Annotated in this window: 59 protein-coding genes and 1 riboswitch (2 of these 60 cut by a window edge); of the genes, 22 read left to right on the forward strand and 37 right to left on the reverse strand. The window is 51.5% G+C overall.

Annotated features, from left to right (window positions below; translation table 11 throughout):
- A protein-coding gene (gene uvrC / locus NST84_RS25180) for an excinuclease ABC subunit UvrC (RefSeq protein WP_342562833.1) crosses the window boundary here: on the reverse strand, window positions 1-107 show its beginning. The gene continues 1,858 nt to the left of window position 1, outside the view; 107 of the gene's 1,965 nt are visible here — the first part of the coding sequence; its start codon is at window positions 105-107; its stop codon lies off the left edge, out of view.
- A 159-nt stretch (window positions 108-266) separates the two neighbouring features.
- The gene (trxA, locus tag NST84_RS25185) at window positions 267-584 is read right to left on the reverse strand and encodes a thioredoxin (protein ID WP_039876829.1); all 318 of its coding nucleotides are present in this window, start codon (window positions 582-584) and stop codon (window positions 267-269) included.
- A gap of 349 nt (window positions 585-933) precedes the next feature.
- Here trxA and NST84_RS25190 point away from each other — a divergent pair, with 349 nt between their 5' ends.
- Window positions 934-1,092, forward strand: coding sequence for a YqzM family protein (locus tag NST84_RS25190; protein WP_342562834.1), 159 nt, complete (start codon window positions 934-936; stop codon window positions 1,090-1,092).
- 98 nt (window positions 1,093-1,190) lie between these two features.
- On the opposite strand, the gene NST84_RS25195 is transcribed toward NST84_RS25190, so the two are convergent.
- Window positions 1,191-3,029: an ABC transporter substrate-binding protein gene (locus NST84_RS25195; RefSeq protein WP_342562835.1), complete on the reverse strand. Its 1,839-nt coding sequence runs from the start codon at window positions 3,027-3,029 to the stop codon at window positions 1,191-1,193.
- A 111-nt stretch (window positions 3,030-3,140) separates the two neighbouring features.
- Here NST84_RS25195 and NST84_RS25200 point away from each other — a divergent pair, with 111 nt between their 5' ends.
- The gene (locus NST84_RS25200; RefSeq protein ID WP_342562836.1) at window positions 3,141-4,394 is read left to right on the forward strand and encodes an MFS transporter; all 1,254 of its coding nucleotides are present in this window, start codon (window positions 3,141-3,143) and stop codon (window positions 4,392-4,394) included.
- A gap of 81 nt (window positions 4,395-4,475) precedes the next feature.
- Here NST84_RS25200 and dnaI read toward each other — a convergent pair whose 3' ends face one another.
- The 3 genes from dnaI to NST84_RS25215 all read right to left on the reverse strand — a co-directional run bounded on the left by dnaI (window position 4,476) and on the right by NST84_RS25215 (window position 7,587).
- The gene (dnaI, locus tag NST84_RS25205) at window positions 4,476-5,432 is read right to left on the reverse strand and encodes a primosomal protein DnaI (protein WP_342562837.1); all 957 of its coding nucleotides are present in this window, start codon (window positions 5,430-5,432) and stop codon (window positions 4,476-4,478) included.
- Window positions 5,433-5,450: 18 nt separating this feature from the next.
- Entirely contained in the window at window positions 5,451-6,998 is a 1,548-nt protein-coding gene (locus NST84_RS25210; protein ID WP_342562838.1) for a helicase DnaB, read from the reverse strand.
- Window positions 6,999-7,290: 292 nt separating this feature from the next.
- Window positions 7,291-7,587, reverse strand: coding sequence for a YuiB family protein (locus NST84_RS25215; RefSeq protein WP_342562839.1), 297 nt, complete (start codon window positions 7,585-7,587; stop codon window positions 7,291-7,293).
- A 510-nt stretch (window positions 7,588-8,097) separates the two neighbouring features.
- On the opposite strand from NST84_RS25215, the gene hemQ reads away from it, so the two are divergent.
- Window positions 8,098-8,856, forward strand: coding sequence for a hydrogen peroxide-dependent heme synthase (hemQ, locus tag NST84_RS25220; RefSeq protein ID WP_342562840.1), 759 nt, complete (start codon window positions 8,098-8,100; stop codon window positions 8,854-8,856).
- Between the two features lie 400 nt (window positions 8,857-9,256).
- Here the strand turns inward: hemQ and NST84_RS25225 are convergent, their stop codons facing one another.
- Window positions 9,257-9,514, reverse strand: coding sequence for a hypothetical protein (locus tag NST84_RS25225; RefSeq protein WP_342562841.1), 258 nt, complete (start codon window positions 9,512-9,514; stop codon window positions 9,257-9,259).
- 1 nt (window position 9,515) lies between these two features.
- Window positions 9,516-10,709 carry an NAD(P)/FAD-dependent oxidoreductase gene (locus NST84_RS25230; RefSeq protein WP_342562842.1) on the reverse strand — a complete coding sequence of 398 codons (1,194 nt, stop codon included), beginning with the start codon at window positions 10,707-10,709 and terminating at the stop codon, window positions 9,516-9,518.
- A gap of 398 nt (window positions 10,710-11,107) precedes the next feature.
- Between NST84_RS25230 and NST84_RS25235 the strand changes: the two genes are divergently transcribed.
- Window positions 11,108-12,109 carry an NAD(P)/FAD-dependent oxidoreductase gene (locus NST84_RS25235; protein WP_342562843.1) on the forward strand — a complete coding sequence of 334 codons (1,002 nt, stop codon included), beginning with the start codon at window positions 11,108-11,110 and terminating at the stop codon, window positions 12,107-12,109.
- 152 nt (window positions 12,110-12,261) lie between these two features.
- On the opposite strand, the gene sda is transcribed toward NST84_RS25235, so the two are convergent.
- Window positions 12,262-12,405 carry a sporulation histidine kinase inhibitor Sda gene (gene sda / locus NST84_RS25240; protein ID WP_342566521.1) on the reverse strand — a complete coding sequence of 48 codons (144 nt, stop codon included), beginning with the start codon at window positions 12,403-12,405 and terminating at the stop codon, window positions 12,262-12,264.
- Between the two features lie 325 nt (window positions 12,406-12,730).
- A complete protein-coding gene (locus tag NST84_RS25245; protein ID WP_342562844.1) occupies window positions 12,731-13,393 on the reverse strand; it encodes a YheC/YheD family protein in 663 nt (220 codons plus the stop codon).
- A 436-nt stretch (window positions 13,394-13,829) separates the two neighbouring features.
- Between NST84_RS25245 and NST84_RS25250 the strand changes: the two genes are divergently transcribed.
- Window positions 13,830-14,039 (forward strand): hypothetical protein, encoded by a 210-nt coding sequence (locus tag NST84_RS25250; protein WP_342562845.1) that lies wholly within the window; start codon window positions 13,830-13,832, stop codon window positions 14,037-14,039.
- A gap of 635 nt (window positions 14,040-14,674) precedes the next feature.
- On the opposite strand, the gene NST84_RS25255 is transcribed toward NST84_RS25250, so the two are convergent.
- The gene (locus NST84_RS25255) at window positions 14,675-15,034 is read right to left on the reverse strand and encodes an iron-sulfur cluster assembly accessory protein (RefSeq protein WP_342562846.1); all 360 of its coding nucleotides are present in this window, start codon (window positions 15,032-15,034) and stop codon (window positions 14,675-14,677) included.
- A 268-nt stretch (window positions 15,035-15,302) separates the two neighbouring features.
- Between NST84_RS25255 and mqnE the strand changes: the two genes are divergently transcribed.
- Together mqnE and NST84_RS25265 are read left to right on the forward strand one after the other, a co-directional pair.
- A complete protein-coding gene (gene mqnE / locus NST84_RS25260) occupies window positions 15,303-16,409 on the forward strand; it encodes an aminofutalosine synthase MqnE (RefSeq protein WP_342562847.1) in 1,107 nt (368 codons plus the stop codon).
- Between the two features lie 76 nt (window positions 16,410-16,485).
- Window positions 16,486-17,547 carry an FAD-dependent oxidoreductase gene (locus NST84_RS25265; protein WP_342562848.1) on the forward strand — a complete coding sequence of 354 codons (1,062 nt, stop codon included), beginning with the start codon at window positions 16,486-16,488 and terminating at the stop codon, window positions 17,545-17,547.
- A gap of 20 nt (window positions 17,548-17,567) precedes the next feature.
- On the opposite strand, the gene NST84_RS25270 is transcribed toward NST84_RS25265, so the two are convergent.
- Entirely contained in the window at window positions 17,568-17,822 is a 255-nt protein-coding gene (locus NST84_RS25270) for a YuzB family protein (RefSeq protein ID WP_342562849.1), read from the reverse strand.
- Window positions 17,823-17,904: 82 nt separating this feature from the next.
- On the opposite strand from NST84_RS25270, the gene NST84_RS25275 reads away from it, so the two are divergent.
- Entirely contained in the window at window positions 17,905-18,153 is a 249-nt protein-coding gene (locus tag NST84_RS25275) for a NifU family protein (RefSeq protein ID WP_342562850.1), read from the forward strand.
- Between the two features lie 184 nt (window positions 18,154-18,337).
- On the opposite strand, the gene NST84_RS25280 is transcribed toward NST84_RS25275, so the two are convergent.
- The 13 genes from NST84_RS25280 to NST84_RS25340 form a co-directional block, all read right to left on the reverse strand.
- Window positions 18,338-19,216, reverse strand: coding sequence for a MetQ/NlpA family ABC transporter substrate-binding protein (locus NST84_RS25280; RefSeq protein WP_342562851.1), 879 nt, complete (start codon window positions 19,214-19,216; stop codon window positions 18,338-18,340).
- A gap of 54 nt (window positions 19,217-19,270) precedes the next feature.
- A complete protein-coding gene (locus NST84_RS25285) occupies window positions 19,271-19,939 on the reverse strand; it encodes a methionine ABC transporter permease (protein WP_342562852.1) in 669 nt (222 codons plus the stop codon).
- Window positions 19,939-20,955, reverse strand: a complete 1,017-nt coding sequence (locus tag NST84_RS25290; protein ID WP_342562853.1) for a methionine ABC transporter ATP-binding protein — start codon at window positions 20,953-20,955, stop codon at window positions 19,939-19,941. The genes NST84_RS25285 and NST84_RS25290 overlap by 1 nt, the downstream gene beginning before the upstream one ends.
- A gap of 100 nt (window positions 20,956-21,055) precedes the next feature.
- Window positions 21,056-21,199, reverse strand: a riboswitch (SAM riboswitch).
- A gap of 94 nt (window positions 21,200-21,293) precedes the next feature.
- Window positions 21,294-22,040: a Cthe_2314 family HEPN domain-containing protein gene (locus NST84_RS25295; RefSeq protein WP_342562854.1), complete on the reverse strand. Its 747-nt coding sequence runs from the start codon at window positions 22,038-22,040 to the stop codon at window positions 21,294-21,296.
- Between the two features lie 62 nt (window positions 22,041-22,102).
- Window positions 22,103-23,812 (reverse strand): UbiD family decarboxylase, encoded by a 1,710-nt coding sequence (locus tag NST84_RS25300; RefSeq protein WP_342562855.1) that lies wholly within the window; start codon window positions 23,810-23,812, stop codon window positions 22,103-22,105.
- A gap of 37 nt (window positions 23,813-23,849) precedes the next feature.
- A complete protein-coding gene (locus NST84_RS25305; protein WP_342562856.1) occupies window positions 23,850-24,833 on the reverse strand; it encodes a COX15/CtaA family protein in 984 nt (327 codons plus the stop codon).
- Between the two features lie 152 nt (window positions 24,834-24,985).
- Entirely contained in the window at window positions 24,986-25,330 is a 345-nt protein-coding gene (locus NST84_RS25310; RefSeq protein ID WP_342562857.1) for a thioredoxin family protein, read from the reverse strand.
- 108 nt (window positions 25,331-25,438) lie between these two features.
- Window positions 25,439-27,067: a polysaccharide biosynthesis protein gene (locus NST84_RS25315; protein ID WP_342562858.1), complete on the reverse strand. Its 1,629-nt coding sequence runs from the start codon at window positions 27,065-27,067 to the stop codon at window positions 25,439-25,441.
- A 21-nt stretch (window positions 27,068-27,088) separates the two neighbouring features.
- Window positions 27,089-27,571, reverse strand: coding sequence for a DUF456 family protein (locus tag NST84_RS25320; RefSeq protein WP_342562859.1), 483 nt, complete (start codon window positions 27,569-27,571; stop codon window positions 27,089-27,091).
- Window positions 27,572-27,829: 258 nt separating this feature from the next.
- Window positions 27,830-28,582: a Cof-type HAD-IIB family hydrolase gene (locus NST84_RS25325; protein ID WP_342562860.1), complete on the reverse strand. Its 753-nt coding sequence runs from the start codon at window positions 28,580-28,582 to the stop codon at window positions 27,830-27,832.
- Window positions 28,583-28,637: 55 nt separating this feature from the next.
- On the reverse strand, window positions 28,638-30,749 hold the full coding sequence (locus NST84_RS25330; protein ID WP_342562861.1) for a penicillin-binding transpeptidase domain-containing protein: 2,112 nt from the start codon (window positions 30,747-30,749) through the stop codon (window positions 28,638-28,640).
- Window positions 30,750-30,848: 99 nt separating this feature from the next.
- Window positions 30,849-31,994 (reverse strand): transglutaminase-like domain-containing protein, encoded by a 1,146-nt coding sequence (locus tag NST84_RS25335; RefSeq protein WP_342562862.1) that lies wholly within the window; start codon window positions 31,992-31,994, stop codon window positions 30,849-30,851.
- A 17-nt stretch (window positions 31,995-32,011) separates the two neighbouring features.
- Window positions 32,012-32,452, reverse strand: a complete 441-nt coding sequence (locus tag NST84_RS25340; protein WP_342562863.1) for a hypothetical protein — start codon at window positions 32,450-32,452, stop codon at window positions 32,012-32,014.
- Between the two features lie 247 nt (window positions 32,453-32,699).
- Here NST84_RS25340 and NST84_RS25345 point away from each other — a divergent pair, with 247 nt between their 5' ends.
- Both NST84_RS25345 and NST84_RS25350 read left to right on the forward strand, forming a co-directional pair.
- Complete coding sequence (locus tag NST84_RS25345; RefSeq protein WP_342562864.1) at window positions 32,700-33,878, forward strand: MFS transporter; 1,179 nt, start codon at window positions 32,700-32,702, stop codon at window positions 33,876-33,878.
- 274 nt (window positions 33,879-34,152) lie between these two features.
- Entirely contained in the window at window positions 34,153-34,509 is a 357-nt protein-coding gene (locus NST84_RS25350; RefSeq protein WP_342562865.1) for a DNA primase, read from the forward strand.
- 77 nt (window positions 34,510-34,586) lie between these two features.
- On the opposite strand, the gene NST84_RS25355 is transcribed toward NST84_RS25350, so the two are convergent.
- Both NST84_RS25355 and cyoE read right to left on the reverse strand, forming a co-directional pair.
- Complete coding sequence (locus NST84_RS25355) at window positions 34,587-35,204, reverse strand: SCO family protein (RefSeq protein WP_342562866.1); 618 nt, start codon at window positions 35,202-35,204, stop codon at window positions 34,587-34,589.
- 17 nt (window positions 35,205-35,221) lie between these two features.
- Window positions 35,222-36,154 (reverse strand): heme o synthase, encoded by a 933-nt coding sequence (cyoE, locus tag NST84_RS25360; RefSeq protein ID WP_342562867.1) that lies wholly within the window; start codon window positions 36,152-36,154, stop codon window positions 35,222-35,224.
- 262 nt (window positions 36,155-36,416) lie between these two features.
- On the opposite strand from cyoE, the gene NST84_RS25365 reads away from it, so the two are divergent.
- On the forward strand, window positions 36,417-37,421 hold the full coding sequence (locus tag NST84_RS25365) for a metal-dependent hydrolase (RefSeq protein ID WP_342562868.1): 1,005 nt from the start codon (window positions 36,417-36,419) through the stop codon (window positions 37,419-37,421).
- A gap of 279 nt (window positions 37,422-37,700) precedes the next feature.
- A complete protein-coding gene (locus NST84_RS25370) occupies window positions 37,701-37,895 on the forward strand; it encodes a hypothetical protein (protein WP_342562869.1) in 195 nt (64 codons plus the stop codon).
- Here NST84_RS25370 and trpS read toward each other — a convergent pair.
- The gene (trpS, locus tag NST84_RS25375; protein ID WP_342562870.1) at window positions 37,892-38,881 is read right to left on the reverse strand and encodes a tryptophan--tRNA ligase; all 990 of its coding nucleotides are present in this window, start codon (window positions 38,879-38,881) and stop codon (window positions 37,892-37,894) included. The two genes, NST84_RS25370 and trpS, sit on opposite strands and share 4 nt — an antisense overlap.
- A gap of 440 nt (window positions 38,882-39,321) precedes the next feature.
- Here trpS and NST84_RS25380 point away from each other — a divergent pair, with 440 nt between their 5' ends.
- Both NST84_RS25380 and NST84_RS25385 read left to right on the forward strand, forming a co-directional pair.
- The gene (locus tag NST84_RS25380; protein ID WP_342562871.1) at window positions 39,322-40,296 is read left to right on the forward strand and encodes an aldose 1-epimerase; all 975 of its coding nucleotides are present in this window, start codon (window positions 39,322-39,324) and stop codon (window positions 40,294-40,296) included.
- A gap of 100 nt (window positions 40,297-40,396) precedes the next feature.
- Window positions 40,397-40,630 carry an alpha/beta-type small acid-soluble spore protein gene (locus NST84_RS25385; protein WP_039876911.1) on the forward strand — a complete coding sequence of 78 codons (234 nt, stop codon included), beginning with the start codon at window positions 40,397-40,399 and terminating at the stop codon, window positions 40,628-40,630.
- 124 nt (window positions 40,631-40,754) lie between these two features.
- Here NST84_RS25385 and NST84_RS25390 read toward each other — a convergent pair whose 3' ends face one another.
- A complete protein-coding gene (locus NST84_RS25390) occupies window positions 40,755-41,168 on the reverse strand; it encodes an O-methyltransferase (protein WP_342562872.1) in 414 nt (137 codons plus the stop codon).
- Window positions 41,169-41,697: 529 nt separating this feature from the next.
- On the reverse strand, window positions 41,698-43,497 hold the full coding sequence (locus NST84_RS25395; RefSeq protein ID WP_342562873.1) for a M3 family oligoendopeptidase: 1,800 nt from the start codon (window positions 43,495-43,497) through the stop codon (window positions 41,698-41,700).
- Between the two features lie 109 nt (window positions 43,498-43,606).
- Between NST84_RS25395 and NST84_RS25400 the strand changes: the two genes are divergently transcribed.
- Together NST84_RS25400 and NST84_RS25405 are read left to right on the forward strand one after the other, a co-directional pair.
- Window positions 43,607-43,786 (forward strand): YycC family protein, encoded by a 180-nt coding sequence (locus NST84_RS25400; protein WP_342562874.1) that lies wholly within the window; start codon window positions 43,607-43,609, stop codon window positions 43,784-43,786.
- Complete coding sequence (locus NST84_RS25405) at window positions 43,783-44,013, forward strand: hypothetical protein (RefSeq protein WP_342562875.1); 231 nt, start codon at window positions 43,783-43,785, stop codon at window positions 44,011-44,013. Before NST84_RS25400 ends, NST84_RS25405 begins: the two co-directional genes overlap by 4 nt.
- A 90-nt stretch (window positions 44,014-44,103) precedes the next feature.
- Here the strand turns inward: NST84_RS25405 and NST84_RS25410 are convergent, their stop codons facing one another.
- Both NST84_RS25410 and NST84_RS25415 read right to left on the reverse strand, forming a co-directional pair.
- Window positions 44,104-44,814, reverse strand: coding sequence for a DUF2225 domain-containing protein (locus NST84_RS25410; RefSeq protein WP_342562876.1), 711 nt, complete (start codon window positions 44,812-44,814; stop codon window positions 44,104-44,106).
- A 29-nt stretch (window positions 44,815-44,843) separates the two neighbouring features.
- Window positions 44,844-45,227: a globin gene (locus NST84_RS25415; protein ID WP_342562877.1), complete on the reverse strand. Its 384-nt coding sequence runs from the start codon at window positions 45,225-45,227 to the stop codon at window positions 44,844-44,846.
- Window positions 45,228-45,598: 371 nt separating this feature from the next.
- Here NST84_RS25415 and ylbJ point away from each other — a divergent pair, with 371 nt between their 5' ends.
- From ylbJ to NST84_RS25435, 4 genes are all read left to right on the forward strand, one after another.
- On the forward strand, window positions 45,599-46,849 hold the full coding sequence (ylbJ, locus tag NST84_RS25420; protein WP_342562878.1) for a sporulation integral membrane protein YlbJ: 1,251 nt from the start codon (window positions 45,599-45,601) through the stop codon (window positions 46,847-46,849).
- A gap of 134 nt (window positions 46,850-46,983) precedes the next feature.
- On the forward strand, window positions 46,984-47,787 hold the full coding sequence (locus tag NST84_RS25425) for an NAD kinase (RefSeq protein WP_342562879.1): 804 nt from the start codon (window positions 46,984-46,986) through the stop codon (window positions 47,785-47,787).
- A gap of 188 nt (window positions 47,788-47,975) precedes the next feature.
- Entirely contained in the window at window positions 47,976-49,142 is a 1,167-nt protein-coding gene (locus NST84_RS25430) for a stalk domain-containing protein (protein WP_342562880.1), read from the forward strand.
- A gap of 72 nt (window positions 49,143-49,214) precedes the next feature.
- A complete protein-coding gene (locus tag NST84_RS25435) occupies window positions 49,215-50,660 on the forward strand; it encodes a S41 family peptidase (protein ID WP_342562881.1) in 1,446 nt (481 codons plus the stop codon).
- 100 nt (window positions 50,661-50,760) lie between these two features.
- On the opposite strand, the gene NST84_RS25440 is transcribed toward NST84_RS25435, so the two are convergent.
- Entirely contained in the window at window positions 50,761-51,414 is a 654-nt protein-coding gene (locus tag NST84_RS25440; protein WP_342562882.1) for a YutD family protein, read from the reverse strand.
- Window positions 51,415-51,722: 308 nt separating this feature from the next.
- Here NST84_RS25440 and NST84_RS25445 point away from each other — a divergent pair, with 308 nt between their 5' ends.
- A complete protein-coding gene (locus tag NST84_RS25445) occupies window positions 51,723-52,730 on the forward strand; it encodes a M23 family metallopeptidase (RefSeq protein ID WP_342562883.1) in 1,008 nt (335 codons plus the stop codon).
- 4 nt (window positions 52,731-52,734) lie between these two features.
- Here NST84_RS25445 and NST84_RS25450 read toward each other — a convergent pair whose 3' ends face one another.
- The 4 genes from NST84_RS25450 to NST84_RS25465 form a co-directional block, all read right to left on the reverse strand.
- A complete protein-coding gene (locus tag NST84_RS25450) occupies window positions 52,735-54,435 on the reverse strand; it encodes a glycoside hydrolase family 13 protein (RefSeq protein ID WP_342562884.1) in 1,701 nt (566 codons plus the stop codon).
- A 105-nt stretch (window positions 54,436-54,540) separates the two neighbouring features.
- The gene (locus NST84_RS25455) at window positions 54,541-55,200 is read right to left on the reverse strand and encodes an alpha/beta fold hydrolase (RefSeq protein WP_342562885.1); all 660 of its coding nucleotides are present in this window, start codon (window positions 55,198-55,200) and stop codon (window positions 54,541-54,543) included.
- A gap of 143 nt (window positions 55,201-55,343) precedes the next feature.
- Entirely contained in the window at window positions 55,344-55,925 is a 582-nt protein-coding gene (locus NST84_RS25460; RefSeq protein ID WP_342562886.1) for a hypothetical protein, read from the reverse strand.
- 21 nt (window positions 55,926-55,946) lie between these two features.
- On the reverse strand, window positions 55,947-56,483 hold the full coding sequence (locus NST84_RS25465) for a hypothetical protein (protein WP_342562887.1): 537 nt from the start codon (window positions 56,481-56,483) through the stop codon (window positions 55,947-55,949).
- Between the two features lie 276 nt (window positions 56,484-56,759).
- Between NST84_RS25465 and NST84_RS25470 the strand changes: the two genes are divergently transcribed.
- Window positions 56,760-57,671: the 5' portion of a DUF6385 domain-containing protein gene (locus NST84_RS25470; protein ID WP_342562888.1), read on the forward strand. It continues 636 nt past the right edge of the window; only the first 912 of its 1,548 coding nucleotides appear in the window; its start codon is at window positions 56,760-56,762; its stop codon lies beyond the right edge, outside the window.

Genomic DNA, 57,671 nt, shown 5'->3' on the forward strand with positions numbered 1-57,671 from the left:
GCCTTGCCCACGTAAATAATGGTGCCCTCTTCATTCTTCATCAGGTAGCACCCGGGCAGGTCAGGCAGCAGCGCCAGCTTGTTGCGGATATTATCGCTATAATCCATGATTTCTCCTCCACCTGTAACTTGCACATTCATGAAGCTGCCCCGCACGGCGGAACGGCTTATTATAGTAATTTTAACACACAAAGCGCCCCCGGATAAACCGAAGGCGCTCAGGATCGGGGCTGCAGCCAGCTCCGTATTAGCAATAATTACAGTGAATTATTGGTGTTTAGCTACGATATTCTTAAGGGAATCCTTGGAGTTCAGGCCGACAACCTTATCCACCGGCTGACCGTCTTTGAAGAAGATCAGGGTAGGAATGCTCATAACGCCGAAGCGGGAAGCCGTTTCCGGATTCTCATCAACATTCAGCTTGGCAATTTTTACGCTGTCTCCCAGCTCGGCGGACAATTCCTCGAGAATCGGGGAAAGCATTTTGCAAGGGCCGCACCAAGGTGCCCAGAAATCTACTACTACAGTACCCTGACCTTCAACTTCGCCTACAAAGGACTGGTCAGACACGTTTACGATAGCCATGATATTGTTCCTCCTTTAATTTTGCGGAGCTGCATACGCCTCTATAGCCTGCACTGGCTGAAACGAATTCACTCCGTAATGTTAGCTGGAAAAAATGCTTCATGTAATATGATAACCAGATTACCATTTACCGACACATTCACAGTATAACATAGTTACTGTACTTTTGGGAAATGTTTTAGACAATTACATTGTATAAAATCAATTATATGGCAGAGATTCGCTTCTTTACAACGCCCCTGAGACTTCGTATACTTTAAGAAAACGCATTTATTGTCAATGACTTCCCTCACATGTATTACTGTAACCTATTGCAGTGCAGACTTGCAAGCGCAAGGAGGAGAACGCAATGGAGATTAATGCCAAGGCAGGGGACCCGCGGGAGCATGTTAACGAGGAGCCCCGCAACGATTTGGGTGATTTAATGACCGGCTTTTTCGGAATGACCGGCTTCATGACCCTGGTTTTCTTTGGAATGGTAATCGTCAAGTTCGTCTTCATGGATTAACGGCTGATGACAGCAGAGAGTCCGGTTGTTCCTGTGTAATTACTAGCGGGAGCGCCGGACTTTTGTGCGCGGACCTTTTCAATCAAAATCCCGCGGGCTTAAGTATTCAGCGGCTGAAACCAGATTTTATGAAATTCGAGCCAGCCGTAAGCATTAATGGACACTCCGCGGACTGTTCTATGGTGCGAGGTGTTGTTTTTTTTGTGAATCAGGAATAAAACGGAGTTCGTAGCCTGCATCAATGCTTCCAGTTTTGCCAGCCCCTTTTGGCGTCCATGCTCATCCGGCTCCCTGAAGACCGCATTTACCGTATGCTGTACCGCCTTTGACGTCTCCGTATCAAATGCGGACTGCAAATAGTTTTTTTGCAGATACAATTGAACTTCACTTATTTCATCATCCCCCAGCACACTTCCAAATAAACGGACATCATACTGTGAAAATGGCTCCCTGTTCTTCTCCTCCCCTATCCGGTCAACGACTTTAATCTCCACCCGGATGCCGAATTTCCCGGCCTGCTCCCGGATCCAACCAGCATCACCGCGGTGAAAAGAGTTCACATGCAGCCTGAGTATCTCACCCGCATATCCGCTTGCTGCAAGCAGTGCACGAATGACCACAGGATCCGGAGGAGCGCTGTTATTCGACATCTCTGCCCGCTCTCCCGGAAGATAACGGAACCCGAAAGCAGGGTGTAACCGGTCCTCTCCCAGCTCTTCAATCATCTTGTTCCGGTCAATCAGCAAATTCAGCGCTTTCCGGAAATCCGGATGATTCTGCGGGCCTTTTGTCTCCTGATTGAACACAAGCAACGTACAGCAGGAGAACCGGGTTTCCAGATCCATCCACTCCCCGCCGCCTTCCTCCAGAACCTTCTGATATGCCTTGGAAGCATCCCCGTGTGAGGACATGACTGAGGACCAGTCAGGCTCAGGAAAACCCTCCCCTTCCATACCGGACAAGTTCAAAATTTCAACCCGGTCAAGCTGCGGCCGCCCCCGGAAATGCTGTGCAAAAGCTTTCAGCACACAAATTCCGTCACTATGACGCTCAATCCGAAATGGCCCTGTACCCACCGGACGGACCGCGAAATCCGCTTCAGCATATCCGCCCATGTCTGCTGGTATGATGCTTGCCGGAATTGTGCAGAGAAAGCGCAGAAACAAATAATTCGGCTCCCGTAGCCGGATCCGGACGGTTTTGGCATCCAGCGCCTCAATCCTATCCATATCCTGAAACATCCAGACCCCCTCATAGATCTCCGGCTTCAAACGCAGCCTGTTCAGTGAGAACAAGACATCTCCGGCACTCAGTTCCTTACCATGGTGGAACAATACACCTTTTCTCAGATGAAATATCCACTCCCTGTTATCCTGGCTTTTTTCCCAGGAATGGGCTATACAGGGTTCAACTCTCCGGCTTGTCTGATCATATTCCACCAGTGTATTAAACAGCTGCCCCGCCATATGACAATCAAATGCATAATATACCTGCCCCGGGTCCAGAGTAAAAATCTGCCGGTATACCGGAAAGCGCAGCGTATCCTGCTCTGCTTCCTGCACAATCTGTGTTGAAAAGCCGATTCTCCGCGATAGCCAGTCCCTGAACTGCTCCTTGGCCGTATGTCCCCCGAACCGGTTCATCAGCTCCATAGCACCGTCTACATCGCTCTGCTCCATCTTAAGCTTTACTTCCTGCAGCAGAATGGCATCCGAATCAGCCAGCAGTGTCAGAATAGAGGAGTGGCCGCGGCCTAATCCCGGCTGCCAGTTAATCCAGGACATGCCGTTAAGCGTACGGATGATCTGTTTGGCATAACGCGGCGTACAGTGCCAGGTCCCCGCAAGCTTTTCGACAGTAACCGCGAACGGTTCTCCTGTCTCATGTTCTTTGGCCGCACAGCGAAGCTCCAAAAAATGCAGGGCTGCTGTTAACATATCTATTCTCCTCCGCAATAAAAAGGTGATCTCACTTGGACTTATTGTACCCTTTTCATCCTCTTTTGGGCAGATATACTTAATTCAGACCACAACAAAAGGATGATGGGAATGACAACCGACACGAAACAGCATACAACCAAAAACAAAACAGCATTTCATCCGGTAGCCTGGGGTGTGATACTTGGAACTTTTCTTTCCAGAACCGGCTTCTTCATGACGATTCCCTTTCTGGGCATCTATCTGGGACAGGTAAAAGGCATAGATCCGGCAACCATCGGCGCGATTCTGGCCCTTAGCCTATTTGCGGGAACCTGGGGAAGCTTTGTCGGCGGAGCCCTCTCAGACCGCATTGGCAGGTACCCGGTGATGATCGCTTCGATGGCATTATGGAGTCTCGTTTTTATAGGCTTCGCTTTTGCGGATGCAACCTGGCTTTTTTTCCTGCTGAGCGGTCTGAACGGATTGTTCCGCAGCTTGTTCGAACCGACCGCCCGGGCTCTGCTCACTGATGTGACACCGGAGGAGCGCCGGACAGATGTATTTAATGCAAGATATTTCGCCATTAATGTCGGCGGGGCAATCGGACCGCTTATAGGATTAAAGCTGGGTATCGGAGGCTCTTCCTCACTAGTGCCTTTTATGCTGAGCGCAGCTATTTATTTCTTTTACGCCATCGTTCTGGTTATCTTTAGCATCAAATATAAGCCGCCAGCCGTAAATGATTCCGGTTCAGTCACGGTAAAACAAATGGTTGGAATTATGATTACGGACAAGGTATTCCTTTACTTTCTGATCGGCAATATCTTTGTGTTTGGAGCTTACTCCCATCTGGATACGACACTATCACAATATATCGGCCATGAGCGGATTGGGACATACTCGTTACTGTTCATAATCAATACACTGTCTGTGGTGACGCTTCAATATCCGCTGGCAAAGCTAATGAAGCGGTTCTCCTCGCTGACCGCCCTCAAAGCCGGATGTCTGTTTTTCGGGCTCGGCTTGCTTGGACTGGGATCATTCGACCAAATCATATTCCTTGCCTTATCCATGATCGTCTTTACGCTCGGGGAGATTCTCTGCTTTGTGATCGGCGATGTACTGATTGGCGAAATCGCTCCTGCACATCTGAGAGGAGCTTATTACGGAGCCAGCGGATTTGCTTTTATCGGACAGAGCATTTGTACCTGGTTAGGCGGAATCCTGCTGCAGACCCTGGGCTTTGATCATGGCCCGCTCATTTTCAGCATTCTCATGCTGCTTACCTTTGTTGCTTATCCCTTTTTCCACCGGGGCCAACAGCTGCGGGAGCAGCAAACAGGGCAGACCGGCAAAAGCACGAATGTTGTGTCCGGCACCTAATGTAAGGGATGGAAAAACAAACAGCGGTGCAGGGACCTCATCGTCCCTGCACCGCTGTTTTGTTTATTATAATGCCTCAGCCTATTTGTTTCTCCCCCGCTGGTTCTCCCCGTGCAAAGGAATAACGTCGACAAACGGAGCAATCCGGTCCATCAGCCGCTGTCCCTTGTACTGTTCCTCGCCGTCCTTGCTGGTGAAGCTAAGGTGCTTCTCCAGTCCGTCCAGCGGATAGTTCGAGGTATAGAAGGTCGGCTTACGGTTCATCCGGTAATTCAGAATAGCCCCCAGCACATGGTCACGCGCCCAGGGATTCAAATTCTCCGCACCAATATCGTCAAAAATCAGCAGGTCGCAGTTTTTGAGCGTATCCGTTGTTTCCTTCAGCTTCTGTCCGTCCAGCATGATCGACTTCAGATCCTCAATGAAATCCGGCATATAGACAATCACACCGCTGTAGCCGGCAACCGCCAGCTCATGGAGCAGGTAGCACATCAGGAAGGTTTTGCCTGTACCGAAGGTGCCGTGCAGATAAATACCTTGCGTGCTCAGGCCTTCTTCTTTTACTCCGGTAATATAATCAAAAATTTTATTCACGGCAGAGGCCCGGCGCGGGTCCTTGCCCATAATATCCATCTCGTCATAACCGCCGTTCAGCACACGCTCATCCACATAAAAGCTGCGGATCCGTCTGCGGATGCTGTCCTGATTATCCTGGGCGATCTTCAGGTTGCAGGCTGTCTTCCGCTCAAATAAATCCGGCGAGCCGTTTACACTCTCGACCGTAAGCTTGCTGTAGTGGCCCTGAAAATCATTCGGGCAATGCTCAAGACCCGGACAGTTCGCACAATTCCGGCTTTCCCGCACATACTGGTACAGCCGGCTCAGATTAAGCCTCAGCCGCGATTCATCCAGCTCCGGATGCTCGGCCTGCAGCTGCTTCACCAGCGGATCATTCAGCAGGTTCTGCTCAAGATCGCGGGAGCGCTGGCGCAGGGCCGGATTATTCATCGAACGCAGCACTTCGCCCATCGACTCCATTGCTGCACCTCGCTTTCTTTACGGCGTCCTCAGAGCGCCCTTCTTCTTGCTGGCCTTGATATCGGCCGCTTTCTTCATCATCGCCGCGAATTCCTCTTCCGATACTGTACCGGCACTTCCGTCATCCGTAACAATCGGAATCTCCGGCTTCGCGGCACGGCTGCCGCTCTTGTTATAGGAACGCTGGCGCGTTCCGGAAGCTGCTCCGGCTGTACCGGAAGCCGCGCTCTTGCCTTTGACCTTGGACTGGTCACGGATATACTTTACAGCCTTCTCGTAAGTATTCACCTGCTTGACCAGCATGTTAGAGGCGATGGCTTCCACAAAATTGCGGTTCATCCGCTGTTCGCCGCCCGAAGCCACCATTGTCATCAGGTAATGAATCAGCACATTAATGACTTCACCGCTCAGCTTGTAGTTCAGGTCTATTTTCTCGAATATATCCATCAGCTGGCCCGGAACTGCACCCGGGAAAAAAGTTTGCAGCAGCCGGGTATAAGGCTCGTTGCGCAGCATCATATTATATTGGTGAATGTCACATTTGGACAGGAACTGCGGAGGCACCTCTACATAATACTCCATCTCTACCGGCTGCTCCTCCGGAATCACCGGCTCTTCCAGGTCACCGGCCGCCGCTGCACGCAGCGACACCACCTTGGCTGCAGCGATCTCCCGCTTCTCCTGGCGCTTCATATCCTGACGGAAATGCTGGCTTGCCCGGTACTGCAGCGTATCCAGAATAACCTCGCCGTCCGGCGTGAACATCCCGTCTTCATCCAGCAGCCGGCATAAGTCCTGCGGCCCCAGATCATATTTACGGGCCACATAGTTGATTACGCCCATCTGGTTATGGTCAAAGCGCAGCTTCTCGACATGCATCCGGTTCACCGACTCCCGCGGAAAGCGCAGAATAATGTCGCTGTACCCGATAGCCGGCTCGCTGCTTTCACTGAAGCCCGGCTGCTTCACTGTAGCCACTTCAGCCAGAGCCTGCTCCAGCTCATAATCAATTACATGCGTGTTCAGCTGAAAAATATCATAAAAAGGCACGGAAATATTCTCTTTGCCGATTGAGCGGCGGCTCCACTCCTCCGGTTCGCGGTTCCAGAACTGCTCACGCAGGGACAGGACGGCAAACTTCCCGATCTTGTCACGCAGCAGCAGCGTCAAATGCTGGGTTGCGAAAAAGTCAGCGGGCGAGAGCGGCTGAAGCAGCTCATATTCATACATATAATCATCATTCTCCGGCATGTAAATCCGGCAGGCCGCAAGCAATCCTACCGCCTCCAGCCTGGAAGCCTGGTCCACTAAATATTTACGGCCTTTCTCGTTCGGTTCAACACCCAGTGTCATAAACAGCCTGCGCTGCTGCTCCACTGAAGAATAGCCGATCGATTCTGCCGGTATATGCTCAAACAGCAGCCTGTAAAGGCTGATCGCAAAGGCTCCTACCATTGGCTGATAGACTGAACCCAGCATACGTGAATCTACATGGCTAAGACCGAATTCGCGGGAAACGCAGTACCGGTGATGTTCGGTGAAATGATGCAGGCTACTCATGCGCATCTGCGGATACCTCCCCCTCTTTTACACGAATTCATGCAGATTTCTATTCTATCACAAAACACCCGGCCGGAAATGTAAAAAAAGAACCAAATAACCCGGTTTTCACCGTATAATCGACAACTTTTGAAATCTTGCTGACGATAGCGAAAAATAAGAGAAAAGTCCGGCGCCGTTTCTTCCAGCTATCATTCCAGTTTATTCCGTCTTGTCCCGGCCGATGACTGAAGATAAAAAAACGGCCTTACCGTTCCCTTACAGGAATAGCAGCCGTTTTTAGCATTATTTCTGTTACTTAAAACATTTTATAACCGCCCAGGCGCAGCTTCTGGATCGTCCAGCCGCTTAGCACTGCACCCGCGAGCCCGGCAATTCCGGTCAGATAATCAACGATGTGGAAGCTGCCCAGATGCTCCCACAGAGTCATAACATTCCTGTCCCAGATGGAATAGACCACTACGGGCAGGATGACAATTACGAACAGGTAGGCGGGGAACCAGGTGGTCTTCATTAACATGTTAAGGATAAAACCGATGCCAAACATCATAACAAAGAACAACACGGCCAGCACAAATACAGGAATAAACCCCATCGGACTGCCATCCCCTCTCTCTATAAAGAACCGCACACAAGAGTCTGATTAATAGTAAGTTTACTAGAAAAAATGTAGCGAAGCAATGAACATTATTGTCAATGTAATCCGCTTTCAGGCAAAACCGCGGCTCAGCGTTTGCTCTTGGCCGTCCGCATGCGATACAATGCATATAGATTAACCGGACCGTACATAGAAGCGTATGCTTTGGAACCGGATTTAACACTAATGCTGTAATGATTCCAATGAAAGTTTTACGCGTAGTACATCCTACGGAGCTTATGCTTCGTAAAACTAAGCGCATGCTTTCGAAGCAAGTTTTACACGAAGTACATTCTACGGAGCTTATGCTTCGTAAAACTAAGCGTATGCTTTCGAAGCAAGTTTTACACGAAGTACATTCTACGGAGCTTATGCTTCGTAAAACAAAGCGTATGCTTTCGAAGCGAGTTTTACACGTAGTACATCCTACGGAGCTTATGCTTCGTAAAACTTTTAAGGAGTGAGAACATGAACGAAGCCGCTTTGACCCTGGAAGGCTGGTACGCCCTGCATGACTTCCGCTCACTGGACTGGAAGGCCTGGACTGCCGCCGATGATGAGGAGCGTGCCGTAGCCCTGGAAGAGCTGCATGCCTTCATGGAGGAATGGGGACCGGTAGAGGAAGCCAAAGAAGGAAGCACTGCAGTATATTCCATTGTCGGCCAGAAGGCTGATTTCGTGATGATGTTTCTGCGGGAGAGCCTGGAAGCGCTGAATGCCCTGGAAACTGCATTTAACAAAATTGCATTCGCCCAATATACAACCAAAGCCTATTCTTATGTCAGTATCGTCGAGCTGAGCAACTACGCCGCAGGAGGAAGTGCCGGAGACGGCAGCGATCCGATGCAGAATCCGCATGTGGCTGCCCGCCTGAAGCCTATTCTGCCGCAGGCGAAGCATATCTGCTTCTACCCGATGAACAAGAAGCGCGAGCTCGCCGATAACTGGTACATGCTTGATATGGACAAGCGCCGTGAACTGATGCATTCACACGGCTTGATCGGCCGCGGCTATGCCGGCAAGGTGAAGCAGATTATTACCGGCTCCGTCGGCTTTGACGACTGGGAATGGGGCGTAACCCTCTTTGCCGAAGATGCGCTGCAGTTCAAGAAGCTGGTATACGAGATGCGTTTCGACGAAGTCAGCGCCCGCTACGGCGAGTTCGGCCCGTTCTATGTCGGCAACCTGCTGACAACAGAGACATTCGAAGAGCTGCTTAAGCTGTAATTTATAATGAAGCAAAGGATGATTTCCTGCGGGAGATCATCCTTTTTGTTTATGTTAGTTGGCTAGGCCGATTCTCAGTAATGGTCTCTCCTCAATAGTACTCAACAACATTGCTCCTCAACAACTAATTGGATTTTAGACACTTATTTCTCCGAATTCACGGCATTTCCAATGAAATAAATGCCTTTTTTCCACTTAGTTCAATCAATCTTCTGCCTTACGCAGCAGGCATACTGCCTAAAGCTTTCAAGCGGATGCTACCGCTCTGTAAAGCCTAAGACTCCCTTCATGAAAAAACAGACCGTTCCTTTTGACCAGAACGGTCTGTTTCTTAAATGCTTGTGACGGAGCTGCTATTATGGGCAGCCCTTCTTATAGAAGGTGCCCAGTCAGTGTAACCTTACTCGTCTTCGTCCTCGTCATTCTCCCCGCGCAGACTCTCCAGATACTCTGCAGTAGCCCGGTCACGGGCCCGGCTCTTATCCTTCAGCCGTTCAATGGCGGGCTGAATAAGCAGATCAATTTCCTTTTGGACCGGATAAGCCAGGTCATACCGGCTCTGGTCCTCCAGGTAAGTGCCTACCTCAATCAGAGCATTGTAACGGTCCAGCTCCTCACGCGTCAGCAGCCCGCGGACTTGTACGCTGCAGTGGCGCATCTTAGAAGAATCTCCCCTTCCTCAGCACCAGCGGAATGCCGCCGATGATGAACAGGTAACGCATGTCGACTACCTTTTTGAGCTGGGCTGCCGTCCAGCCCTTATATGTCTTGTCGCCTACTACTGCGATCCCCTGGCCCTTGCCCAGTGAGGCTACAGTACCCTTGTTGCTAAAAGCAAACTTCTTCGGCTGCTGGCTACGGATCGCCGCCACCAGATTATGGGCACAGCACTCGCCCTGCTGCATGGCGATTTGTGCAGTCGGCGGGTACGGACGGCCCTCCGGATTAATCATCAGGGAACCGTCACCGATGATAAAGATATTCTCATGTCCCGGCACACGCAGGTATTCGTCAACCTTCACCCGTCCGCGCATCGCTTCGAACCCTGCGGCTTCAATCAGCCGGTTGCCGCGGATCCCGCCGGTCCAGACGATGGTCGAGGCTTTGATCTCTTCACCGGTTGCGAGAATGACCCCGCCAGGCAGGCATTCCTTGATCGCTACGCCCATTTTGAAGGTAACGCCCTTCTTGGTCAGCACAGCCATCGCATGCTCAACCAGCTCAGGTGCGAAGCCCGGCAATGCCGTAGGCGCAGCCTCTATATTGTAGATATTCACCAGGCTTGGATCAACGTCGTACTCTTTACAGAGCGCAGGAATGCGGTCAGCCAGCTCGGCTATAAATTCAATGCCGCTGAAGCCTGCTCCGCCCACCACAAAATTGATATGCTCCTGGGCATTGTTTTCATTTTTGTATTTGGCAAACTGATATTCAATATGCTCGCGGATCAGCCGCACAGAGTTAATGCTGCGGATGGTCAGCGCGTATTTATCAAGTCCCGGGATGCCGAAGGTTTCCGGCTCTCCGCCGAGGGCAATGACAAGATAGTCATAAGAGAGGGTGCCGTCTTCAAGAATCACTTTCTTCTGTTGGGTACGGATTTCCTGCACGGAAGATTTCACGAGGTCGATCTTGAATTCGTCTATCAGCTTGGAAATAGATACGCGTGTATGTTCAATGCTGTCCGTTCCTGCAGCTGGCATATGCAGATGGGTAGTGAAATAATGATATTCATGGCGGTTCACCAGCGTGACATCAGCTTCGTTGTAATTCAAAGCTTTCTGCAGCCGCTGGGCGGTCAAAATACCTCCATATCCCGCGCCTAGGATGACAATTTTGGGAATACTGCTCATGTTCCGGCTCCTTCCAACAGGTGAATCTGTCTATGTGTTATTTTTTGTAAAATATTTTAGTTTCTTTTGTGAATTTATACACTTAAATTCGGAAGAATTTCCAATAAAACTTAAAGGATTTCTAAAATAACCATATCCATTGTAAACCTTAGTATCGTTTTAATCAAATATAATCATACAAGAAGAAACGGATTCGCCGTCCATTAAAGGACGGTACCGTTTCTCTAGAAATAGAAGGATAATTTATGATGGGCAACATATAAATTCTTATATTTCAAAAAAACGTCACATATTTCCGGCCATTTTAAGCCTTTGCAGGGTAGTCCTACAATGATTATAATGAGTAGGTACGCTAAGTATGGCATTTTGAAACTATCAACTCGGAGGTGTAATATTACGTGACACTAGAGCAATCCGGCGTTCCTATGAGCGACCTGTTAATTATAGGCGGCGGTCCTGCCGGCATGTTTGCCGCCTTCTACGGCGGTATGCGCCAGGCGTCGGTAACCCTTATTGAAAGCATGCCCCAGCTGGGTGGGCAGCTCGCCGCTCTTTATCCTGAAAAATATATTTATGATGTGGCCGGTTTCCCGAAAATTACCGCACAGGAGCTGGTAGACAACCTGTCCCGGCAAATGGACCTGTTCCAGTCCAATATCTGCCTTGAAGAAAAGGTTGTATCCGTCGAGAAGCGTGACGAACGCCATTTCGTAACCACAACTGACAAGGCGGAATACCACAGCAAGGCTGTTATCATTACCGCCGGTGTAGGCGCCTTTGAACCACGCCGTCTGGAGCTTCCGGAAGCAGCGCGGTTCGAGAAAGCCAACCTGCATTATTTTGTAAGTGATCTGAATGCCTTCCAGGGTAAAAAAGTGCTGATCAGCGGCGGCGGCGACTCCGCGGTAGACTGGGCACTGATGCTTGAGCCGATCGCTGAGCAGGTTACGCTGATTCACCGCCGCGATAAGTTCCGCGCGCATGAGCACAGTGTAGAGAAGCTGATGGCTTCCAAGGTAAATGTGGTTACCCCAACGGAAATCACCGAGCTGCACGGGGAAGAATTTATCACTAAGGTCACCTTGTCCCACATCAAAACCAAGGAGACACAGGAAATTGAAGTGGACAGTGTTATTGTTAACTTCGGGTTTGTATCCTCGCTGGGACCGATTGCAGAGTGGGGCATTGAAATTGAGAGTAATTCCATTGTGGTAGACTCGCGCATGGAGACAAGCATTCCCGGCATCTTTGCTGCCGGAGATATCACTACTTACCCGGGCAAGCTGAAGCTGATCGCAGTCGGATTTGGAGAAGCGCCTACGGCTGTCAACAACGCCAAAGTGTATCTCGATCCGGATGCCAAGCTCTCGCCCGGACACAGCAGTAACCTCAAGCTTTAGCATATAACCGCAGCATACAGTCAACAAATTACATTAAACAAATAAAAGGGTATCCTTTCAGGTTGATTCCACTCCAACTTGAAAAGATACCCTATTTTGTGCCGCTTGCGGTTAGACAGAGCAGCTGCTGCAGAAAGAAGATACGATAGGCATTAGTGTAAAACCGCAGGTACTGGAGAGTGTAAGTTCCGTTTGCGAATCTCAGCGAGCAACAGAGCGATGAAATCATGCTCCAAATGAAGCTCTATCGCTCTTTGGTACGAGTCGAGCAGCATCTCATCCGACAATTCAACCACAACGTTCACCTACCTTTCCTTTGTTTGGATCTGAATCTATCATAGCAAACTATCATTAATCGAACAAGCGTTCTTAATATCCACAAGTCACTGTGGAAATCCTGTGCATAATTTGTTAGTAAGGATAATAAATCCATTTCCTTCACGGTGGAATATGGGGATAATAGTTATGCACAGGGGATTTCCACAGAATCAGCTTTAAAAAAAATCCCAGAACGTTCACAAAAAATAACAATTTATACCTCATATTACCTCGGAAATAACATAACTAAACGCAATTTTAGCCTAATGTTATTATTATCGTCAATTACAAAAAAATGATTAATCACTTCGGTCTTGTATTCACTTCCAGAATCCAGATTTTTCCCCGGTGATCCACCGCGTAATCAAACCCCAGCTCACCGATCCCCGGAAAATGTCTTTCCATAAGTTCGATGCAGACATGCGTCAGCCGGCGCATTTCCGCTTTTTTGGCCGACGCACTGATTCTCGGAAGAGAACGGCGCAGGCCATGCCGGCAGGTCATCATTGTTCCGCCTTTACACAGATTCGTGACGAACAGCCCCGGACGCGCCAGTCTTCCCACCATTGAACGGAATTCCCAGTGATCGCCATTCTTCACAACCTTCACCCGGTAGTCAATCGGACGTCCGGCAATCCGGGCAAGCGAAATCCCCTGCTGGATCATATAACGCCGTCTCAGCTTTACCCTGTCAAGCGCATGCTTCATTGAACCAAAATCACGGTATACCCGGGTGCTGTGGTTGTAAGTAAACCCGTAGCCCCGGCCGTCCCGGAACACCTTGATCACGCCATGGCCCCCGCCGCCCACAATCGGCTTAATCACAACATTTCCATATCTGCCCAGCATAGCAGACAGTCCGGCAGCGTCATATCCCTTCGTTCTCGGAATGTAACCGGCAACCCGTGAATCGCTGAGCAGCGCCTCGGTTTTCAGCCATTTGCTGGCCAGTTGTCTTCCCGCCATGTTTCCCTCTCCTTTCGCAATCCCAGCCTACCCTATAGATTACTCAGAAGAGGAGCTGCCCTCCTGTATGATTGTCCGTGTAAAGCCTGCTCACAGCAAAAAAGGGCATATGGCTGCAGGCCTTATGTCCATGGGATTAGGAAGAGCAAGACGCACCGGATTCTGGACGTTTGCACTGATTAACACTTTAATCGGATTTGTCCTCTCTTTTGCAGAGATCGTATTTGAAACAGCCCCTATTATCAGCACGGTTTACTACTGGTTTATACTGATCCCCTCTTGGGCTGTTCTGGTCCGACGTCTGCATGATAGCGGGAGAACAGGGTGGTGGATTCTCACAGGTATAAGAAGCTGAACTCCCTTCTCATCCGGCTGCCTTTCTCACTGGAAATCCTTTAAAATTCATAGTATATTACCAGTGAGAGGGGGCTTTCCAATGGCTCAATTATTCGAGGTATTGTACTGGTTTGCAATGATCGGCATGTCTGTCGTTCTGGCAGGTACTACTATTCTTGTCTGTGCACTCGGCTTCAGGTTTATCCGCGACCGCCGCCGCATTCTGGGGGCAAGCTGCATTGCTTTTTCTCTCGCTACTGCCGCCCTGATCGTATTTATGATCAACTTCAAGTTCATTATCCCCGCTTGATCCGCTGCAATTCTTGAATACTATATAGTCTATGAAAAAGCCGGCGGACGGCTTGTGCAGATAGACTGGCAGATCCGCTCAAAAACTTTTTTCTACTATTAATAATGTAGTTTCTGTAATCATCTGAAAGACTCCCGCTCCATTTCGGTAATGGTGTCAGCCATTCGGCCACTCTTGCTCTACAAACGGACCCAGATGCTCTTATTTCCGCCAAAATAGCTATTTTCTCAGGCTAACGGACACCAGTGCCTTTATTTACATAGAATATGCCCCTGCCAGCAGCCTTTTGCAGCAATAAGAGCAATACGGTCCGTTAGCTTGCTGAAGTGTACCCTGTACAGATAATAAGGTCGCCTCGGTCCGTTAGAATCTACAAACAGCTCTTTGCCGCACACCGAAGGCGCAGCCCACACCATAGCCCGTTTACACCTCAAAACAATCTCATTACCCGGCTCAGGGAACACAATTGTTCATCAATATCAACAATCCGTTCATCATAGTGCTCCGTGGGCCGTTCATAGGGTAATCTTTTCATACAATAAAAAACCTCCCGAAAGTGTATTCTGCATACACATCCAAGAGGTTCAGGTTTTAGATTATTGTGTGTTAAAGTTCCTTGACTTCTTAAACCTTGCTTAGCAAGGCTCAGCCGCCGGATTCCCCGCTTCTTCCTTCGTACGGAACGACGACCCGCATCCGCAGGTAACTGTGGCATTCGGATTATGAATGGTGAACCCGCCCGTCATGCCGGATTCCTCGAAGTCGATCTCCAGGCCGTTCAGGTAACGGATATCGTCCTTGCTGACTACAACCTTGAGTCCCTCAACATCCATGTAAACATCCTGCTCAGTCTCATTGTCATCAAAGCCCATCGCGTATGAGAACCCGCTGCAGCCGCCCGCTGTTACACCAAGACGGAGAAACATATTCGGCACTTCCTGTTCTGCCAGCATTACCTTCAGCTGTCCTGCAGCTGTTTCACTGATTGTAATCATGGTCTAGCCTCCTAAAAAGTTATATGATGTCACAAGCCTTCCGGCTAAAAGTTATACTCTATATAAAATTCAGTATACTCCACTCCGCCCTTTCGCTCAAGTCATAACTATCCTGCTGCCGCAGCGGTTGCTCACCTTTGGAGAGAGGTTTATAATAGGTTAAGCGATGAATTGCAAAATTCGGAAATTTGTCACGGAGGCTGATTGCCTCTTTATTTATGTTCATGAACCGCCGGTTCAGGAAGTCTAACCTTCAGGAGGAATTTATATGTCTACCCTTATAACCCCAAACACTGATGCCAAAATGGCACATATTATTGAGAAGGTTCGCGGCGGAGAACGGTTAAATCTGGAAGATGGCGTTTATTTATATGAAAGCGATGATTTGCTAACAATCGGCCAGCTCGCTAATGAGGTTAATCTGCGCAAAAATGGGAAAAGGGTTTATTTTATCGAAAATATGAGCCTGTATTTCACCAATGTCTGCGAATCGCGCTGCGCTTTCTGCAATTTCCGCAAAGACGACGGCGAAGAAGGGGCCTACACCCTGTCCGGTCCGGAAATGGTGCAATATGTCGAACAGCATATCCACCCGGGCGTCCGCGAATTCCACATTGTCGGCGGCCATAATGATAAGGTGCCCTTCCAGTATTACGTTGATTCACTTAAAGCGTTGAACGAGCGCTTCCCTGAGGTGACCCTCAAGGCCTATACGGCAGCAGAGATCGATTTCTTCACCCGCATCAGCGGACTCAGTATCCGCGAGGTACTGGAAGCCCTGCGCGGGGCAGGACTGAAGTCGCTGACCGGCGGCGGGGCAGAAATCCTGTCCGATCAGTACCGCAAAAAAATGCGGGTCGATAAAGCCAACGTTGAGGAATATCTGGAAGTTCACCGTACCGCTCATAAAATGGGCATGAGAACACACACTACGATGCTATACGGCTCGATTGAATCGCGCGAGGACCGGATCCGCCATATGCTGCAGATCCGCGAGCTGCAGGATGAAACGAACGGCTTCATGGTGTTCATTCCGCTGTCTATGCAGCCGAAGAACCGCAATGCCGGCATCATGCGCCGCAACTCTGCTTATGAGGACCTCAAAACAATTGCAGTCAGCCGGCTGATGCTCGACAACTTTGACCACATTAAAGCTTACTTCATTAATATTGGTGTACAGCTGACCCAGGTTGCCATGAGCTTCGGTGCATCCGATGTGCATGGCACAATCCTGAAGGAGCGGATCAGTCACGCCGCAGGAGCATTGACGCCGGAAGGGCTGACCCGTGAAGAGCTGATCTGGCTTGTTAAAGGTGCGGGCCGCATTCCGGTTGAACGGGATACCTTCTACAACGAAATCAAAGTATACGAATAGAACTATAGAATGGTACTGCTGTACCTGTTGCAATGCCATACTATTTACAGCCATATGTGAAAGGAAGACTGGTCCCATGAGAACACTACTTGTCCTTGGCGGCGGCTACGGCGGCCTTGCCCTGATCCAGGAATTGCTCAACCACCATCTGCCCCACGATGTGGAGATTGTTTTAATTGACCGGATGCCTTATCAAGGAATCAAGACCGAATATTATGCGCTTGCCGCAGGTACGGTGAACGACTATCATCTGCGTATCCAATTCCCTGTTCATCCGCGCCTGACTGTACGGTACGGGGAGGTCGGCTCCATTGATCTGGACAGCCGGATCGTCTTTCTGGAATCGGGGGAGCCGGTTTCCTATGATATTCTGGCCATTGCCCTCGGGTGCACGGATAATTATCACGGTATCGAGGGAGCAGAGCAGTATACATGCAGCATCCAGAGCTTCTCCGCCACCCGTGAAACCTACCGCCGCCTTAATGATATTAAGCCTTACGGATCGGTCAATATTGTAGGCGGGGGACTGAGCGGAGTAGAAATAGCTGCGGAGCTGCGAGAAAGCCGGCCTGATCTGAATATTAGCATTCTGGACCGCGGAGAGCGGGTCCTGTCCGCTTTTCCGGCCAAGCTGTCCCGGTATGTGGAGGAATGGTTCAGCGAGCACCAGGTTCAGACGCTGGGGCATATCTCTGTGTCCCACGTCGAAAAGGATGCCGTTTTTAACGGCACCCAGGCGATTGCTGCGGATGTAACGGTATGGACCGCTGGCATTCAGCCGGTCAAGGTTGTCCAGCAGCTGGAGCTGCCCAAGGACCGGGGCGGGCGGCTGATTGTCGGTCCGCATTCCAATCTGGCTGATTATCCGGAAGTGTACGTGATCGGTGACTGTGCCAGTCTGCCTTTCGCGCCCAGCGCACAGGCTGCGGGCGCACAGGGGGAACAGATAGCGTACATCCTCCGTTCGCTCTGGCGGGATGAGACACCCAAGCTCCATGCCATTAAGCTCAAGGGAACTCTGGGTTCGCTCGGCAAGAATGCCGGGTTCGGCCTGATGGGACGCCGCTCCGTGATGGGACGGGTTCCCCGCCTGCTCAAGAGCGGCGTGCTCTGGATGTCCAAGCGGCACCTCGGCTGATCTGCCGCCATGCTTCCGGCTTAATCAATTTCGAGGCTGTCCCATGCTTCCTGTTCCTTGATGGCGTCCTCAATGGCCTGCTCCAGTTCCTCCGGGGAATCAGCTTCAACGATCTCGCCGTCAACCATGGCGAAGGGTCTTAAATAGCATTCCCCGCAGTTATTCAGACAGCCATATTCTACAACGTCGTATTCGGGATTCTGTTCCAGCTTGTTCATAAGCGGTCCTGTCCCGTGCCCGATATTACTGGCACAAAATTCAATAATTGGCCTCATGTTGTTCTCCTTATTCTGTGCTAACCATTTTATTTTTTAACTTTTTGTACTATAATAAGTTTACGAAAGGAGTGATTGAGAAATGAGTGAGAATGCACAAAGCACCACCATGTATGATGAGGTTCTGGAAGTACTCGATAAACTTCGTCCGTTCCTGCAGCGCGATGGCGGCGACGTGGAATTGATCGACGTTGAAGACGGCATCGTCAAGCTGAAGCTTATGGGTGCCTGCGGCAGCTGCCCGAGCTCCACGATCACGCTGAAAGCCGGGATCGAACGCGCCCTGATTGAAGAAGTAGAAGGCGTGGAAGAAGTTATGCAAGTATTCTAATCCCGTTCTATACAATCCCGCTTTCCTGAATCAGGGGAGCGGGATTTTTTCTATTATAGAGGATTTCATCCGGTGCCACAACCCGGGGTCTGCCGGTCAAGCACAAAAGAGGCTGTCCGCAAGGTCATTAGATAACCTTGCCGGACAGCCTCTTGTTCATTCAGGAGCCGCGTTAGTCAGCAGCTTAAAATGCAGGGATAATGGCACCTTCATACTTTTCTTCGATGAATGCCTTAGCTTCTGCAGAGTTCAGGGCTGCAGCCAGCTTCTGGATTGCATCGGAATCCTTGTTGTCAGGACGGGCAACCAGCAGGTTGGCGTAAGGAGAATCAGCACCTTCGATGAACAGGGCATCTTTAGTTGGAACCAGGCCGGCATCAAGTGCAAAGTTAGTGTTGATCAGAGCCAGGTCTACTTCATCCAGCTGGCGTGGCAGCATTGCTGCATCCAGTTCGATAATTTCCAGGTTCTTAGGATTTTCAGTGATATCTGCTTTGGTGGAAGTGATGTTAGTGTCATCCTTCAGCGTGATCAGACCGTTCTTAGCCAGCAGGATCAGCGCGCGTCCGCCGTTGGTTGCATCGTTAGGAATAGCTACCTTTGCACCGTCAGCCAGTTCGTCAACCGATTTGATCTTCTTAGAATAAGCGCCGAATGGCTCAACGTGAACTGCAGTTACAGAAACCAGGTCAGTACCGTTTTTTGTGTTCTGGTCATCCAGGTAAGGCTTGTGCTGGAAGAAGTTCGCATCCAGTGCTTTCTCAGCCAGCTGTGTATTAGGCAGGATGTAGTCAGTGAATTCTTTAACTTCCAGCTTGATGCCTTGAGCTTCAAGCAGCGGAGCGATTGCGTTCAGGATTTCGGCATGCGGTACAGGAGATGCGCCAACAACAAGTGTTACTGGCTCAGCAGCAGGTTCAGTTGTCGGTTCAGCGGAAGCGTCCGCTGCCGGTGCGTTGGTTGCTGCAGAGTTCGCAGCGTTATTAGCAGTGTTATTGTTGCCGCAAGCAGCCAGCACCAATACCAAAGTCAAGCTGAAGAACGTAAGTAGTACTTTTTTCATCTGTAAATCCCCCTCAAAAATGTGTTTATGAATAAGGCTATATATGGAAGTACCTTATTTCCGGGTAAAATGCCGGACCAGCCTGTCACCGGCCATTTGCAGCAGCTGAACTAGTATAACCATCAGCACTACAGAGATAATCATGACTTCCTTCTCATAGCGGTAATAACCGTAGCGGATCGCCAGGTCACCAAGACCGCCGCCGCCGATCATCCCCGACATTGCGGTATAGGAGACGAGGGTTACGAGCGTAATCGTTACGCCGGCCAGCAGACCCGGACGGGCTTCCGGCAAAAGCACCCGCATGACAATCTGGCCTGTGGAAGCACCCATACCCTGTGCCGCTTCAATTACCCCGCGGTCTACCTCACGCAGCGAGGTCTCCACCAGTCTTGCAAAAAACGGGGCCGCACCGATAACCAGCGCCGGAATCGTTCCCAGTACGCCAATCGAAGTGCCCATAATCGTCTTGCTCAGCGGAATCAGAGCGACCATCAGAATCAGGAATGGAACAGAGCGCAGAATGTTTACAAGCAACGATAATACCGAGTAAACAACTCTGATAATACTGTTATTTGATCTTCCCCATAAATATAACACAATTCCGAGTGGTAAACCAAGAATAATTGTGAAAATTCCGGAATAAGCCAACATTTTTAATGTGGCACCTGATGCTTCAACCATTTCCTGCCAATTTATATCATTAAAATTGAGACCGCCCATTACGAAATCACCTCCACATCAAGTCCTTGTGCCGCCAGCTCGGTAAGCGTCGCGTCAATCGCGCCAGGCTCCCCTTCAAACCGGACAATCAGCTGGCCATACGGCACATCCTTGATGGTTGAGATCGTCCCCTGGAGAATGGCAAAGCTGACACCTGTTCCATGCACCACATCAGACAGGATAGATTCGTATGTCTTTTGCCCCAGAAAAGTAATCTTGACCGCTTTCGCGTTCCCCCTGTTTCCAGCTTCCAATGCTGCTTTCAGCGGACCGTCCTGCTGGGTTTCACTGCGGATAAAGTCTTTAGTCACTTCATGCTTGGGCTTAAGGAACACCTCAGCCACTTCACCCTGCTCTACAATCCCGCCGCCGTGAATAACAGCCACCCGGTCGCAGATGCTCTGAATGACATGCATTTCGTGGGTTATCAGCACAATGGTCAGGTGGAATTTCCGGTTAATGTCGAGCAGCAGACGCAGTATGGAATCCGTAGTCTGCGGGTCCAGCGCCGAGGTGGCCTCGTCGCAGAGCAGCACATCAGGGTCACTGGCCAGCGCCCGGGCTACACCGACCCGCTGCTTCTGTCCGCCTGAGAGCTGGGCCGGATATTTGTTAGCATGGTTCTCCAGGCCGACCAGTGCCAGCAGCTCCTTGACCTTCTGGTCAATATCAGTCTTCGCTGTTCCTGCCAGGCGCAGCGGAAAAGCGATATTATCATACACCGTTGCTGAAGACAGCAGGTTGAAATGCTGAAAAATCATTCCGATTTTGCGCCGTTTCTCCTGAAGCTGCCCTTTGCCGAGCCGGGTCAGCTCAACACCGTCTACCCAAACTTCGCCTGTAGTCGGACGTTCGAGCAGGTTGATGCAGCGGATCAGCGTGCTTTTACCAGCGCCGGAGTGGCCGATTACACCGAAAATCTCACCTTTTTTAATGGACAGATTCAAGTTCGAGAGCGCTGTGGCAGCCTTGCTGCCTTTGCCGTACACTTTGGTCAACCCTTTCAGCTCTATCAATTTCCGTCGTTCCCCCTTTATTCTGTACCCCGATATTCAAAAAAGACCCCTTTCGATCATTGCGGATCGCAAGAGGCCCTGTGCGTATATTTACAATGCCTTCTCATCTGCCAACGCCCGAAACTGTGCCGCATTGTAGGAATTAGCACCATGACATTTATAAGCAGCATATTTAAGAACATACTGTATACAAATCGGTTGCCGGGCTTCATCGGGCCTATCCCTCCGCCGCTCTCGATAAGAAAAATATGGAGTTACATGTCGCAGAATGTAAGAATATAATGCAAGCCTAAGTATAGTAAGTTTCCGCTTTTTTGTCAAAGGGAGATTTTGTCGCTTTAACGTGACTCTGTCCCGGCGTGTTTTTGAGCCATAGTCTTGTTCTTATGCCATTGTTCATTGCTGTAACGAAAGGCTGCACATAAGGATTTACAGACCATTTCCACCCCTTGTTTCAAGTCCTCCAGATGGCTGTCGAGATCCTCCAGTCTGATTTTGTCATGCAGCCCCTGGTGCCTCTGCCACAGATCATCCTGCATTTCAGCATTCATATAATGAATTTCCGCGTTGCGGCGCTTGCGCAGATTCTGCAGCGGCTCCCGGTAGGAGTCCTTGATCCCCTCCAGCTCATCAGAAAGCGGAATATGCTCCTTCAGCAGCTGGAACTGCCGCAGCACCGTGAAATAGGAGAAATGTGCATTATTCTGGCTTGTATTCAGATTGTACAGGCTGTTCAGGACGGTTCCCAGCTTGTCGAGCAGCGAGAAGACACGGATAAACCCGTTTTTGTAAAAATAGACGTAACGCGCATAATCCCCCTGCTCCTGAACAGACATATCATCCATGTAACCGGCGACAACCCGTTTCCGGTAAAAGCCGGCGGCAAAGCAGCTTTGCTCCAGCTCATCCAGCGAGGAGATCAGACCGCGCGTCCAGATCTCCAGCTTGCGGAATTCGTGGTCATGATCCTCATGGGCATTCATCTCCTTGCGGAGCATGGACGCCACCTCTGCCATGTTATCCATCGCTTCGGCCAATACGCCGCTGTTACGGCGCGGAGGCTCCCCCAGTAAGATCCGCAGCATGACTTGTCCCCCTTAAAATAACAAGAATATAATTTCAGACTTAATGAAACAGTAAATGAATGTTACTGCTGAAAATAATGCTTCCAGTTACGGTCAACCAGATCCAGGGTGCTGCTGCATGGTATTTGTTCCGGCTCATATCCCGGTTTCATGCGTGCATCAATTACAATCGGCAGCTGGTAGCTGATTCTGTGCTGTCTGATTTCAGATGACGCATAAATGTCATCGGCCGGATTAAACCGGGTAAATATGGTCCATAAAAAGGAGCTTTGGGTACGCACTGCATCAGCCGCCTTATCCGTCACAATGACCAGCGGCCAGGCCGTTTGCTGTGCACGGAGTGCAGCGTTCAGCCGGACGGGCAGCTCCGGGTCTTCTTCATAGGATGCACCGGAAACGGCTAAGCATCCCCCGCAGTAAGGAATAACCTCAGAAATTCCTGGCAGCGTTCCCTCTGTATAGGTGTGCGGAAGCTTACGTATGGCACGTCCTGTGCCCATCAGCACTGCCTGGCTGCCGGGACCCGGCTCCTCCCCGTTCCGGGCTGAACTTCCAAAGATATACAGGCCGTCAGCCGGATCGAAGCGTTCCAGCACATTTTCCAGCAGTACAGGCAAATCGGAAAAAGCAGCCGGCTCGCTTGTAAGCAGCAGCAGCCGGCTCCCCGATAGCTGGCGCTCGCTTAATATGCGGAAGGCTGTACCCAGCACCTCCTGATGGGAGCTGTCCCCCACAATCGCTGCAGCGAGACCGTTCGGGCCGGATTCGGAATAAGTCCAGAAGGCATTCACTGAAGGGATCGCAAGTTGGTGTACCGGGGAAAGAAGCTGCTGGAGATAATCGACCAGATAGAAATTGTCTTCCTGCGGAGAAACGGCAATGGTCGCAGGATAAACCGCGTCTTTGCGGTGCCAGATCCGCTGGATATGCATAACCGGAGCCTGGTGCGGAGCGGACTTAGGCGGTACCAGGCCGCGCAGGGCAAACTCCGCCTCAGCCGGAATGGAGTGGCCGCCCAGCGGGTCCTTGACCATCGGCAATCTGTTTCCAAGCACCAGTGAAGCCAGCACCAGATCCGGCAGCCAGACCGTGCGGGATGCACTGGCCGCCGCCAGCAGCGCAGGCGGGCCTCCCATAAACACGGAAACCGGCAGTGCTTCGCCCATGGCCGCAGCCTCCTGATGGAACAGCCCTGCTCCCTGATGTTTATTCCAGTCCATCACAGCCGTGCTGTCGTCGGTTAGCTTCAGCCTGTGCATGCCCAGGCTGTGTTTGCGCGGATCAGCCAGGCTCTCGGTATAGACAAGCGGAAGCGTAATGTAAGGCCCGCCGGCCTCCTGCCAGCTGGTAACCTGCGGCAGTTCACTCAGCGGATTGTTCGTCCGGCAGGCCCCGAGGACCGGAGCTTCGCCCTGAGGCACATGCTTTATGCCTGTTTTCAGCAAATTGAAAACCAGCTCCTTCTCTTTCCACAGGTTAGGGAATGAAGGGGGCAGCAGGGTATCAGCTGCTCCGGCTACTGCTTTCAGCAGCTGCTCCGGTCTGGTGCCAAAAGCTCTGTCCACGCGCCGGGCCGTCCCGAACAGGTTGGTCACCACCGGGAACGGGGTTCCTTTTACATTGGTAAACAGCAGCGCCGGCCCTTCCTCCCGGACCACACGCCGGTGAATTTCCGGCAGCTCCAGATAAGGGTCCACCAGAGCTTCTATAACCGCAAGCTCTTTATCCTTGCGGAGCTGCTCGGTCCACTGGCGTATATTTGCGTATCCCACTATTTTGTACCTCCTAAACCAAGCGTCTTGCTTATTGCTAAAAATAGATACGCGGTCTCCGCGAAGACTCTGATTCATCCTCTGTGTCAGGAGAGCGCTTTGTTGGTTCACTTAGCTGCCACACGCGTACGCTCATGTAGCTCAGTATTCCGAATAGTCCGGCAATCAGCACAATATGGGAAAGCGCGGCAAATATGTACAATTTCTCGTTATACAGCGTATGGACTACGGCCGCACCGCTGAACACCTGCAGCAGACAGAGCGTAACCGCAGCTACTCCCAGCATCCGCAGCTCCGGCAGCTTTTTATATCTCCAGAACGCCAGATGACCCAGTATAGCTATCAAAATAAACAGCAGCGCTGCCGCCACCCGGTGCATGAACACAATGCCCACGCCGCCGCTGAGCTCAGGAACCCATTCCCCGTTGCAGAGCGGCCAGCCGGAACAGCCTCCCTGTGAATCTGTATGGCTGACATAAGCCCCGATGTACACAACAATATATGAATATACTGCAGTAACCCAGGTTAAGTTGCGGAACCCCCGGCTTACTCCTGCTGCAGCCGCATCCTGCTGACCAATCGAAGCATGCCATCGCTTGGTCCCAAGTGCCAGCATTAACGAGCTTGCAAAAGCAATCAGCGAGAAGCCCATATGCAGCGCCATCACGGCCGCCGACTGCGAACGGACAACCGCAAGCGCTCCCATTCCTCCCTGCACGACAACGAACAGTAAGGTTAACAGGGCATATCCAAGCAGATCCTTCCGCTGACGCGCATAACGCCAGAAAGTATACATAGAGGCCAGTGACAGCAGGCCGGCCAAGCCGCTGAATAAACGGTGGGTATACTCAATTAAAGAACCAATCGTATAAGCCGGAATCAGCTTGCCGTGGCATAGCGGCCATTCATTGCCGCATTCCAGTCCCGAGCCTGTCTTGGTCACTACGGCGCCTCCAAACAAGGCGAAAAACATCATGAGGCAGGTTATGTAGCTAAGCCATTTTAACTGAGCTGTTGTCATCAGATCACCCGCATGTATAGGAATGAAGGAGATTATGAACCGTGTTGCCTTATTAAGGGGTTATGGTATTTTGACATAGGATTTTTAAAAAAAAGCACCGCTTCTGCTCTGGCTGGGAGAAGACGGTGCTTTGATCTGTGTTGACAATGGCTTTACTTGTGAATGCTTTGATATACCTCAAGCGCCCGGTCCAGGAAATTCTCGATCTCCTCACGGGATTTACGCAGCTTATTAACGAAACGGACAAGCTCCCGCCCGTCACTGTAAGCGACAAAGCTGGGAATACCCAAAATGTTCTGTTCCTGGCTGACCTCGCCCACAGCATCAACATCGACTTCAACCAGTGTCAGGCGGTCTTCATATTTCGTTTCTACCTCAGGCATAAACGGGTCAATAAATTTACAGTCAGAGCACCAGTCAGCCTTGAATACGGCAATCGTTAAACGCGGCGATTGAATCGCCACCTGAAACTCCGCAGCGGAAGAAATTTTATCCATGTAAGGGTCAATCCTTTCCAGGTTAAACTGTATCTTACTCTCTTAGTGAAGCAAATTGTGCGCAGGAAGTCAATTAAAAAGGAACAAATTAAGACAAACCTCACAGCATTATTCGTGTGTACGCACTCTGGCAGGCTGCAGTCTCATTAACGGATTTAATACCTTCTGCAGCACGCGCGGATATCCGGCGATTTCCTGACGGCTGAGCACTCCGAGCACAATCAGCAGCACCAGGTAAATAATAACAACAGCAGCACCCACTACCAGACAGGTAATCAGAAAAGCAACACGGTCCGGCATCAGACGGGTGAGCATAATGCCCGCTTCGTTCAGGCCGTAACCGATTCCGCCGGAAGCGAGAACTGCAACAGCAAAGCCGCCCCAGCGTTTGCCCATAATCTTAAACGGCACGATGGATTTAAGCATACGAAGGTTCAGCAGTGTAATGACAATGAAGCACAGTGCCGTAGCTCCGATAATGCCGTAAATCCCGAATACCTTGCTTAGCAGGAAGCTTGCCGCCAGCTTGGTCAGAATCCCTGCCAGCACGTAATACATGGAAATCCGCGATTTCCCCATGCCGAGCAGAATGGAGTTGGTGGTCATCATGGTGATCTGGAAGATCGTTCCGATGGTGAGCATAGCTACGATTCCGCTGCCCCCGAGACCGCTAAAGAGCAGCCCGTTTACGGAATAAGCAGCAACCGACAGGGCCAGGACAATTGGCATTCCCGTCAAAATGGAGATACGCAGAGCAAGTGTAATTTGACGCTTGAGATGAGCTTCATCACGGCGGGCATACGCCGCCGAAATAATTGGAATAAGCGATGTTCCCAGAGCAATAGCGAGAACCGGTGGTATACCAGCCACGCTCTGGGCCCGAGTCGTTAAAATTGCCAGCGCTTCCGTCGCATTCTCACGGCCGATCTGATCAATCAATAAAGGAACAGCCAGTGAAGTATCAATGACATTAACTGCGGGAATGGTCAGGGAGGATAGCACAATGGGAATAGACAAAGTGAATATATCCTTATAAATGCGCAACATCGGTAACTTCTTGGTTTTATTGTCCTTCAGATTTTGAGCCTTGTCCGTACGGCGCAGCTTCACTGCAAAATAAATCATTACAGCAAATGCCGCTATACTGCCAAGTACACTACCGAATGATGCTCCGGCTGACAGAACAGTATTGTTATAACCTTGCTGCAGTAGAATGTATGCAAGTAAAATAGCAGTCAGTACACGGGCTACCTGCTCAACGATCTGGGAAATACCTCCGGCCATCATATTGTTACGGCCCTGAAAATACCCCCGCATCATAGCAATAGCCGGGAACAGCAGGAGCGCCGGCGCTATTGCTCTAATGGCGAGCGCTGCTTCCGGAACATCTGCGATATGCGTAGCATAGTAAGGAGCGCCGATATACAGCAGGAGTGTCATAATAACTCCGGCAGCTACCGAGAACAACAGCGCTGCACGATATACTTGTGCCGCTTCGTCCGGACGGTTCAGGGCGTAACGCTCTGAAACCATTTTACTCAATGTGCTTGGGATACCGGCAGTCGCTACGGTCAGCAGCATCAAATAAATGTTGTTGGATACCCCGAATGAAGCTCTCCCGATATCATCAAAAATATGATCCAGCGGCACCCGCTGGACAAGCCCGAGCACGCGGGCCACAAGTGCGGCTGCGGCCAGAATAAGCGTGCCTTTGACAAAAGACTCTTTCTTCGACAAACTGTTTCGCCTTCTTCGCTGTTAATTTACGCTGATCCAGATAAAGAAGAGGACCACCATCATAATTTGCAGAATTACTTTGACTACGGTGCTGCTGAACAAGCCGAGCAGGGAGCCGAAGCTGACCTTGACCGCTTTACCCGGCTGGGAGCCGGCGATCAGTTCGCCGATGAAGGCGCCAATAAAAGGGCCGAGGATCAGGCCAATTGGATTAATAAATGGACCAATAATTAAACCAATTGTACTGCCGATCACCGAGGCTCTTGACCCTCCAAACTTCTTAACGCCCCATGCCCCGACCACATAGTCGGCTACGAACAGCACAACCACGATTAAGGTCTGGATCGTCCAGAACCAGGCCCCGAACGAGCCGAACGAAAAGAACCAGCCGTATACAAAAAAGGCCAGATAAATCGCCAGCGCACCAGGCAGGATCGGATACACCGCCCCCGCCAGCCCTACCGCAAACAAAGCAATGATCAAAATCCAACCCAGGATTGCCATTTCTTTAGCCCCCAGTTTTGATAGCATAGTTACACACCTGATGTTTCTTGGTCACATGTACCCAGGTGCAGGCACTTAGTTGCACTTTGTACAACTAAAACACCCGTTTTTGCTGACATTTCCGTTTTAGTTGCACTCTGTACACTTAAGCAGCCGTAAAAGGCTGATTTTGAGCCATTCGGCCAAATTTAACTGTACAAACTACAGTTATTCGCCGCGGGAGCCGCCTTTGGCCAAATATAAGTGTACAAACTGCAGCTATTCTGCAGTTACACCAAATATATATTTCTCAATCACTTCAGCGATGCCGTCCTCGTTATTCGAAGCAACAACAGCATCCGCTTCCTGCTGCACCGTCTCCTGGGCGTTGCCCATTGCCACGCCCAGACCGGCTGCCTGGATTGCCGCCAGGTCGTTCAGGCTGTCGCCTACGGCCACCACCTGGGACATCTCAATGCCCAGCAGCTTGCAGACCTCGCCGATTCCGTAAGCCTTGTTCACGCCAAGCGGGTTAATTTCGAGGTTAGTCGGTGTGGAGTTGGTAATCTCCAGCCCGCCCAGATCCTGAAGCTGCATCAGCAGCTTGTGGCGGATTTCATCGTCCTCTGTGGAGTAACCGAATTTCAGCCACTCCCTGTTCATAATGCCGCCGTCCCAGTTATTCCGGTTGTAGACCTGCTCTGTGGAATAAGCCCAGAACCAGATCCCGTATTCCTCTGCAATTTCGTACAGCTGCTGAATCAGCGCCGGGTCCATCAGCGAACGGCGGTACAGCTCATACGGCTCGCGCCAGAGTTCACTGCCGTTCACAGTAATCATCGGCGTCTTGAGTCCAAGCTGCTCAGCGTATGGCATCGCACTCCGGAACGCCCGTCCTGTGGACAGGCAGACATGCACTCCGGCATCAACCGCTTTTTGAATCCATTCTACTGTCTTCGGGGTAATCAGTTGTTCATCATTCAGCAGGGTTCCATCCATATCCAGTGCAAGCAGGCGGTATTTGGCAGTCATTGCCACCCCTCCATTTCTTGTATGCCCCTCAGGATGAGGGGCTGATTAATGTTACTTAGTTTGTTGAATCAGCGGCATTTGTGCCGTCATCTGCAGCTGTATCACTGTCCGCTGACTTTAAGGATTTCTTCGGTATTCCATCCAGGCCGTATTCCCAGTCATAGGCATCAAAAATCTTGCGCGCCACCGGGGCAGCACTGTTAGAACCGAATCCGCCTTCCGGAATTACTACGGCTACAGCCAGTTTTGGATTTTCACGCGGGGCAAAAGCAATAAACACCCCGTTATCGCGGTTCGTATTCGTTCTGTCCGTCTGCTGCGAGGTTCCTGTCTTGCGGGCAAAATCATAAGAGAAATCAGAGAATGCCGAAACCTCACTGTTCATCCCCTTAATAATCTCCCTCCAATACGACTTATCGAAGGTTGTTACCTCATCCAGCACTTCGCGGCTGAATTGCTTAACGGTATTCCCTTGAGAATCGGTAATTTTGCTCACCAGCTGCGGTTTGATCCGCACACCTTCATTTGCCAGAGTAGAAGTATATTGGGCGAGCTGAAGCACGGTGTAACGCCCCTGCTGGCCGAAGGAAGCATAGACCAGTGCGGCTTGTGCACTACCTGCTGCCTTGGTATCGGTATAGTTGATCTGTCCGAGGAACTCCCGCGGCAGTCCGCTCTGCGTCGAGACGCCCAAACCGAATTCCTTCATATATTTATCCCAGACATCAATACCGCCGCCCTGATACTTTTCAAACAGCTTCTTGCCGACCATATCGACCATAAACGCATTGGACGATTTCTCAATCGCTCTGGCCGGGTCCATCGAACCGTACACGTGACCGGAAGAGTTGCGTACGGAGGCATTGTCATTTTTACCGAAGTAGGCAATCCCTCTGTCCTGATAAACCGTTGAAGTGGTGAAAAAACCTTCATTCAGTCCGATGAGCACACTCAGCGGCTTGATGGTTGAGCCCAGCAGCACGGTAGAACCGAACTCATGGCCTGACATGCCGGAGGAATACGGTGTAATCGTCCCGTTCTGATAGTTACCCATAATATCATTCCATACCTCAGTGTCCATCTTCTCGGCCGTCCATACATTGGTATCATAGTCCGGCATGCTCGCCATCGCAACGATATTTCCTGTATCGACCTCCATCGCCACTGCATAGCCGGTCAGGGCATCAGGATGGGTCTTACCCTGGACAGCATGAGTATGCAGCCAGCTGATCTGATCGGTGATTGCCTGCTCTGTTTTCATCTGGATGGACTTGTTAATAGTCGTCCAGACGTCATTCCCTTTAACGGGAGGTACAACCTCTTCGACCTTTTCGGCCATATTCTGCGGATTAACCGAGATGACCTGATAGCCGTTTTTGCCGCGCAGCTCGCGCTGGTATTGCAGCTCAAGCCCGTCAAAGCCGACAAATTCATCATCTTTATAGCTCAGGCCGGGATCAGCGTCGATTTTTTTCATCGCCGCCTGTATATTTTTATAGATATCCAGACTGTTCGAGGATTTGAACGGCTTGATATAACCGATCGTCTGCACCGCTACTGTGTCCTTGTCATAATGTCGGCTGCTCTCCTCGACAATTTCCAGACCCGGATATTCACTCTTATGCTCCATAAAATAGGCTACTTCCTTTGAAGTCAGCCCCGCCTTGATCCGCCGGGCCATGAAGCCCGAATATTTCTTGAAATATAAGTCCAGTGAAGAGATGACATCCTCCTCAGTAAGCTGTTCTGCAGCAGGATCGCCATAATTTTTAAAATCCTCTACCAGTCTTGCCGCGAGCTCCTCGCCTTTTGCTTTGGCTTCCGGAGTCAGCGTAGTTTTGCCGGTAACCTTATCCGTGGTTTTGGCAGTATATTCCTTGGTTAGCGTGATATATAGGGACTGCACAGACGTTGAATAAGCAAGCTCCTCGCCTCCTGCTGCCCGGATTACACCGCGGATCGCCGCCAGCGGCACATTTTTGGTATCGCGGCTGGTCTCCACTTCAGTCAGGGTAGGCCCTTCAACAAACTGCACAACGGCAAGACGGATGATTATGACGCAGAATATAACGAACGTGCTGAAAAAGAACACGTTGATCCGCAGGCCGAGCGAGCTCTTGGTGACATTTTTATCTGGCGGGGTGACCTGCTTACGGAAAAAACTCACAGTTTTTCACTCCTTTACATCGTAAATAAACCTTGCCCTACAGCACAACAATACTTCCCCCGAATTGTACCATATAACAAGGTCTGACTTCCTCTTTTGTCACAGTACGTCCTCTTTAATATGCGTTTCTCCGAAGTCCTTGGTGTTGAACCAGTCTCCGCTGGCCGCCCAGGTAGAATCAAGCGGAATCCAGGCCTGCCTTTCAGGAATATAGACCTCGTTCCAGGCATGTGCCCCGTAGCCGCCTTGCCCGTCATAACCGCGCCCGGTGACAACACGCACCTGAAGCCCCTGTGAACGGCCCATAACTGCATACAGCCGCGCATAATCAATGCAGACACCCAGCCGGGTACCGAACGTGTCCACTGGCGTCTGCTCATGCCAGATCCCGTTCTGCTCATAATTGTCCGCCTTGGCGTAGTCATAGGTGATCCGCGAACCGATCCAGTCGTACAGCAGCTTCGCTTTCTCTTCCGGATCGGCAGCCTGTCCGGCAATATCCGCCGCCGCATCCTCAATATCCGGTGAGATGTCATGATCAATCACCTCATATTTGCGGCGGAGAATATCGTTCATCTCGGCGGCTACCGCCTTGCTCAGGACAGGCAGCCTGCTGCGCACATCCTCACCGGCAATCGGTTCAAATACCGCTGCTGCGCTCTGGCTGTAAATAGGGGAGGATTCGACATAGCGGCTGAAGCTGCTGTCGGGATTCAATCCTACCCCTATATAAAGGGCGAAGACCAGTACCAGTCCGCGGACCAGCCCCACGGCAAGACCGACAGCAGCACCGCTGAGCCGGCTGACCTGGCTGATCCTCCGTTCACGCGGCCGTTCCTTCCGCCTTGGGAGACGGAAGGGCAGAAACATGAACAGCAGCCCGAGCAGCGGCCGGATCAGGGTGTAGGCTATCAGCAGCAGCAGGAAAAACCGCACCAGCGGCGAGCCCTCCAGCACTGAAACAGCGGTATAGTACAGCTGCTGCCAACCGCTAAGCCGGCTGTCCGGCAGCACGACTGACGCAGCCCAGGACTGGGCTAAGGGAGACATATACAGCGCCGCAGGAACGGCAATGAGCAGCGCCGCCGCAGTCAGCAGGCCTGTCCCCAGCAGGCCGAACAGCCCGCCCGCCGCCCGGCTGAAGCCGCGGCTCCAGCCCTGGAGGAGGGAAAAGAGCACAACCAGCAGCAGCAGGATCGAGATGACATTAGCTTCAGTGAGGCTGGCTATCCAGCTGTTCAGCATTTCCATCCTCCTTTATCCTAATTCCCGTTTTTTCGCGCTTCTTCTATAAAAGTCTTGGTCGTATCCGTAATGCTCCACTTGCCGAGACTGACACCGCGGAAGGTCACTTCGACCTTATCTTCTCCGGCCGCTCCCTTTACTTCAAGATTCGGCGTTGTAATGGTGAAGGTACCGTCTCCGCCCGAGGTATATTTGGCCTCTTTGGCCTCACTCAGCATCACTTCCTGTGCTTCGCTCTTCAGTGTGCTTACCGTACTGTCCGCCACCTTGTTTACAGCATCGCCGATCTGATCCATCGTAACCCCGCTGTAAATGAACAGGCCGGCGATAATCACGATGACAATCGCCCATTTCAGCATCGTCTTGACCAGATTAATAACGGCAAACAGAATAACAAGCACTATAACAATGACCAGCCAATTCTCTCTGATAAACTGTGACCATACTGCCGGATCCATCAATTTCACAACACTCCTATCACAAATTTCATATTCATTATTATACATGAATGCCCCATATAATTCATGATTGCCTGCGGGTATACAGCCTAAACGAATAAAATGGTATAAGCCCCCGGGTGCACACGTAGAGTACAAGTAGGCTCTGCCGCAAGCTGTCCGCTGCTGCCATTCTATTTTAGTGTAAAAAAAAGAACCCCGGCATGCCCTTTCCAGGTAATGGCCGGCCCTTCCGGAGGTGTACACCTTGAAAACCGCACTGTGGCTTTATCTGTTTCTGTTTCTGGCTTTTTTTGATCTGCACGCCCAGTATCCGATTCTGACCCCGTTTGCCATGTCGCTCGGTGCGGGTCCCGCCTTCATCGGCTGGATGATGGGCATGTATTCGCTGACCCACCTGCCCGGCAATCTGCTGGCAGGCGTACTGGTCGACAAGAATGGCAGCCGGCGCTACATTGTGTTCAGCCTTGTGACAGCCGGCTTAATACTGCTGCTGCAGGCTTACGCCCAGCTCCCCTGGCACCTGCTCGCGCTGCGGGCAGCCAGCGGCTTTGCGCTTGCCTTCCTCTCCCCGGCCTGCATGACGCTGCTGGCTTCGCTGTCGGATAATTCAGAAACGCAGGGTAAATACATGTCCGGACACGGCATTATTCATACCCTTGCCTCCGTGGTTTCTCCGGCAGCAGGTGCCTATATTGTGCACAAGGCCGGCTATTCCGGCACCTTCAGCACACTGGGCTGGCTGCTGATTGCCACCGGGCTTATGGCTCTGGTCAGCGTACCGAAACATTCGCCTGCCCGTGCCCGCGCCGTGCAGCCGCAGCCGCAGTCTGCACTGGCCGAACCGCCCCGTGCAGCCCTTAAAGAAACAAAAACCAGCCGGCGGTATTATCTGCTTCCGTTCTTTATCTCCTGCTCGCAGGGCGTCCTGTTCTTTGAACTCCCGCTGTCCCAGGGCCAGGACGGGATGGTATCTACCGGTGTGCTGCTCTCCCTGATGAGCCTCGGGGCGCTGGCCACACTCAGCCTGATGTTTCTAAACCGCCTGTCCCCGGCGGTCCGCATCGCTTGCGCCCTGCTCGGAATGGCGCTGTGCTTCTTTACTCTCGCAGCCTTTGACAGTATACCGGCAGGCGCCGTCCTGTTTGTGCTGGGAGCCGCAAAGGGTGTACTGTTTCCGGCGATGGCCTCCCTGTTCATCAGCCTTGGAAATGGCGGCCGGCTGGGCCGCACCTTCTCGCTGCAGTCGATCGCCATGTCGCTTGGCGCTTTTGCCGGACCGGTCGCCGCCGGGCAGCTGCGCGGATATGTCTCGCCTTATTTCATTGCCTTTGTGCTGCTTATGACCGCGATCCTGCTGCTCCCGCCTAAAGGGGACAGCCTGCATTCATCATATCGTCCCGGCTTAAACACTCCGGCAGCATGAAACAACAAGACGGCATAGCAACAACCCGGCTGTTAACAAAAGCCGCTAAAGTCCGCAGCATTTTGCCGCTAAAATCAGCCATTCATCACCCGGCCTCTGCCGGGTGATCTTTCTTTTTCCGACATTTCCCGGGTAATGATTGCAATACTGTCGCATCCGGGTGTTAAAAATGACGAAGCTTAGGTAAAATAACAGATAAGTACCGCATTAATGTTTAATCCGCTTAAGCTTACCCGTTCTATCCGTACAATTTAAGAGCCAGAGGTGACACCTTATGTCCATTACCATTATAGTCGAAGGCAAAAACGACAAGAGCCGGCTGCGCCGCGTGCTTAGTCCGGAGGTCGACATTATGTGTACCTTCGGTACGCTAAATACGCTGAAACTGGATTCCCTGCGCCGAAAAATCGGGGACGGCGAAGTATACCTTTACATGGATAATGACAGCTCCGGCAAAAAAATCCGCGGCATTCTGCGTGACGCATTCCCGGATGCCGTTCATATCTATACCCGCAAAGGGTACGCCGGTGTAGAAGGCACTCCGGATGAATACAGCATTACCCAGCTTGAAAAGGCCGGTCTGGAGGAGTACATCATCTATCCGCAGCCGCTTCCATATCCTGATAGGTAACATATGAAAAGAAGCCTTGTTCACCTCCGCGCAAGCAGCGGAGCCGGACAAGGCTTCTTTTAGTAACAGTACAGCAGTTAATCACGGGCCAGCTTCTTCAGGGAATCTGCAAGGAACTCAGGCGTTATATTCTCCGTATCCCCCGCATCATACAGGCCGCGCAGCTGATTGTTCCGGTCTACCAGACCGATCAGATTGGCATGGGCAAAGTTATCCTTGTTGTTCCCGTAGATAAGCACCTTGAAGGAGTCTGATGCCAGCTTGCGCACCTGCTCCTGATCGCCCCGCAGAAAGTACCAGCCGTTATAATCCGCATGAAAACGGTCAGCGAACGTCCTGATGGCTTCGCGTGTATCATTCTCGGGGTCGAAGGAGATCGAGACAAACGCCGTATCCTTGCCGAAGCTGCCTTCCTTAGCCAACAGATCCTGGGTTTCCGACAGCATATACGTAGTAATAGGACATACATCGGGACACTCGGTAAAAAAGAAATACACCAGCCGCGCCTTCCCTTGCGTATCTGCCAGCGTAATCTGTTTACCGTCTACATTTTCCAGAGAGAAGTCCTGTACTTCCCCGATAACCGGCAGCTTGCTTTTGGCCAGCCCCATTGAGTTGACTGCCAGAAAAACCGCCAGACCTAAGGCAATCAAAAGCAGCAGCCAGGTCCATTTGTAACGCTTCAAGGTTTGCACAGGCTTCTCTCCCCTCTTTATCCGTGGATCGTATTCAGTACAAGCGCGATCAGACTGACAGTGAGGTAGTTAATGGAGAAAAAGAAATTTTTCTTGGCCCAGGCATCATCATCCTTTGCCTTAAAGCCGATTATAGTCAGGTACAGCCAGGCAACAGACAAACCAAGTGATATGACGAGATAAAAAATCCCTGCATAATCATATGCATACATGAGCACTGGAACAGGCAGCAGCAGCGCTACATAAGGAATCATCTGAAACTTAGTGCGCCGGACTCCCTTTACTACCGGGAGCAGCGGAAAGCCTGCAGCTCTGTACTCCTCTTTGCGGCGGATGCCCAGAGCCCAGAAATGGGGCGGCTGCCACAGGAAAAGCATGGCGAACAGCAGCCAGGCGCCAAGATCAACCTTGCCCGTAACGGCGACATATCCGATAACCGGCGGCATTGCGCCGGAGATGGCACCGACCGAGGTGCTCCAGGTTGAAGTTCTTTTGAGCCAAAGCGTATAAACAACAACATACACGAACACGCCGACAATGCCGAACAGTCCGGCCAGGACGCCGCAGAAGGCAAACAGTACAGCCATACCGGCTATACCCAGCCCGATGGCATACATCAGCACTACATTAGGTTTCAGCCTGCCGGTTGGCAGCCCGCGCTCGCGTGTCCGTTCCATTTTCATATCCAGATCACGGTCGAAATAGTTGTTAAACACACAGGCCGAAGCCATTACGAGCATCGTTCCAAGGAGCGTCAGGATTAATTTGCCGTACTGCACATCCCAGCCCGATGCCACCCAGTAGCCCGCAAAGGCAGCGATCAGGTTGGAGCGGATAATGCCCGGCTTGGTTACTGTAATAAAATCGCGCCAGCCGGCGCCCTCCCGGGGCGACTTGGCCTTTGCTCCTGCGGAATCGGAAGAGGCCTGATATCTCAATTGATTGTCCACGTTTGGTGTTCCTCCTTCTAAGGGACTTCTAAGCATTCTATTGGAGCTACAGATCATTTTACATCGTTCTCAATTGAGAAAAATATTCACTCCGCTGTTAACTTTATCATATCAAACCGCAAAAGACTTTGACAATCATTGACCAGGATGTTCATCAATTTGACAATTACGTGACTTTATTTATTTCTGTTCCGTTTAAATAAGTCAGCTTAAAATTGGGTAGTTATTAATAGAGAACTTCCGTACAAAGGAGATCTGACCAATGGATACAGCAACACATTTTGTAATGGGCCTCGGACTTGCCGGACTATCCTTCGTTGATCCTGTCGTGGCCTCGCAGCCTACCCTGGCCGGAGCCGTCATGATCGCCACTGTACTGGCTTCTCAAGCCCCGGATGCCGACACTGCACTGCGTCTTAAAAATAATGCCGTGTACATCCGCAACCACCGGGGAATCACCCATTCACTGCCCTTCCTCCTGCTGTGGCCGGCTTTGATTACCGTCGTAATCGGCCCGTTATTCGGCTTTACGGATCTGCAGGCTTTAGGCCATATTGCGCTCTGGAGCTTTATCGGCGTAGCCGTCCATGTCTTCACAGATCTGTTTAACACCTATGGAACCCAGGCTGCCCGCCCGTTCACCGAGAAATGGGTCGCGTGGAACATCATCCATATCTTTGATCCGTTCATCTTTGGCAGCCATGCAGCTGCGATCATTCTCTGGATTAGCGGTATTGTGCCTCCGGCTCCGCTGTTCACCATCCTGTATATCTGCGTAGCTGCTTATTATGTCTGGCGGACGGTTGTGCATGCCCGGATCACACACAATATCAGGAACAAGGATATGCACCATGATACCGGTGACCGCTATATTGTTATCCCTTCAATCTCGCCGACGCGCTGGAATGTGGTTAAAGCCAAGACCGACGGCAGCTACAATGTCGGTGTGTTGAATGGAGGACGGCTGGAATGGTTCAAGCATGCTGTATGCTCCACCCACCCGGCAGTAGAGCATTCCAAGTCACATCCCGATGTCCAGGCCTTTCTGTATTTTACTTCCTATGCCGTGGCCGAAGTCGAGGAACTCTCCTCCGGTTATATTGTACGCTGGGGGGATGTACGTTATTTACACCGCAAGCAATTCCCTTTCGTGGCAGTGCTGGCTATGGACAGTGAATATCATGTGCTTAACACCTATGTCGGCTGGCTCAGCAGCGAAAAGCTGGAGGAACGGTTCGCCATTGATCCCGGTTCAATGAAGCTGTAGCGTCACAGTTTATTCAAAAAGCTCAGGCAGGACGGCATTTTCCACATCCAGGGAATGGCCGCTCTGCCTGTTTCACTTTCAGCTCCCATGTATTTCCCCCTCTTGACGCCTGCGGCTGCTTAGGGCACAATCTCCATAAAGCGTTTTCAGTAGAAATTCTTCATTTTTGCAGATATTCCCTTCTTTTATTCTCTTGCTTTACACACAAAAAAAATCCTGCAGGGCAAAAACCCTGCAGGATCCATTCATTCGCTATTATAGAAAGGAAGGCTGGCTGATATGGGTAAAGGTCTGTCACTCTGGTTCGCAACATCTTCAATACTGATTCTTACAGCCGCTTCAATCTCTATTAGTTACAACATCTGGCTGGCACTGCTGCTGGGCCTGCTCTGCATCCTTAATATCGGCTGGGGCTTTGTCCTCAAAGCCAGATTGAGACGCAAAGCGGAAGCGGGAGCGCAGCGTTCCTCTTAACGGTATGGCAGGAAGCCCATCCGTTCCTTCACTTCAGCGAGCGTCTGGGAGGCTACGCTGCGGGCGCGTTCTGCACCCTGGGCCAGAATCTCATCCAGCATACCCGAGCTGCGGATTTCCTGATACCGCTGCTGCAGCGGCTCCAGTGTAGCCACCAGCACCTCGCCCAGATTCTTTTTGAAGCCCCCGTACATCTGCCCTTCATACTGATCGGCAATCTGCTGCAGGCTCAGGCCGGAGCACTCTGCATAAATGCTCATTAGATTGCTGATCTCCGGCTTGTTCGCCGGATCGTATACAACCTCACGCCCTGAATCCGTTGTCGCCCGGCTGATTTTTTTACGGATCACATCAGGCGGATCGAGCAGTGCAATAAAGCTGCCGGCATTAGGATTGCTCTTGCTCATTTTTTTGCTTGCATCGTCCAGTGACATGATCCGTGCGCCTACTTCCGGAATGTACGGGGCGGGAACAGTGAAGAAATCGCCAAAGCGGTGGTTAAAGCGTCCCGCCAGGTCACGGGTCAATTCCAGATGCTGCTTCTGGTCTTCCCCTACCGGCACGAGATCAGCGTTGTAGACAAGGATATCAGCCGCCATCAGCGACGGATATACGAACAGGCCTGCGCCAACCGAATCTTTGCCGGAGGATTTGTCCTTGAACTGCGTCATCCTTTCCAGCTCGCCCATAGCGGTCAATGTGGTCAGAATCCAGCCCAGCTCTGCGTGCTGGGGTACATGTGACTGCATATACACGTTGGAAATTTTCGGATCAATCCCTGCGGCAAGATAGAGCGCTGCAACCGACTGAGAATTTTCACGCAGTGCAGCAGGGTCCTGGGCCACTGTAATGGCGTGCAGATCCACCACCATAAAGAAGCATTCATGCTCCTGCTGCAGTTTCACGAAATTTTTAATCGCTCCGATATAGTTGCCGAGAGTCAGGGAACCGCTGGGCTGAATGCCCGACAATACTTTTTTTGCCATGTTAATGATTACCTCCATTCGTTAATTCCTATTTACGCAAACGCAAAAAGGCCCCACATCCGCAAGGGACGTGAGACCGTGGTGCCACCCTTATTCGCTGCCTGGCAAGCTCCAGGTGGAACCATGCACAAAACAGCCTTAGCTTCCGGTAACGGGGAAGAGCCGTCCGGTCTACTAAGGCCTGCAGCCTGTTCAATCGCGGCGCTCAAGGGTCCATTCAGCCAGGAGTGTCCTGCCGGTTCGCATCAACCACCGGTTTTCTGAAGGCGCACTTTCTGCTTACTTGTCCCTGTCATCGCATTGTAATCATATCTTAATGCATTCATCATAGAGCGATCCCCCGAAGTTGTCAAATCGCTTATCCACAGCCGGATAAATCTGTTATGATAAAGGTAATCGTGTTCTATGCAATCAAGTTAAGTTAAAGGAGCATATCTCTTATGAAACAGGTGACCAAAGGACAGTGGGGCGGTTATGATACCTACATTCTGCATAGCCGTGAACTGGAAGTCACGCTTCTGCCCCGTCTGGGGAACAACGTGATTTCCTTATGGGACCGTAAGGAAGAACGGCAGATCCTGCGCACGCCTGATGAAAACGACTTGGCTTTTTATATGCAGAAGCCTTACCATTTCGGCATTCCGCTGTTAGTTCCGCCAGGACGTATCCGCAAGGGCCAGTTCAAGTTCGCAGGCACCAGCTACCAGTTCGAGCAGAACTCGTCAGGAGACCATCACATTCACGGCCTGCACCGGACCCAGTCCTGGTGTGTCAGCGACATTGAAGAAGACGAGGACGGCTGTGCGGTAACGACTGAATTTAATACAGCTAATGACGACAACTGGATGGCCCAGTTTCCTGTACCGCTGCGTCTGGAAATGACCTTCCGGCTGCAGGATGCCAGACTCCAGCAGACGCTGAAGGTCACTCATTTAGGAGACACAAGCATTCCTTTCGGGATCGGCTATCACACCTGGTTTATGATTGACGGGCAGCCGCAGCGCTGGAAGCTCTGCCTGCCGGCTGAGAGCATCTATGAACTGAATGAAGAGCTGCTGCCAAGCGGCAATCTGCTTCCACTGGGTACACTGGATTCTTTAAATCAGGGAATGAGCCTGACAGGCAAGGATCTGGATACTGTACTGAGAACCGGTGGACAGCTGCCGTCTGAAGCCCTGCTGATGAGAGAAGACGGCTACGGTATCCGTTACACCGCAGATAAGGACTATTTCCGCCACTGGGTCATCTATACAAAAGGACTGGCTGATCAGTATCTGTGCGCCGAGCCCTATACCTGGCTGCCGGATGCGCCTAATCTTGACAGGGATGCCGGCTTTACCGGACTGATTACCCTGAAGCCCGGCGAAACCCTGACCCTGCCGAGCACACTTGAAATCATTTATCCCAAACTTTGATTTTCATATAATTTCCAGCCTTAAAAACTGCTGATTCCGTGCATGAATTCTCCTCCTCGCGCCCATACTATCTTCACAACGGACGAAGGAGGTGACAAACATGGGTCAAGCAGGTCAACAAGGTCGTGGAAGCCGTTCTAATAACCTGGTCGTTCCACAAGCGAATGCAGCGCTGCAGCAGTTGAAATTTGAAGCAGCACAGGAGCTTGGTGTAACGATTCCTCAAGATGGTTACTACGGTAACTACACTTCCCGCGAAACCGGTTCTTTGGGAGGTTACATCACCAAACGTCTGGTACAACTGGCAGAGCAACAGCTTTCCGGTCGTGCGTAGTCACTAATTTTTAACGGATTTATCCGGCAGGGTTCATTCCCTGCCGGGCTGGTTTTAAAGCCCGTCTGCGCTTCAAGCCGAAGCGCGGGCGGGCTTTTTGCTATTACTGGTATATGTATATGACTCAGCCGAAGTACTGGTCGGGCATTTCTCCGGAATGCGGACCGCGCGGAGCACGGATCATGAGATTTGCCATGTTGTAGTTGGACTCAAGAACCGCGTCAACAACCACCATTCCCTGGCGGACAGCAAATTCATAGCTTATTTCGCCATGAGTCCAGCGGCGCTTGTACTTCAGGCTCTCCAGTGCCATCAGCCGGAATGAAGATTGCTGGACAGAGGTTAACCCGTCCTGTCCATCCGTGAAGGTGCCACTGCGTCCGGACAAGGGATTATGGCGGATCCCGAACTTACCGATGACATTATTTCTGATCTGCATGAACACAGTGCCTGAGCTTAGCCCGGATAGTTCCTCCTGCAGTTCCTTGAATACCAAATCCACCTGTCTTGCCAGTGATAACTGTTCCGTCCGTAGCATATTGTTCCCCCTAAAAGTTTTGTAAGCATAGCTTCCTTGTTTGATCTTCGGCAAAACTTACTCCGAAAGCATAAGCTTAGTTTTGTAAGCATAGCTTCCTTGTTTGATCTTCGGCAAAACTTACTTCGAAAGCATAAGCTTAGTTTTGTAAGCATAGCTTCCTTGTTTGGTCTTCCTGATCAGACTTCGACATAATTCATCCTAAAAGCGTCTTTTCCGGTTAGTTCTTCACTTTTCCATGCATTTCCGCCTTCATATTCGATGCTTAGCAGGCCTTATATAAGGCTTCAGGCTCATTATAGGCTACACTTTTCAGAGCTTCAACATTATTCAACATAATTGGGTTATTATCCCTAAAAATGCGCAGTTCACAGTATCATATTTAATAATCCGCTCTAAATAACGACCATTTTCGACACCATTACATATAAAAAAAGCCTCTAAAAAGAGGCTTTTGCATATTCACACATACATTCAGCAGCACTATTCATTCTGCAATATTATGATTTGTCCTATTTTTGACAAACATTCAGGCAAATTGCTCAGTCATCCGCAGGAACTCGTTAATATCTTCTACGATAAGATCTACAGCGCCCTGCCAGAAATCCGGCTTCGTAAGATCAACTCCAAGATGTCTCATGACCAGCTCTTCCAGTGTCATCACGCCGGTATCCCGCAGCAGGCTGTCATATTTATCCGCGAACGACGGTCCTTCCTGCAGAGCCAGACGATATAATCCTGTACTGAACATATAACCTACGGTATACGGGAAGTTGTAGAACGGCACATCCGTGATATAGAAGTGCAGCTTGGATGCCCAGAAATGCGGGTGGTATTCCGACAGCACGCCGCAGAATGCTTCCTTTTGTGCTTCCTCCATCAGTGCAGACAGCTCCTCAGCATTGACGAGACCTTCCTTGCGCTTTTCGTAGAACCGGGTTTCAAACAGGAAGCGGGCGTGGATATTCATAAAGAAAGCTACACTGTTCTGAATTTTCGCTTCCAGCAGAGCCAGCTTCTCATCTTCATCGGAAGCAGCCTTCACCTGCGCGTCAGATACGATTACTTCAGCAAAGGTTGAAGCAGTCTCCGCTACATTCATAGCATAGTTCTGGTTGAAGAAGGGCTGGTCATCCAGCAGGAAAGAGTGATACGCATGACCCAGCTCATGAGCCAGTGTCGATACATTGGACGGTGTGCCGCTGTAGGTCATAAATATCCGTGATTCCTTGCTCTCCGGGAATGATACGCAGAATCCGCCGGGACGCTTGGCCGCACGGTCTTCCACCTCAATCCAGTCATTGTCGAAAGCATGCTCGGCAAAATCAGCCAGCTTCGGACTAAATTTGCGGAATTGCGTCACAATGTCTTTTGCTGCCGCTTCGTAAGGTATTTTGCCGGAGGATTTGCCGACAGGCGCATCCACATCAACCCAGGACAGCGAATCCTTGCCGAGAACCTTGGCCTTGCGCTCCAGGTAGGAAACCAGCGCCGGTTTATTTCTGGTGATTACATCCCACATCGTATCCAGGGTGGCGCGGGACATCCGGTTGATGGCGAGCGGTTCTTTCAGTACATCCTCCCAGCCGCGTCCCTTGTACAGCTTCAGGCGGAAGCCGGCCAGGTGATTCAGCGTATCTGCACTGTAGTCTTCAGCCGCGGTCCATGCCTCCTCCCATTTCCGGAACATCGCTTCACGGACGCCGGCATCATCGTCACTCAGCTTGTTGAACGCCTGGCCGACCGACAGCAGCCTGGTTCCATTCTCATCTTCAAAAGGGACCTCGATCGCACCTACAATTGTCTCGTAATGTTCGCTCCAGCCATGATACCCGTCAACGGCCAGCTCCAGGGCGAGGCTCTCAAGCTCAGGGCTCATCTTCTCACGGGCCTGATCGCGGCGTTCACTGAGCACGAAGGTAAGCGGTGCAATCTCGGGGCGGGACATCCATTGTGCCCACACCTCATCTGATGTCTGGCGCAGGATGCTGTCGAACTGTGAGCTGATGCCTTCGAACCCGGCGCGCAGTCCTGTTACCTTAGCAGACAGGCGGACAGCTCCTTTGTCCTGCTGATTCTGGGCTCCGAGACAACCGGCAAATTCAGAGGCCTGAGTCAGACGTGAGGCACAGCTCTGCAGCAGGCCGATTACATCGTCCAGCGCAGCAGTATCATATGCACTGACGGGAAAAACAGCACTGCTAACCTGTCCGCGCAAGGTTTCGATATCTTCTTCGAGCTTTTTGAGGAAGTCCCCAAACTGGGCAGAGGAGGATCCCCCGGGGAATATAGAGTCCAGATTCCAGGTTAATGAGACTGGTTGTTTCATAGCTTTTCACCATTCCTTTGCGCTTATTGGGTTTTCTTTGTATTTGGCTGTAAGCCATGGTAAAGTGAATACGAAAAACGGTTAACCAATTTCTAAGGAGGGCTGCAACATGAAGCCACTGCAAATTTCGCCGGAAACGGCCATCACCTTATCGAAACAGCTCGGCGTTCCCCTGGAACACTTAATGCATATGCCCCAACATATTTTGCTGCAGAAAATTGCTGAACTATCCAAGAAACAGAGCGAATCTACTGGTGCTGAAAGCTCGCCTGAGCAGGAACAGGAATGATTCCGTTCAGCCATACATGGCCTTATGACATTATTTACGGCGACCTCTATGTACAGAGCTGTCCGTTCTGCAGCAGGGAGAACGTGCTTTTGCCGATGAAGCCAAAGGAACTGCAGCTGGTGCGTGACGGCAAAAAAAAGCTTCTGGTATTCCCGTGCTGCAGTACAAGCCCGACGGTCATCGATAACGATGCCGATTACCTGCTGTTCGACCGTGCCGTCCGCTGACGCCCCGGCAGAAGCATGCCGCATACTGCTAACGATGAAGCGCAAACAGGGAAACCTGCCTTGCGCTTTTTGTCTGTGTCCGTACATAAACTACAGGCTTGAGCTCTCAGGCAATCCTTCCGGGTCAGTATCCTCCCCGCGCATCTGCTCGCGCAGCAGGCTCCACTGCTCCCGCGCAGCCCGGATCATCACCGCATCGGTAATTTTCTGGTCATTAACAAGGCGCGAAAACCACCTTACTGCGTTCGAGTACTCTCCTATACGGCGGTTCAGCTCACCGATCAGGAACATAAGCCTTGCATCATTGCCGCCCATTCCGTCATTTTCAAACACTTTGATGTATTCTTCCAGAGAGTACCGCAAAAACCGCTGCTCCTGCTCCGTCTCTCCCTTATACCGGTACATCCAGGCGATATGGTGCAGGTGGCTGGCGACAATCCGTGACTTATCGTTGATACACTGGGCGCTGATCAGCGCAAGCTTGTACGTCTCCAGAGCATTCTCCCAGCTGCGCTTCCCGCCGAAATCACGGGCCTGCCAGCGGCTGCCCACCTGGTCATTAAAAGCCTTCCGCTGCCAGTCAGCCAGCTTATCAACAGAATTCTCGGTTGAAGCAAAGCCGCAGTTCGGACAGACACGCACCACATAATAATCCGGATTCTCATCTTTATAGTAGGAGCAGAAATCAGCGTCCCGGCGGATCGCCCGTTTCAGGCTCGGGCGCACCCGGGAGGTCGAAAATTCATATTCACAATTAATGCAGATCACCTTTATTGAATACAGGGGGATCAGTTCCGACATATGCCCTCATCCTTTCACAATCAGCAGCATTATTCCTCGGGCATATTAACAAAATGATGTGCAGGTCCGGAAAGGCGGTTCAGCAAGACAGAGCGGAGCGGCTCGCCCACGCCAGTCTCTTCCAGTGCTGCTTTCATGCAGTCCAGCCATTCCTCCGCGCGCTCAGGTGTGATAGGCACATGCATATGCCTGGCCCTCATCATCGGATGCCCGTGCTGCTGCGAAAATAACGCCGGACCGCCCAAGAACTGGCTGAGAAATTGAAACTGCTTCTCCATTACAGGAGCAATATCATCAGGGAATAACGGACTAAGCTGCGGATGAAGCTGCACCTTGGCATAGAACACTTCGATCAGCCGGTGAAGTCCCTCAGCGCCCCCCAGATTGTCATACAGGCTTTGATTTGGATTCATGGAGGTTACCAGCTTTCTTCCTTTTTAATGTACTTTAGTGAACGTCCTTTACATTATAGCAAAAAAAGAGCGCTAAACTAAGTTTAGCGCCCTGTAAATTATTTAATAGGTCCGGAACTCCTCATCACCGGGCGGGACGAGCGAGACCCGGATCACATACACAAAAGCACAAACCAGAACTCCGGCAACTACACTCATCACCATCACTCCATCCCTAATTACTCAATAAAACAGGCATGCGTTAATTCTTTTTTTATAATACCATAAGCAGGCTTGAAAAACACAAGTTTTTGCAACCGCTTTCCGGTTTTTTTTGTGCTGTTTGTCCTGCTGTCCGCATACAACTAAAAATAGACCGGGAGGCGTTGCTGATGACTCTTAAAAAGCTTGGTAGTCCGCTGCTGGGCCTTCTTCTGGCCGGCTGTATGGTGCTGATGCTGATGTACCCGTCAGGGACCCTTGCCGCAGCGCTGCGCGGGCTGTCCATCTGGTGGGACGTGCTCTTCCCCTCGCTGTTTCCGTTTTTCGTCATTTCCGAAATGCTGCTGGGCTTCGGCGTGGTTCACTTGTTCGGGGCACTGCTCGACCCGCTGATGCGCCCGCTGTTCAACATCCCCGGCAGCGGCGGATTTGTGGCGGCAATGGGCTATGTGTCCGGGTACCCCGTCGGCGCCAAACTAACCGCGAAGCTGCGCGAGCAGCAGCTCGTAAGCCGGGCTGAAGGGGAGCGGCTGGTTGCCTTCACCACTTCCTCAGACCCGATATTCCTGCTGGGTGCCGTGTCTGTCGGCTTTTTCCACGATGCCTCGTTAGGGCTAGTGCTGGCCCTTGCCCATTATGGCAGCGGATTAATCGTCGGCCTGCTGATGTCCTTTCACGGCCGGGGGGACAAGTATCCGGAACCGCCGACAGCAGTCCATGACAGGGCGGAGCCTCAGCAGCAGCGGGGACGGCTCCGCCTGGCGCTAAGCTCCATGGCTGAAGCCCGGCGCAGGGACGGGCGGAGCTTCGGGGAGCTGCTGAAGAGCGCAATCCAGTCCTCACTGCAGCTTATTATTGTCGTCGGCGGACTGGTTGTATTCTTCAATGTCCTGATGGAGCTGCTTACCCGCGCAGGCATTATGTCAGTATTGTTCAGTGTGCTGGGCGGCGTACTGTCCCTGGCCGGATTTCCTGCGCAGCTGTCGGCAGCGCTGGCCAGCGGATTCTTTGAAGTCACAATCGGCGCCCGTTCGGCCGGCGAAGCAGCAGCCTCAATCCCTCTGCAGTTCAAGGCAGCGACGGCCGCCTTCATCCTGTCCTGGGGAGGCCTGTCCGTTCACGCCCAGGTAGCCAGTATACTGAACGGCACCGGGCTGCGCTATCTGCCCTTCCTGGCCGCGCGGCTGGTCCACGGCCTGCTGTCGGCAATCCTGCTGCTGGTGATCTGGAAGCCGGTTACCGGCTCGGGACTTTCTGCAGGCTTCAGCGCTTTGCCGGTTACCGCCGGATTAACGGCATCGTCCGGCCCGGCCTTTGGCGCCAGCCTTCTTCTGCTCGTATTGCTGCTGGGAGCCGCCCTGCTGCTGACGCTGCTCGTCTGGCTGCTCCGGCAGCTGGCGCAGCGCCTGCGGCAGTCATGACTTCTCTGCAAGCCCCAGGTGCAAGCTCTTCTACACCGCCGGCCGGGATTCTTTGCAGGCCCTTATATTGTGTTCCAGTTCAAGATTGATTATGATCGTTGTATGACTGAAACATACAAAGGAGCCTGTACATCTTGAGATATTATGTTCTGGACCGCGGAGACGAATTGTCCATCAAACTTGCGGAGCAGTTTCACAAGCTGGCGGCGGAGCGCAGCCTGGTACTGGATGCCGAGTCCCCGGAAATCGTCATTTCAATTGGCGGAGACGGAACCATGCTGCATGCTTTTCACACGTTTATTGATCAGATCCCTAATCTTGCATTTGTCGGTGTGCATACCGGGCATCTGGGCTTTTATGCCGACTGGCAGGCGGAAGAGCTGCCTGCCCTGATCGACCATATGTGCGGGACGACAGATCTGCCCCCGCACAAGCCGCGTATCGTACGGTACCCGCTGCTTGAGCTGGAGATCCATAAGAAGTCCGGGTCCACCTCCCATATTGCACTGAACGAATTCACGCTTAAGGGTGTTGACGGGACAGTGGTCATCCAGGTGGACATCAATGACGATAACTTTGAGATGTTCCGCGGCGACGGATTGTGCGTTTCCACACCGTCAGGCAGCACTGCTTATAATAAAAGCCTGGGCGGTGCCATGATGCATCCTTCCATTGATGCGCTGCAGATTTCCGAGATTGCCTCCATCAACAACCGCGTGTTCCGCACGATGGGCTCGCCGCTTTTGCTGCCCAAGCACCATCACTGCGACATTTTTTCACGCAAAAACCAGCGCCTGCTGCTGACGGTCGATCACATTAACATTCCTGTCGATGATCTGATCTCCGTGCGCTGCCAGGTATCAGACAAAAAAATCAGCTTTGCCAGATACCGCCCCTTCCCATTTTGGAACCGTGTCCGTGAAGCCTTTCTGATCTAGAAGCGTCTGACCTCAGCAAGATTTTGAACAGCCGGGAAATAACAGCAGTCCCGGCTGTTTTACGTGCGGAAAATTTTACAAACTTTTCTATTATCACTGACAGTAATTGATAGACAGCAAGAAAAATCAAATGGTATAATGAACCTATTTTACATAGAGTTTGTAACTCATAAAGGGGAGAACATGAATTGAAAAAAATATCTGCCATACTCGGGACCAGTCTGCTGGCCCTCGCTCTTGCGGTCCCGGCATTTGCCGCCGAAAAGCCGATTTCCGTCTATGTTAACGGCACTAATCTTACCTTCCCTGCCGGCGCGCCTTACCTCGACAACAACTCCGTACTGGTGCCCTTCCGGGTCGTATTTGAAAAGCTTGGCATGCAGGTACTCTGGGATGCTGCAACCGGCACCGTCACCGGAACAAGCGACAGCCTCACCATTTCACTGAAGATTGGCAGCAAGCTGGCCACCGTCAACGGCACAGTCAAGAAGCTGACAGTTGCCCCTGTATCCAGCAACGGAACAACCTATATCCCCCTCCGCTTTGTCGCTGAGGCTACCGGCGGCTCCGCAGTCTGGAATGCTTCCAGCAGAAGCGTGCAGATTACAACTGCAGTATCCACCGCAGCAAGCGACGAAAAGGCAATCACAGCACTGATTAATCAGGCAATCCAGTATTACAATGACGAGAAAGCCGTCAGCTACTACAGCCTTATGGATGATGCAGACACCTTTACTGACCAGGTTAGCTCGCTTAATAATTATTTCAAGAACTATGATATCAAAACAACGGTCGAAGCCCTCAAGGTGCTCAGCATCCAGGGTGATGAGGCTACTGCCTACACGGTTGAAAAAGAGGTCCGGACCGGCGGATATTATCTGCCTGACGAACGGAGCGAATACCTGTACAGTCTTGTCCGCAAGAACGGGGTATGGAAGATTTACGATATTTCCGTTGAGAACAGAACGGTATTGTTAACCAAAGAGCAGGCCATGAAGACCGTCGACATTGTGCAGGGCCATGCCACTGCTATTAAAGATAATCTCGCTAAATATTTCCAGGCGATGTCGGCTAAAAATACCGATGCCGTAATGGCCCTCATGTCGACCTACGGTGAAGATTACGATACGGATACTAAAGAATCGCTGCAGGAATTCTTTGATCAGACTGATCTCAGCTACACTTTAAATAATTCCAATATTTATTACTACGCTTCCGGTGAGGCAGCCATCTATGCGGAAACTACGGTTAAGGATGCCCAGACCGGTGAAAGCGTAGAGCAGCCCATGCTGTTCATCTTCTATCAGACTCCGGCGGGCGGCTGGACGATTGATGATTTCTACTATCTTGATTAAGCAAAGACACCTCCTGGTTCCTATTGCTGCATTGCAGCAACAACAAATAAATTCAAAGGGTGCATCTATTTTATGAAACCGGCAAAATTAATCTCTGCTGTCGTGAGCGGCTGTCTGGCCATGTCTCTCCTGTTCTCACCGGCAGCCCTCGCAGCGGACAATACACAAGCAGCCTCTACTAACGAATTGATTAATGAAATCATGCAGTATCTGGAAGCTTATAATGTAGAGGGAGTTGACCGGGATACACTGATCCGCGGCGCTATTGACGGAATGGTTAATACCCTGGAAGATCCCTACAGCGTTTATTTCTCCAAAGAGGAAGCCGCTGAATTCGAACATCAGGTTGATCTGGAATATGTCGGAATCGGCATCAGAATGGTGTACATTCCTACTTCCAAAGAGCTATACATTGAGGAAGTTTTGCCAGGTTCACCGGCTGAGCAAGCCGGACTTAAGCGCGGAGACACAATTGTAAAAATCAATGGTGTAGCAATCAGCGACACCTCCGGCGATGAGCTCGGCGGCGCAGCCGGAACAAAGGTTACCCTGCTGATCAGCAGAAACGGAGCCAGCAAAACCATTGTCGTAACAAGAAATTCCATCACCAGCGCATCGGTTACCGGCCAGATTATTGGCGGGAATACCGCCTATATCGCCCTTACCGGCTTCAGCCAGACCGCTGATGAGGAATTTGCCAAGGTGCTCGCCAATATGCGGACTGCCGGAATGAAATCGCTGGTTCTCGACCTCCGCGATAATACCGGCGGCTACATGGATTCCGCTTATAACATCGCCTCGATGTTCATGGATTCCGGCATTATGATGTACACCTCTGACCAGAGTGGTGCCCTTACGCCGGTAACCATTACTGCAGGCAGCAAAATCGGTGTACCTGTAGTTGTCCTGACCAACGAGTACACAGCCAGCGCTTCTGAAGCACTGACCGGCGCCCTGCGTGATAACAAGCTGGCAACCATTGTCGGTACGCGCTCCTACGGTAAAGCCCGGATTCAGAGCCTGCTGCCTGTATCAAACGGTGATATGCTGAAGCTGACTACAATGAAATATCTGACCCCGAATAAAGAAGATTTTAACCATATCGGTCTCGCACCTGACATCGAAATTGATGGCAGCAAAACAGCACAGCTGGTTACCGCTCTGCGGATTGCCGGATTGACTACAATTACACTGGCAGGTGACAACCACATCCTGGATGTAAATGGTCATGCTTTTGCCGGAAACCTCGGACTGCTGAAACAGAATAACAAGGTATATGCTTCAGCACGCGTGCTTGCTGCACTTGTAGAAAGCGATCTTACCTGGGATTCCAAGAACAAAAAAGCTGTATTTACAAACGGAGCCGGCAAAGCTTTCGGATTCACACTGGCCTCCCAAGAAGCGGTATCCAAGAATAGTGAAACTCTGATTGATGTAAGTGCGTTCGCGAAGAAATTCCCGTCCCTTACCTGGAGCTATAACGCAACAGCCAATCAGCTGAAATTATCCGTAAAATAATAGATTTTCTCCTTAACTTAAAGAGCATCCCGGCAGCCATTCAGAATGGCTGCCGGGATGCTCTTTGTTCATGACTCTACTTATTTCCGAAAGATACCGGTTAATTGGCAGGATTGTTCGATTGATCCTTGTCCTTGTTTTGATTCTGATTTTGGTTCTGGTTCTGGTTTTGCGGCTGATTCTGGTTGTGATTATTATTATGCTGTCTGCCCTGGGCATCCTTATGGTGCTTCTTGCCCTGCGCCTCTTTATTCCGGTGATTCCGGCTCTGATGCTCACGCACGGGCCGTTCTTTGCCTCCGTGCTCCTTGCCTGAGCCGCCGTCCTTGTTACGGTCTGCAGATTTCTTGGGACCTTCCCGGTGCACTCTTACTTGCGGCGCGGGTTCCGTCGTCTCCGTCTGCTCTGACTGAGAATCCGCTGAAGCCGGTTCAGGAGCTTCCTTGATCAGAATATCCTTGAATTCCCCTTCTTTCGGCATTTCTTTTAATTTATGCAGTACAAAATAAGCGCAGCCGAAGTTGCAGTATTCATTGATATAATCCACCATGCCGGAAATTGCCGTATCCCGGTTCACCTTAGGATGATTATCCCGGAAAAAGCCCTTTAGCCGCAGCTGGCTATAGCCCCAGTCACCAATAATATAATCATAACGGTCCAGCACTTCGCTGTATCGCCCGCGGAATGCCTCCGGGTTCCAGCCGTCTTTATGATCGAGCATCAGCTCGTAGCCTTTTCCACCTATAACGATCAAGCGTGTGTCGCCTGCCTTTCAACTGTAAAAGTTTCAATGTGTATAGCCGTTGCCTCATATTATAGCATGTGAACTACGTATTTGCCTGTTTTTGTGAAATTTGTCTGGCCGGAAAGAAACCTGGCATGCTGGTACCTTTAGACAGAAGCGGATAAAATGCAGCGGTTTGCCTCACTCTATAACAAAAGCATCCGGCAGCGGACCGTTCCGGTTCAAGGCTTCATTTTATGTAGGAGGTAGTTAACATGCTGGCCCTGTGCAAAAGAAAAGCAAGATGGAGAACCCTATTGTGCCTGACCGCAGCCTTCATGCTGTGTAGTACGGGCCAGGCAGCTGCTGCTGCCTCTGCTCCGGCAGTGCAATCCGGCCTTTCACCTGCAGCCGGCAAAGCAGATGTGGCAGCTGCGCGGAAAGAACTGTATGAACAGATGAGTGCAGCGACCGGAATCCCGTGGTTCCGTTTGGCTGCCATTGACCAATACGAGCGGACTATCGCTAAGAAGAAATCCGGCACTTCAGCTCCGGATAGTTCCCGGATTACCGGCATTCAGATCCCTGCTCCGGTATGGTCCGGACCGCTGAATCCGGATCAGGGTGACACCTCGCCGGAATCCATCTCCTTTTTTGGCGGGATGGGTGTAGACGGCTCCGGAGACGGCATCGCCGACCCGGCTAACGATGCGGATCTGCTCTACAGCATGGCCAGACATTTGCTGAAATACGGCACCTCTGCCAGCGACTTCAGTATCGGCATCTGGGAATATTATCATAACGGCCGTGCCGCCCAGCGGGTTGGACAGTTCGCCAAATTGTACGAGCATTTCGGGCGGCTTGATCTGGCCGGCAGCGCCTTTCCGCTGCCGCTCAGCAACTCCTATTCGTACCGCAGTACCTGGGGAACGGGCAGAAGCTGGGGGGGAGCACGTATTCATGAAGGGACAGACCTGTTCGCCCCGAACGGAATGCCGGTCCGCAGCACCTGCTTCGGCATTGTCGAGACCAAGGGCTGGAACCGCTACGGTGGCTGGCGGATCGGCATCCGCGATATCGAAAACCGCTACCATTACTACGCCCATTTATCCGGTTATGATAAGTCTGTTGAACGCGGGGATATTGTAACACCGGGCCAGACCATCGGCTGGGTCGGCAGCTCCGGCTACGGCAGCCCGGGAACCCAGGGCAAGTTCCCGCCGCATCTGCACTACGGCATCTATCGTGACCGGGGCATTACGGAATGGGCCTTTGACCCGTATCCGCTGCTGAAGCAATGGGAGAACCAGGAGTACCGGGCCCGCAAAACCAAGAAAATCAAATAAAGGCCTAATACAGCAGCATACAGCCGAACGGCTCAAGCTCTACAATCATTTTGCCGGCATTGCGGATGGTCAGCCCGCTAATCAGATCGGTCAGCACTATTTTGTCAGAACGGATACTGTTCAGCTCGAGCTGGTAGGCGTTAGGTGAATTATTAATCAGAACAGCGATTTTATCCTGTTCCAGGCGGCGCACAAACCCCAGGACCCCACGGACCTCATCTGTGAACCAGGGGCGGAATGCGCCGTTTTGCAGGATTAGATGCTGTTTGCGCAAAGCAATCAGCGTTTTGTACCATTCAAACAGCCCGGTGTTCCTGTCCTGTTCCTGCCATAACATCGGCTTGCGGCAGTGCGGGTCAGTCGCCCCCTCCATACCCGCCTCATCCCCGTAATAGATCATCGGTATACCAATGTAAGTCATCTGAAAAAAGACAGCCAGCTTCATCCGGGCCAGTGCGGTTCCCTGCCGGTCCCAGCCGCGTCCATTCTCCTTGCAGGCCGTTAAAAAACGCTCGGTATCATGACTGCCCAGCAGCTGGAACATAGCTGAATTAGCCTGGTCATTGTACAGTGCTTCTATATGCAGCAGCTGCTCCATAAAGCGCGCCGGTCCGGCCGACTGCAGCGCAAAAAACTCCAGCACCGCTTCCCGCAGCACATAGTTCATCCCGCCGTCGAACTGGTCGCCCCTTAACCAGGGGCCTGACGCATGCATAATCTCCCCGATCAGCAGCAGTTCGGGAAATTCCGCCTTGAGCTCCCGGCGCAGCCGTGTCCAGAACTGCGGGTTCACCTCATTCGCCACATCAAGCCGCCAGCCGTCAATTCCTGCCTCACGTACCCAGTGTTTTGCTACAGCAATCATGTAATCAGCAGTTGCAGGATTATCCATGTTCAGCTTGGGCATATGTGCTTCGGCTTTGGCAAAGGTTTCATAGGTTGGAACCGGCTGACGGCTGACCGGATAAGAATGGATAAAGAACCAGTCTTTATAACGCGACTCCTCCCCCTTTTCAAGTACATCCCTGAACGCAAAAAAAGTATCTCCGGCATGATTAAACACCGCATCCAACAGCACCCGGATTCCGTGCCGGTGCGCTTCCTCCACCAGCTTCTTCAGATCCTCTGCCGTTCCGAAGGCCGGGTCAATCCTGTAATAATCGGAAGTATTATATTTATGCTCGGAGGGGGATTCAAAAATCGGAGTCATATAGATGGCTGTTACACCCAGCTCCTGCAGGTAAGGGATTTTATCCGTAATACCCTGCAAGGTGCCTTGATTATAGCTGCTGGGATAGATTTGGTACACAACCGTCCCGCTGCTCCATGACGGTAAGGACAGCGCTTCGGGACGGTGCATATAGGCATATTGAAAAGCTCCGGCATGCTCCCGGTTTACGGCCGTTCCCCGCTCTCCGTACCAGACATAATTTCCCGCCGGATCAGCCGCATGGAACACATAACGGCATCTGCCCGTTTCGGTCAGAATAACTGCTTCATGAATCTCATAAGCTCCGGCTGAGCCGATCCGCTCCATCAGCAGCGGCTGCTCACTCCCGGGCGAATCATAGCGGTCGGAATGAATGACGGTGCAGCTCAGCTGCCGGCCGGCGGGTACGAACAGTCGCAGCTTCAGTGCGCCTGTTCCGGCGGGAAAGGCAAAGGGATCATCAGCAGTATGGTGGAAGAACCAGCTTGTTGGCATATTTTACATTCTCCTTTTATTCCGTCAGGGAAACCGGTTTCTCTAACTTGAAATTACCATCTGCTGTATATGTTGTCAATTCCCAACCGCGACCGCTTCCAAAGTTCACGCCTGCCGGATAAAGTGCAGCACCTCCTGCATTACCCGTTCCTGATCGCCGCAATGGCACACCATATGACCGCTGTCTTTGACCATCAGCACCTGCTTCTGTCCCGCCGGAATCGCCTGCTCCAGATATCCTGCACTTTTGGTCTTTACCAGATGATCCCTTGTCCCCTGCACAATCAGGGTTGGAGCTGTAATCTGCGGATAGATATCAAAGCTTTCGCGGACCAGACGCTGGAATTCCCGGGTTGCTTTAGGCGGCGTAGTGCCAAACTTGCTGAAATAATTACGGAGCATCGCCGGATCGCCAAGTGTTCTCAGGATCTCCAGCGGGTTGAGCGGGAAGACAGGTGCTGACAGCAGAGTTAGTGACTTGACGCTTGTCCGGTACTGTACAGACAAATGGGAGGCAATCAGCGCACCGGTTGAGAATCCGATCAGATGCACCGGCTCCTGCTGCTCCAGCAGCTTGTTCAATTCCTCCTCAGCGCTCTGCAGCCAGCCGAATCTGTCGGACTGCTTGAGCTCCTGCCTGCCGCCGCCATGGCCCTTAAGCGTAAAGGTCCGTGAACGGTAATCATTCCGCTCCATAAACTGTGATAACGGGGAGATCTCATATTCTCCGCCGGTAAAGCCGTGAATGAATAAACAGCTGTCCATAACAGGCCTCTTTTCTTCCGGGAATATACAGCAGACGCTGCACTTATGCTTCATTGTATCCAATTAATGCAAAATAAGCCTCAACGATTCCATCGTCAAGGCTTAGTAGCGCCGGTAGTATGAAGTGTTCCTGCTGAATCAGGTCAGGCCTCCCACCAGGTCAGGCTCAGGGCCGAAGTGATAACTAACCCCACTGCGGAGCTGGAGGAGGTTACATTGGCGCTAAGCGCACTGCCGGGGGGCACAACAATACTGCCCGTGAACGACTGCGTGAAGCTGCCCGGTGCCAGCTGGTAGCTGTTCAGCACCGTCCCTCCGCTGACAGCCGCCGTGGAGGACTGCACGGTCATACTGCTCGCAGCTGCGCTGGCCAGATTATTGTTTACCGGGGGCAGGGTGGCGGGCGAGGTTAACGTTCCCCCTCTTACAATGGTAAAGCTACCAGACATGGCTGACAGCAGGGAAGAACCGCCGATGCTGCCGGTAATCCGCGAAATGTATACCGTGCGGCCGCTGCCGGCCGGGTTATTGATCCGCACAGAGATAATCGCCGAAATCAGGCTGAGAATAACGGTAGCACTGGCGGAGGCATTGGCCGAGAACAGAACCGCGCTCTCCGAAGCACCCATCTCGGGCGGAGCCGTGATATCCGGGGACCGGAACGTGTTAGTCATTTCCACAAACAGCGGCTGATCATTGTCATTAAACACATATTGGTTAGGCACTGGATATCCTCCTTTCCCGTTTCAATATTCCCACCAGTTAATGGAGCCGGTTGCGGCTGTGCTTCCTGAAGCGATCGTTATGGAGATTGTCAGGGAGCTGCCGGGAGGCACAACGATCCGTCCGTTAAAATCAACGATGAGCGGACCTGCAGCCAGCAGCAGTGAAGCCAGGGTACCCGGTGAGCCCGTAGGTGCCGCTGTGGAGGTGCGGGCTGTCATCACACTGGTCACACTGCTTCCGAAATTGAAATTGACCGCTGTCCCTGTCGTACCTGTAACCGTCGCATTGCGCAGCAGGGACAGCGTCACTGCCGCTGTAGCCGAGCTTGCGGTTACCCGCGAGACGTAAGCTGTACGCCCGCTGCCCACGGGGTTGAACAGCTGAATCACCAGCGGAGCCGCTGTAGTAATGGTAGAGGCAAACGGAATGGCAAACAGCAAACCGGACATAGCCGCATCAGATTCCGGAAAGGAATCAATCGCCGGAGCAATATAGGTATTGACCTGTTCCGTATATAACGGCTGGCCGCTCTGATTAAAAACAGCATCATTCGGCATCCTTCTGCCTCCCTCTTACGAGAATACTTTTATTTTATGCCGCCGGCAGCTACAGGTTGTTTAAAAATCCGCGTATTTTTAACCGTGTCGCCTAAGCATCCTCTTTTCCTCCCCATATATTAATATCACACCATTCGAATGGCTTATTTTGCATCCGTACAGGCTTTCGGCCTTATTATGCAGAGCTTATTCCGACTAAGACCCAGACGACGGTTTGGGTCTTTTGTCCGAGCATGTCCTGCAGCATTCTAATCTATGAACAAGGGGTGAACCACTGTGCCGAATTATAGTTCGTTTCAATCCAACCCGGATAATCTGCGTACGCTGATTTTTGGCCGGGACCCGTCCACCTTAAATGATCTGCCGCTGACTACAGACACAAGCGGAAACCTGACCACCGTCATATTGGGCGGAACCATCACCAGTGTCCTTGGCGCTACAATTACCGCCGGTACATTGTCCTCCGCTGGTACGGTAACCAACATTCTAAACGGGACCATTACCAGCGTGCTTGGCGCTACCATTACCGCTGGTACATTGTCCTCCGCTGGTACGGTAACCAACATTCTAAACGGGACCATTACCAGCGTGCTTGGGGCTACCATTACTGCAGGTACATTGTCCTCCGCTGGTACGGTAACCAACATTCTGAACGGGACCATCACCAGCGTGCTTGGAGCTACAATTACCGCTGGTACACTGTCCTCTGCTGGTACAGTAACCAACCTGCTCGACGGGACCATCACCAGCGTGCTTGGGGCTACAATTACCGCTGGTACATTGTCCTCTGCTGGCACAGTAACTAACCTCTTGGATGGTACGATTACCAGCGTGCTTGGCGCTACCATCACTGCTGGTACATTGTCCTCTGCTGGCACAGTAACTAACCTCTTGGATGGTACGATTACCAGCGTGCTTGGCGCTACCATCACTGCTGGTACATTGTCTTCTGCTGGCACAGTAACTAACCTCTTGGATGGTACGATTACCAGCGTGCTTGGCGCTACCATTACTGCTGGTACATTGTCTTCTGCTGGCACAGTAACTAACCTCTTGGATGGCACGATCACCAGCGTGCTTGGCGCGACCATCACTGCTGGTACGGTAACCAATCTGCTTGACGGGACCATTACTAGTGTGCTTGGCGCTACGATTACCGCTGGTACATTGTCCTCCGCTGGCACAGTA

The organism is Paenibacillus sp. FSL R7-0345 (genome assembly GCF_038595055.1).
GTDB lineage: Bacteria > Bacillota > Bacilli > Paenibacillales > Paenibacillaceae > Paenibacillus_AQ.

Coding starts and splice junctions, on each gene's coding strand:
- trxA (WP_039876829.1), bottom strand. CDS start 584: ATGGCTATCGTAAACGTGTCTGACCAGTCCTTTGTAGGCGAAGTTGAA.
- NST84_RS25190 (WP_342562834.1), top strand. CDS start 934: ATGGAGATTAATGCCAAGGCAGGGGACCCGCGGGAGCATGTTAACGAG.
- NST84_RS25195 (WP_342562835.1), bottom strand. CDS start 3,029: ATGTTAACAGCAGCCCTGCATTTTTTGGAGCTTCGCTGTGCGGCCAAA.
- NST84_RS25200 (WP_342562836.1), top strand. CDS start 3,141: ATGACAACCGACACGAAACAGCATACAACCAAAAACAAAACAGCATTT.
- dnaI (WP_342562837.1), bottom strand. CDS start 5,432: ATGGAGTCGATGGGCGAAGTGCTGCGTTCGATGAATAATCCGGCCCTG.
- NST84_RS25210 (WP_342562838.1), bottom strand. CDS start 6,998: ATGCGCATGAGTAGCCTGCATCATTTCACCGAACATCACCGGTACTGC.
- NST84_RS25215 (WP_342562839.1), bottom strand. CDS start 7,587: ATGGGGTTTATTCCTGTATTTGTGCTGGCCGTGTTGTTCTTTGTTATG.
- hemQ (WP_342562840.1), top strand. CDS start 8,098: ATGAACGAAGCCGCTTTGACCCTGGAAGGCTGGTACGCCCTGCATGAC.
- NST84_RS25225 (WP_342562841.1), bottom strand. CDS start 9,514: ATGCGCCACTGCAGCGTACAAGTCCGCGGGCTGCTGACGCGTGAGGAG.
- NST84_RS25230 (WP_342562842.1), bottom strand. CDS start 10,709: ATGAGCAGTATTCCCAAAATTGTCATCCTAGGCGCGGGATATGGAGGT.
- NST84_RS25245 (WP_342562844.1), bottom strand. CDS start 13,393: ATGGCGGGAAGACAACTGGCCAGCAAATGGCTGAAAACCGAGGCGCTG.
- NST84_RS25250 (WP_342562845.1), top strand. CDS start 13,830: ATGGCTCAATTATTCGAGGTATTGTACTGGTTTGCAATGATCGGCATG.
- NST84_RS25255 (WP_342562846.1), bottom strand. CDS start 15,034: ATGATTACAATCAGTGAAACAGCTGCAGGACAGCTGAAGGTAATGCTG.
- mqnE (WP_342562847.1), top strand. CDS start 15,303: ATGTCTACCCTTATAACCCCAAACACTGATGCCAAAATGGCACATATT.
- NST84_RS25265 (WP_342562848.1), top strand. CDS start 16,486: ATGAGAACACTACTTGTCCTTGGCGGCGGCTACGGCGGCCTTGCCCTG.
- NST84_RS25270 (WP_342562849.1), bottom strand. CDS start 17,822: ATGAGGCCAATTATTGAATTTTGTGCCAGTAATATCGGGCACGGGACA.
- NST84_RS25275 (WP_342562850.1), top strand. CDS start 17,905: ATGAGTGAGAATGCACAAAGCACCACCATGTATGATGAGGTTCTGGAA.
- NST84_RS25280 (WP_342562851.1), bottom strand. CDS start 19,216: ATGAAAAAAGTACTACTTACGTTCTTCAGCTTGACTTTGGTATTGGTG.
- NST84_RS25285 (WP_342562852.1), bottom strand. CDS start 19,939: ATGGGCGGTCTCAATTTTAATGATATAAATTGGCAGGAAATGGTTGAA.
- NST84_RS25295 (WP_342562854.1), bottom strand. CDS start 22,040: ATGCTGCGGATCTTACTGGGGGAGCCTCCGCGCCGTAACAGCGGCGTA.
- NST84_RS25305 (WP_342562856.1), bottom strand. CDS start 24,833: ATGACAACAGCTCAGTTAAAATGGCTTAGCTACATAACCTGCCTCATG.
- NST84_RS25310 (WP_342562857.1), bottom strand. CDS start 25,330: ATGGATAAAATTTCTTCCGCTGCGGAGTTTCAGGTGGCGATTCAATCG.
- NST84_RS25320 (WP_342562859.1), bottom strand. CDS start 27,571: ATGGCAATCCTGGGTTGGATTTTGATCATTGCTTTGTTTGCGGTAGGG.
- NST84_RS25325 (WP_342562860.1), bottom strand. CDS start 28,582: ATGACTGCCAAATACCGCCTGCTTGCACTGGATATGGATGGAACCCTG.
- NST84_RS25335 (WP_342562862.1), bottom strand. CDS start 31,994: ATGCTGAACAGCTGGATAGCCAGCCTCACTGAAGCTAATGTCATCTCG.
- NST84_RS25340 (WP_342562863.1), bottom strand. CDS start 32,452: ATGGATCCGGCAGTATGGTCACAGTTTATCAGAGAGAATTGGCTGGTC.
- NST84_RS25350 (WP_342562865.1), top strand. CDS start 34,153: ATGTCCATTACCATTATAGTCGAAGGCAAAAACGACAAGAGCCGGCTG.
- NST84_RS25365 (WP_342562868.1), top strand. CDS start 36,417: ATGGATACAGCAACACATTTTGTAATGGGCCTCGGACTTGCCGGACTA.
- NST84_RS25370 (WP_342562869.1), top strand. CDS start 37,701: ATGGGTAAAGGTCTGTCACTCTGGTTCGCAACATCTTCAATACTGATT.
- trpS (WP_342562870.1), bottom strand. CDS start 38,881: ATGGCAAAAAAAGTATTGTCGGGCATTCAGCCCAGCGGTTCCCTGACT.
- NST84_RS25380 (WP_342562871.1), top strand. CDS start 39,322: ATGAAACAGGTGACCAAAGGACAGTGGGGCGGTTATGATACCTACATT.
- NST84_RS25385 (WP_039876911.1), top strand. CDS start 40,397: ATGGGTCAAGCAGGTCAACAAGGTCGTGGAAGCCGTTCTAATAACCTG.
- NST84_RS25390 (WP_342562872.1), bottom strand. CDS start 41,168: ATGCTACGGACGGAACAGTTATCACTGGCAAGACAGGTGGATTTGGTA.
- NST84_RS25395 (WP_342562873.1), bottom strand. CDS start 43,497: ATGAAACAACCAGTCTCATTAACCTGGAATCTGGACTCTATATTCCCC.
- NST84_RS25400 (WP_342562874.1), top strand. CDS start 43,607: ATGAAGCCACTGCAAATTTCGCCGGAAACGGCCATCACCTTATCGAAA.
- NST84_RS25405 (WP_342562875.1), top strand. CDS start 43,783: ATGATTCCGTTCAGCCATACATGGCCTTATGACATTATTTACGGCGAC.
- NST84_RS25410 (WP_342562876.1), bottom strand. CDS start 44,814: ATGTCGGAACTGATCCCCCTGTATTCAATAAAGGTGATCTGCATTAAT.
- NST84_RS25415 (WP_342562877.1), bottom strand. CDS start 45,227: ATGAATCCAAATCAAAGCCTGTATGACAATCTGGGGGGCGCTGAGGGA.
- ylbJ (WP_342562878.1), top strand. CDS start 45,599: ATGACTCTTAAAAAGCTTGGTAGTCCGCTGCTGGGCCTTCTTCTGGCC.
- NST84_RS25435 (WP_342562881.1), top strand. CDS start 49,215: ATGAAACCGGCAAAATTAATCTCTGCTGTCGTGAGCGGCTGTCTGGCC.
- NST84_RS25445 (WP_342562883.1), top strand. CDS start 51,723: ATGCTGTGTAGTACGGGCCAGGCAGCTGCTGCTGCCTCTGCTCCGGCA.
- NST84_RS25450 (WP_342562884.1), bottom strand. CDS start 54,435: ATGCCAACAAGCTGGTTCTTCCACCATACTGCTGATGATCCCTTTGCC.
- NST84_RS25455 (WP_342562885.1), bottom strand. CDS start 55,200: ATGGACAGCTGTTTATTCATTCACGGCTTTACCGGCGGAGAATATGAG.
- NST84_RS25465 (WP_342562887.1), bottom strand. CDS start 56,483: ATGCCGAATGATGCTGTTTTTAATCAGAGCGGCCAGCCGTTATATACG.